General features: G+C 61.4%; 56 protein-coding genes (2 of these 56 only partly in view). 32 read left to right on the top strand and 24 right to left on the bottom strand.

Annotated elements, in window-relative coordinates; all coding sequences use genetic code 11:
• The 3 genes from N2597_RS23890 to N2597_RS23880 all read right to left on the bottom strand — a co-directional run.
• On the bottom strand, positions 1-196 hold the beginning of the coding sequence (locus tag N2597_RS23890) for an ABC transporter permease (protein ID WP_040112849.1). 764 nt of this gene lie to the left of the window's left edge; the window shows 196 of its 960 coding nt (coding positions 1-196); its start codon is at positions 194-196; its stop codon lies beyond the left edge, outside the window.
• A 2-nt stretch (positions 197-198) separates the two neighbouring features.
• Positions 199-1,155, bottom strand: a complete 957-nt coding sequence (locus N2597_RS23885) for an ABC transporter permease (protein ID WP_085739127.1) — start codon at positions 1,153-1,155, stop codon at positions 199-201.
• 133 nt (positions 1,156-1,288) lie between these two features.
• The gene (locus N2597_RS23880; RefSeq protein ID WP_183595812.1) at positions 1,289-2,926 is read right to left on the bottom strand and encodes an ABC transporter substrate-binding protein; all 1,638 of its coding nucleotides are present in this window, start codon (positions 2,924-2,926) and stop codon (positions 1,289-1,291) included.
• Between the two features lie 323 nt (positions 2,927-3,249).
• Here N2597_RS23880 and N2597_RS23875 point away from each other — a divergent pair, with 323 nt between their 5' ends.
• The 5 genes from N2597_RS23875 to N2597_RS23855 all read left to right on the top strand — a co-directional run bounded on the left by N2597_RS23875 (position 3,250) and on the right by N2597_RS23855 (position 8,875).
• Positions 3,250-4,155, top strand: a complete 906-nt coding sequence (locus tag N2597_RS23875) for a dihydrodipicolinate synthase family protein (RefSeq protein WP_183595810.1) — start codon at positions 3,250-3,252, stop codon at positions 4,153-4,155.
• 11 nt (positions 4,156-4,166) lie between these two features.
• Complete coding sequence (locus N2597_RS23870) at positions 4,167-5,354, top strand: sialidase family protein (RefSeq protein WP_183595808.1); 1,188 nt, start codon at positions 4,167-4,169, stop codon at positions 5,352-5,354.
• 330 nt (positions 5,355-5,684) lie between these two features.
• Complete coding sequence (locus N2597_RS23865; protein ID WP_106796916.1) at positions 5,685-6,818, top strand: iron-containing alcohol dehydrogenase; 1,134 nt, start codon at positions 5,685-5,687, stop codon at positions 6,816-6,818.
• Positions 6,819-6,848: 30 nt separating this feature from the next.
• Entirely contained in the window at positions 6,849-7,835 is a 987-nt protein-coding gene (gene pdxA, locus N2597_RS23860) for a 4-hydroxythreonine-4-phosphate dehydrogenase PdxA (RefSeq protein WP_106796953.1), read from the top strand.
• Positions 7,836-8,032: 197 nt separating this feature from the next.
• Positions 8,033-8,875, top strand: a complete 843-nt coding sequence (locus N2597_RS23855) for an alanine--tRNA ligase-related protein (RefSeq protein ID WP_106796915.1) — start codon at positions 8,033-8,035, stop codon at positions 8,873-8,875.
• 86 nt (positions 8,876-8,961) lie between these two features.
• Here the strand turns inward: N2597_RS23855 and glpK are convergent, their stop codons facing one another.
• From glpK to N2597_RS23805, 10 genes are all read right to left on the bottom strand, one after another.
• The gene (gene glpK / locus N2597_RS23850; protein ID WP_106796914.1) at positions 8,962-10,464 is read right to left on the bottom strand and encodes a glycerol kinase GlpK; all 1,503 of its coding nucleotides are present in this window, start codon (positions 10,462-10,464) and stop codon (positions 8,962-8,964) included.
• Between the two features lie 150 nt (positions 10,465-10,614).
• Entirely contained in the window at positions 10,615-12,339 is a 1,725-nt protein-coding gene (locus N2597_RS23845; protein ID WP_040112842.1) for an ABC transporter substrate-binding protein, read from the bottom strand.
• Positions 12,340-12,418: 79 nt separating this feature from the next.
• Positions 12,419-12,700 carry a DUF2160 domain-containing protein gene (locus N2597_RS23840; protein WP_040112841.1) on the bottom strand — a complete coding sequence of 94 codons (282 nt, stop codon included), beginning with the start codon at positions 12,698-12,700 and terminating at the stop codon, positions 12,419-12,421.
• A 12-nt stretch (positions 12,701-12,712) separates the two neighbouring features.
• On the bottom strand, positions 12,713-13,534 hold the full coding sequence (locus tag N2597_RS23835; protein ID WP_183595806.1) for a carbohydrate ABC transporter permease: 822 nt from the start codon (positions 13,532-13,534) through the stop codon (positions 12,713-12,715).
• A gap of 12 nt (positions 13,535-13,546) precedes the next feature.
• The gene (locus tag N2597_RS23830) at positions 13,547-14,410 is read right to left on the bottom strand and encodes a carbohydrate ABC transporter permease (protein WP_011427488.1); all 864 of its coding nucleotides are present in this window, start codon (positions 14,408-14,410) and stop codon (positions 13,547-13,549) included.
• Between the two features lie 3 nt (positions 14,411-14,413).
• Entirely contained in the window at positions 14,414-15,484 is a 1,071-nt protein-coding gene (locus tag N2597_RS23825; RefSeq protein WP_077993509.1) for an ABC transporter ATP-binding protein, read from the bottom strand.
• 9 nt (positions 15,485-15,493) lie between these two features.
• Positions 15,494-16,588, bottom strand: a complete 1,095-nt coding sequence (locus N2597_RS23820) for an ABC transporter ATP-binding protein (RefSeq protein ID WP_106796913.1) — start codon at positions 16,586-16,588, stop codon at positions 15,494-15,496.
• Between the two features lie 41 nt (positions 16,589-16,629).
• Entirely contained in the window at positions 16,630-18,144 is a 1,515-nt protein-coding gene (gene glpD, locus N2597_RS23815; RefSeq protein WP_183595804.1) for a glycerol-3-phosphate dehydrogenase, read from the bottom strand.
• Positions 18,145-18,255: 111 nt separating this feature from the next.
• Entirely contained in the window at positions 18,256-19,029 is a 774-nt protein-coding gene (locus N2597_RS23810) for a DeoR/GlpR family DNA-binding transcription regulator (RefSeq protein ID WP_183595802.1), read from the bottom strand.
• A gap of 114 nt (positions 19,030-19,143) precedes the next feature.
• A complete protein-coding gene (locus N2597_RS23805) occupies positions 19,144-20,061 on the bottom strand; it encodes a DMT family transporter (RefSeq protein WP_106796910.1) in 918 nt (305 codons plus the stop codon).
• Between the two features lie 72 nt (positions 20,062-20,133).
• Between N2597_RS23805 and N2597_RS23800 the strand changes: the two genes are divergently transcribed.
• Entirely contained in the window at positions 20,134-21,063 is a 930-nt protein-coding gene (locus N2597_RS23800; RefSeq protein WP_183595800.1) for a LysR substrate-binding domain-containing protein, read from the top strand.
• 147 nt (positions 21,064-21,210) lie between these two features.
• Here the strand turns inward: N2597_RS23800 and N2597_RS23795 are convergent, their stop codons facing one another.
• From N2597_RS23795 to N2597_RS23780, 4 genes are all read right to left on the bottom strand, one after another.
• Complete coding sequence (locus tag N2597_RS23795) at positions 21,211-21,732, bottom strand: DUF992 domain-containing protein (RefSeq protein WP_040112834.1); 522 nt, start codon at positions 21,730-21,732, stop codon at positions 21,211-21,213.
• Between the two features lie 327 nt (positions 21,733-22,059).
• The gene (locus tag N2597_RS23790) at positions 22,060-22,224 is read right to left on the bottom strand and encodes a DUF1328 domain-containing protein (protein ID WP_003571841.1); all 165 of its coding nucleotides are present in this window, start codon (positions 22,222-22,224) and stop codon (positions 22,060-22,062) included.
• Positions 22,225-22,323: 99 nt separating this feature from the next.
• A complete protein-coding gene (locus tag N2597_RS23785) occupies positions 22,324-22,914 on the bottom strand; it encodes a hypothetical protein (protein WP_183595798.1) in 591 nt (196 codons plus the stop codon).
• Between the two features lie 138 nt (positions 22,915-23,052).
• Entirely contained in the window at positions 23,053-24,675 is a 1,623-nt protein-coding gene (locus N2597_RS23780) for an ABC-F family ATP-binding cassette domain-containing protein (RefSeq protein WP_183595796.1), read from the bottom strand.
• A gap of 142 nt (positions 24,676-24,817) precedes the next feature.
• Between N2597_RS23780 and N2597_RS23775 the strand changes: the two genes are divergently transcribed.
• Positions 24,818-25,147 carry a DUF6665 family protein gene (locus N2597_RS23775; RefSeq protein WP_183595794.1) on the top strand — a complete coding sequence of 110 codons (330 nt, stop codon included), beginning with the start codon at positions 24,818-24,820 and terminating at the stop codon, positions 25,145-25,147.
• A 37-nt stretch (positions 25,148-25,184) separates the two neighbouring features.
• Positions 25,185-26,054 (top strand): aldose 1-epimerase family protein, encoded by an 870-nt coding sequence (locus tag N2597_RS23770; protein WP_183595792.1) that lies wholly within the window; start codon positions 25,185-25,187, stop codon positions 26,052-26,054.
• A gap of 194 nt (positions 26,055-26,248) precedes the next feature.
• Here the strand turns inward: N2597_RS23770 and uxuA are convergent, their stop codons facing one another.
• Together uxuA and N2597_RS23760 are read right to left on the bottom strand one after the other, a co-directional pair.
• Positions 26,249-27,436, bottom strand: coding sequence for a mannonate dehydratase (gene uxuA, locus N2597_RS23765; protein ID WP_183595789.1), 1,188 nt, complete (start codon positions 27,434-27,436; stop codon positions 26,249-26,251).
• A 43-nt stretch (positions 27,437-27,479) separates the two neighbouring features.
• A complete protein-coding gene (locus tag N2597_RS23760) occupies positions 27,480-28,202 on the bottom strand; it encodes a GntR family transcriptional regulator (RefSeq protein ID WP_096763267.1) in 723 nt (240 codons plus the stop codon).
• Positions 28,203-28,389: 187 nt separating this feature from the next.
• On the opposite strand from N2597_RS23760, the gene N2597_RS23755 reads away from it, so the two are divergent.
• The 3 genes from N2597_RS23755 to N2597_RS23745 all read left to right on the top strand — a co-directional run bounded on the left by N2597_RS23755 (position 28,390) and on the right by N2597_RS23745 (position 30,684).
• On the top strand, positions 28,390-28,791 hold the full coding sequence (locus N2597_RS23755; protein WP_183595788.1) for a DUF2934 domain-containing protein: 402 nt from the start codon (positions 28,390-28,392) through the stop codon (positions 28,789-28,791).
• Between the two features lie 52 nt (positions 28,792-28,843).
• Positions 28,844-29,095 (top strand): hypothetical protein, encoded by a 252-nt coding sequence (locus N2597_RS23750; protein WP_009986472.1) that lies wholly within the window; start codon positions 28,844-28,846, stop codon positions 29,093-29,095.
• A gap of 314 nt (positions 29,096-29,409) precedes the next feature.
• Entirely contained in the window at positions 29,410-30,684 is a 1,275-nt protein-coding gene (locus N2597_RS23745; RefSeq protein WP_096763265.1) for an O-antigen ligase family protein, read from the top strand.
• Positions 30,685-30,718: 34 nt separating this feature from the next.
• On the opposite strand, the gene N2597_RS23740 is transcribed toward N2597_RS23745, so the two are convergent.
• Complete coding sequence (locus N2597_RS23740; RefSeq protein ID WP_040112827.1) at positions 30,719-32,713, bottom strand: UDP-2-N-acetyl-D-glucosamine 4,6-dehydratase WreV; 1,995 nt, start codon at positions 32,711-32,713, stop codon at positions 30,719-30,721.
• A gap of 123 nt (positions 32,714-32,836) precedes the next feature.
• Positions 32,837-33,403, bottom strand: a complete 567-nt coding sequence (locus N2597_RS23735) for a sugar transferase (protein WP_183595785.1) — start codon at positions 33,401-33,403, stop codon at positions 32,837-32,839.
• Positions 33,404-34,065: 662 nt separating this feature from the next.
• Here N2597_RS23735 and N2597_RS23730 point away from each other — a divergent pair.
• From N2597_RS23730 to N2597_RS23690, 9 genes are all read left to right on the top strand, one after another.
• Positions 34,066-34,353, top strand: a complete 288-nt coding sequence (locus N2597_RS23730; RefSeq protein ID WP_096764763.1) for an acylphosphatase — start codon at positions 34,066-34,068, stop codon at positions 34,351-34,353.
• A gap of 135 nt (positions 34,354-34,488) precedes the next feature.
• Positions 34,489-35,130, top strand: coding sequence for a Rieske 2Fe-2S domain-containing protein (locus N2597_RS23725; protein ID WP_096764762.1), 642 nt, complete (start codon positions 34,489-34,491; stop codon positions 35,128-35,130).
• The gene (locus tag N2597_RS23720; RefSeq protein WP_183595783.1) at positions 35,127-35,975 is read left to right on the top strand and encodes an aromatic ring-hydroxylating oxygenase subunit alpha; all 849 of its coding nucleotides are present in this window, start codon (positions 35,127-35,129) and stop codon (positions 35,973-35,975) included. The genes N2597_RS23725 and N2597_RS23720 overlap by 4 nt, the downstream gene beginning before the upstream one ends.
• Positions 35,972-36,631 (top strand): glutathione S-transferase family protein, encoded by a 660-nt coding sequence (locus N2597_RS23715; RefSeq protein ID WP_183595781.1) that lies wholly within the window; start codon positions 35,972-35,974, stop codon positions 36,629-36,631. The genes N2597_RS23720 and N2597_RS23715 overlap by 4 nt, the downstream gene beginning before the upstream one ends.
• Before the next feature lies 1 nt (position 36,632).
• Positions 36,633-38,012 (top strand): amidohydrolase, encoded by a 1,380-nt coding sequence (locus N2597_RS23710; RefSeq protein WP_183595779.1) that lies wholly within the window; start codon positions 36,633-36,635, stop codon positions 38,010-38,012.
• Positions 38,013-38,033: 21 nt separating this feature from the next.
• Positions 38,034-39,134, top strand: a complete 1,101-nt coding sequence (locus N2597_RS23705; protein WP_183595777.1) for a BMP family ABC transporter substrate-binding protein — start codon at positions 38,034-38,036, stop codon at positions 39,132-39,134.
• Positions 39,135-39,137: 3 nt separating this feature from the next.
• The gene (locus tag N2597_RS23700; protein WP_183595775.1) at positions 39,138-40,658 is read left to right on the top strand and encodes an ABC transporter ATP-binding protein; all 1,521 of its coding nucleotides are present in this window, start codon (positions 39,138-39,140) and stop codon (positions 40,656-40,658) included.
• The gene (locus N2597_RS23695) at positions 40,655-41,752 is read left to right on the top strand and encodes an ABC transporter permease (protein ID WP_183595773.1); all 1,098 of its coding nucleotides are present in this window, start codon (positions 40,655-40,657) and stop codon (positions 41,750-41,752) included. The genes N2597_RS23700 and N2597_RS23695 overlap by 4 nt, the downstream gene beginning before the upstream one ends.
• Positions 41,749-42,660: an ABC transporter permease gene (locus N2597_RS23690; RefSeq protein ID WP_183595771.1), complete on the top strand. Its 912-nt coding sequence runs from the start codon at positions 41,749-41,751 to the stop codon at positions 42,658-42,660. The genes N2597_RS23695 and N2597_RS23690 overlap by 4 nt, the downstream gene beginning before the upstream one ends.
• 41 nt (positions 42,661-42,701) lie before the next feature.
• Here the strand turns inward: N2597_RS23690 and N2597_RS23685 are convergent, their stop codons facing one another.
• Together N2597_RS23685 and N2597_RS23680 are read right to left on the bottom strand one after the other, a co-directional pair.
• Positions 42,702-43,424 carry an RraA family protein gene (locus N2597_RS23685; protein WP_106796242.1) on the bottom strand — a complete coding sequence of 241 codons (723 nt, stop codon included), beginning with the start codon at positions 43,422-43,424 and terminating at the stop codon, positions 42,702-42,704.
• A 71-nt stretch (positions 43,425-43,495) separates the two neighbouring features.
• On the bottom strand, positions 43,496-44,281 hold the full coding sequence (locus N2597_RS23680; protein WP_183595769.1) for an IclR family transcriptional regulator: 786 nt from the start codon (positions 44,279-44,281) through the stop codon (positions 43,496-43,498).
• Between the two features lie 203 nt (positions 44,282-44,484).
• On the opposite strand from N2597_RS23680, the gene N2597_RS23675 reads away from it, so the two are divergent.
• From N2597_RS23675 to N2597_RS23655, 5 genes are read left to right on the top strand one after another with little or no spacing between them, the layout of a single operon-like run.
• Positions 44,485-46,002: an ABC transporter substrate-binding protein gene (locus N2597_RS23675; RefSeq protein ID WP_183595767.1), complete on the top strand. Its 1,518-nt coding sequence runs from the start codon at positions 44,485-44,487 to the stop codon at positions 46,000-46,002.
• 29 nt (positions 46,003-46,031) lie between these two features.
• Positions 46,032-46,952 (top strand): ABC transporter permease, encoded by a 921-nt coding sequence (locus N2597_RS23670; protein ID WP_183595765.1) that lies wholly within the window; start codon positions 46,032-46,034, stop codon positions 46,950-46,952.
• On the top strand, positions 46,949-47,866 hold the full coding sequence (locus tag N2597_RS23665) for an ABC transporter permease (protein WP_183595763.1): 918 nt from the start codon (positions 46,949-46,951) through the stop codon (positions 47,864-47,866). Before N2597_RS23670 ends, N2597_RS23665 begins: the two co-directional genes overlap by 4 nt.
• A complete protein-coding gene (locus N2597_RS23660; RefSeq protein WP_183595761.1) occupies positions 47,866-48,837 on the top strand; it encodes an ABC transporter ATP-binding protein in 972 nt (323 codons plus the stop codon). Before N2597_RS23665 ends, N2597_RS23660 begins: the two co-directional genes overlap by 1 nt.
• The gene (locus tag N2597_RS23655) at positions 48,834-49,820 is read left to right on the top strand and encodes an ABC transporter ATP-binding protein (protein WP_183595759.1); all 987 of its coding nucleotides are present in this window, start codon (positions 48,834-48,836) and stop codon (positions 49,818-49,820) included. The genes N2597_RS23660 and N2597_RS23655 overlap by 4 nt, the downstream gene beginning before the upstream one ends.
• Positions 49,821-49,869: 49 nt before the next feature.
• On the opposite strand, the gene N2597_RS23650 is transcribed toward N2597_RS23655, so the two are convergent.
• Positions 49,870-50,385 (bottom strand): prepilin peptidase, encoded by a 516-nt coding sequence (locus N2597_RS23650; protein ID WP_096769153.1) that lies wholly within the window; start codon positions 50,383-50,385, stop codon positions 49,870-49,872.
• A 260-nt stretch (positions 50,386-50,645) separates the two neighbouring features.
• Here N2597_RS23650 and N2597_RS23645 point away from each other — a divergent pair, with 260 nt between their 5' ends.
• The 7 genes from N2597_RS23645 to N2597_RS23615 all read left to right on the top strand — a co-directional run.
• Positions 50,646-50,840, top strand: coding sequence for a Flp family type IVb pilin (locus N2597_RS23645; protein WP_040112809.1), 195 nt, complete (start codon positions 50,646-50,648; stop codon positions 50,838-50,840).
• A gap of 99 nt (positions 50,841-50,939) precedes the next feature.
• Positions 50,940-51,857 carry a Flp pilus assembly protein CpaB gene (gene cpaB / locus N2597_RS23640; protein WP_040112808.1) on the top strand — a complete coding sequence of 306 codons (918 nt, stop codon included), beginning with the start codon at positions 50,940-50,942 and terminating at the stop codon, positions 51,855-51,857.
• A gap of 55 nt (positions 51,858-51,912) precedes the next feature.
• The gene (locus tag N2597_RS23635) at positions 51,913-53,403 is read left to right on the top strand and encodes a type II and III secretion system protein family protein (protein WP_183595757.1); all 1,491 of its coding nucleotides are present in this window, start codon (positions 51,913-51,915) and stop codon (positions 53,401-53,403) included.
• Positions 53,387-53,692, top strand: a complete 306-nt coding sequence (locus N2597_RS23630; RefSeq protein WP_183595755.1) for a hypothetical protein — start codon at positions 53,387-53,389, stop codon at positions 53,690-53,692. The genes N2597_RS23635 and N2597_RS23630 overlap by 17 nt, the downstream gene beginning before the upstream one ends.
• A 94-nt stretch (positions 53,693-53,786) precedes the next feature.
• On the top strand, positions 53,787-55,391 hold the full coding sequence (locus tag N2597_RS23625; protein ID WP_183595752.1) for a TadE/TadG family type IV pilus assembly protein: 1,605 nt from the start codon (positions 53,787-53,789) through the stop codon (positions 55,389-55,391).
• The gene (locus tag N2597_RS23620) at positions 55,388-55,867 is read left to right on the top strand and encodes a TadE/TadG family type IV pilus assembly protein (RefSeq protein ID WP_040112804.1); all 480 of its coding nucleotides are present in this window, start codon (positions 55,388-55,390) and stop codon (positions 55,865-55,867) included. Before N2597_RS23625 ends, N2597_RS23620 begins: the two co-directional genes overlap by 4 nt.
• Positions 55,861-56,362 carry the 5' portion of a TadE/TadG family type IV pilus assembly protein gene (locus tag N2597_RS23615; protein ID WP_096764744.1) on the top strand. 122 nt of this gene lie beyond the right edge of the window, so the window shows 502 of its 624 coding nt (coding positions 1-502); its start codon is at positions 55,861-55,863; the stop codon falls past the right edge of the window. The genes N2597_RS23620 and N2597_RS23615 overlap by 7 nt, the downstream gene beginning before the upstream one ends.

The following is a 56,362-nucleotide window of genomic DNA, read 5'->3' as shown; positions in this document are numbered from 1 at the left end:
GGGCGTTGAGATCCTGGCTGAGATAATCATAGGGCGTGAGATACGGCCCGAAGATCGCGGTGAATGCGAGGAGCAGCACGACAACGAGGCCGAATACCGCAAGCTTGTTGCGCTTCAGCCGATGCCAGGCGTCGCGCCAGAGGCTGACCGGCGGTTCCTCGATCGTTTCAGGGGTGGAAAGAGGGATTGCGGACACGGTCAGCGGCTCCTTCTTGAATCATTGGCGCGGGGGTCGAGCAGCGGATACAGCACATCCACCAGCAAGTTCGACACCATCACCAGGAACGATCCGATCAGAGTGATCGCCAGGATGACCGGGTAGTCGGAATTGATCAGCGCCTGCACCGTCAACCGGCCGAGGCCCGGCAGACCGAAGACGAGTTCGACGAAGATCGCGCCGTTGACGATGGTGATCATGATCAGGCCGAGCTGCGTCACCACAGGCGTCAGCACCGGCCGCAGGATATGGCGCAGCGCCACGATAATCTCGGGCACGCCCTTGGCGCGGGCGGTGCGAACGAAATCCTCCGACAGCACCTCGATGACGGCAGCACGGGTCTGGCGCACGATCAGCGCGATCGGCTGGAAGGAAAGCACGAGCAGCGGCAGCAGGATGCGGACATCGAAGACGCCGCCCCAGCCATAAGGCACGCTTGCGCCCGGCAAGAGCACGATCAGGCCGACCATCAGCAAGGGACCTGCGACATAGGCCGGGATCGCCCAGAGGAAGAGCGCCGAGCCCAGAATGGCGTAGTCGAGGCGCGAATTCTGGTTCAGCGCTGCGATCATGCCGAGCGGAATTGCGACGAGGGCTGTCAGGATGATGGCGCAGAGGGCAAGCTGGAACGAGACCGGGGCGGCAGCCGAGACCATCGCCCAGACGGCGCGGCCCGATGTCAGCGAATTGCCGAACTGGCCGTGCAGCAGGTTCCAGATGTAAAGGCCGAACTGTTCGATGAAGGGCCTGTTGAGGCCAGCACTTTCACGGATGGCTTCGATGCGCTGCGGATTATAGGCGACGTCACCAGGCGCGCGCAGGAAGATGAGCTTGATCGGATCGCCGGCGCCGTAGAAAGCCAGCGCGTAGACGGCCAGCATCACCACCAGAACGGACGGAATCCAGATGGCAAACCGTGTTAGCACGTAGCGCAGCAAGGCCACCTCCCACCTGTTGTGCAATGCGTTCCCGCCCTTTGCAGAAGCCCGGCGGTTCGCATCTCTTCTTCTTGAAACTTGCGCGAAGGCCTTGCGGCCCTCGCGCGCTCATTGTCAGAAACGATAGGCCCAATCAGCCGATGGAAATGTTCCAGGGCTCGGCGATCTGCCAGTCGAGGTTCTTCTCGAGTCCCTTCACCTCCTTGATGGCCCAGCGCGACATCGCCTGAGAATACCATGGAATGAAGGCCCAATCCTCGCGGAATGCCTTCTGGGCTTCCTGGGCGAGAGCAACGCGCTGCGGATCATCCGCGGCCTTGGTCGCCGCTTCGGCAAGGGCGCTGTCGACCTTGTCGTTCTTGTATCCGCCAAGCTTGTTCTGCGCGTTCGACGAGGTCGAGGCAATGCTGCCCGTGAGATAGGAGACGGCGTCCGGGACACGGGTGCCGACGTCGTCGCGGAAGATCTGAACCGAGTTCTGATCCGGACCGGCATAGGAGTCCTGCTGCGGCTTCATGTCGACGGCCGTGATGCCGAGGTTCTGACGCCACTGCTCGGCAATGAACTGGGCGGCGGCCTGAATGGCCGGCGCCGAAATGCCGACGAACAGGATCTTCGGCAGGCGCTCGGGCCCGCCATAGCTCGATTCGGCAAGCAGCTTCTTTGCGGCTGCCGGATCATAGGGAAAGGCCTCGAAGCCGGAATTGTCGGCGCCGGGAACCGAGTTGAGGATCTGGTCGGCCTTCTTGTGCGGCCCATCCGGATAGGACGCCTTGAACAGGCCGTCGCGGTCGACCGCCATGATCAGTGCCTGGCGGACCTTCGGATCGTCCATCGGCGCGCGGGAAATGTTGAACCAGAAGTGCTGGCTGGTCGGGATCAGCGGGCCGGCCGAGAATTCCGCGCCGAGATCCTGGATGATCGTCGAGGTGACGAGCTCGGTATGGGCGTTGAACTCGCCCGACTTGATCAGCGACGTGGCGGTGACATTATCCTCGATCGAGGTGATGTCGATGCGGGCAAGCTTCGGCTTCTGCCCAAAGAAGTTCTCATTCGGCTCGAAGGTGATCTTACCGGCATCGATATCGATGCTCGTCAGCTTGAACGGGCCGGAGAAGACCGGCTTGTTCTCCGGCTTGTACCAATCGATGATTTCCTCGCCGTCGCTGCCGCGCGACTGCGAGGCCTTGGTGATCGGTGCGATGTGATTTGCGAGCCGCATGAAGAAGATCGGATCGGCAGCAGCCAGCGTCACCACGACCGTGCCCTCGTCGGGTGTCGCGACACCGGTCAGCTCGTTGCCGGAGCCGGCGGCGATTTCCGCATAACCCTTGACCTTGCTCAGCACCTGGTCGGCGCGCTGGCTCTTGGTGTTCGGCATCGAGGCGACTTCCCACGATCCCTTGACGTCGGCAGAGGTGATCTTGCTGCCGTCGGAGAAGACGGCCTTGGGGTCGATCTTGAAGGTCCAGACTGTGTTGTCGGCGGATTCCCAGCTGGTGAAGACGTAGGGCTTGATATTGCCCTGACTGTCGAAATACATCGGCGAAGCCCACCAGATCGAGTTCCAGCGGAACGTTCTGCCACCGCCGCGCAGCGGCGACCAATCCTGGTCGAATGCCGGATGGGCGACTTTCAGTACCTGGCCTTCATCGGCCAGCACGATGCGGGCATTCATCCCGAGCACCGTCAGCCCAACGCCGGCGGCAAGGCCGAGCTTCAGCGCGTTGCGGCGCGATAAATTGGTTTTATCCGATTGATCAAAAGACATGTCATTCCTCCCAGGTGAAATCGGCAGCGCTCTCCCTGCGCTGCCAGGCGCAGCACAATCCGTCGTCTATCGTTCTCTCGTTATTGTAAATATGTCAACAAAAATCCGCGATTTTCATTCGAACAAAATTTATCTTTCAAAAAATATGAAGAATTACAATCAGATAAATTTTCGCTTTCAGATTAATCCCTTTTGTCTTCTTGACAAAAGCGCCACAATGGAAAAGTTCTTAGCACTCCATCGCAGGCAGATGCATGACAATCGGGCGCAGTCGCGCGGTTCGGACACGGATCGGCAAGCCAGGGCGCACCGAAGGAGGAGAAATGAGCTATCACAGGATCACCGGCGTCTTCAGCGCGGCCGGAACGCCGCTGACGGCTGACAACACGCCGGATTTCGCGCTTTTCACCGACCATTGCCGGCAGCTGCTGGCCGAGGGATGTCATGGCGTGGCCCTGCTCGGCACGACCGGTGAGGCCAATTCCTTCTCCGGCAATGAGCGGCGCGCCATTCTGGAAGCGGCTGTGAAGGCCGGCATTCCGGCCGACAGGCTTTTGCCGGGCACCGGCGTCGTCGCCATTCCGGAGACCGTGGAACTGACACGGCACGCGCTGTCGCTCGGCGTCACCAAAGTGGTGATGCTGCCACCCTTTTATTATAAGGGCGTCTCCGACGACGGCCTCTTCGCTGCCTATTCGCAAGTGCTGGAAAAGGTCGCCGACACCCGCCTGCGGGTCATCCTTTATCATATCCCGCAGGTTTCGGGCATTCCGCTGTCCATTCCACTGATCGGCCGGCTGATTGCGGCCTTCCCGGAAACCGTCGTCGGCATCAAGGAATCGTCCGGCGATTTCAACAACATGCAGGCCATCATCGCCGCTCATCCCGGCTTTTCTGTCCTGGCCGGCGCCGATCCGCTGCTGCTGCCGCTGATGAAGGCCGGCGGCGCCGGCTGCATCACCGCCACCTCCAATCTGGTGGCAGATTCGCTTCGCACCGTTTACGACCATGTCCATGACGAGGCGCGCGCCGCCGATGTCGAGGCGGCGCAGGCGCGCATCAACGCCTATCGCACGCTTTCCAACTCCTACGTCCAGATCCCGACCATCAAGGCAATGATCGGGCTGAAGACCGGCAATCCCGCCTGGAAGCGCACGCGCGCGCCGATGATGCCGCTGAGCGAGGCGGATTATGCCGCACTCGCCAATAGCTACGCCAAATTGTCCTGAGGAGATCCGCCATGCGTTTTACCGGCCTGCCTCCGGAAGCCGTCCCTGCTCTGATGACCGGGGCCGTCACCCCTCACCCCTCCGTCGCAGGCCGCGCCGACGCCTACCTGCCCTCGCCCTGCATCCAGAACCATGCAGCAAATCTCGCCTTTCTGCCGGACGGGACGCTGACCTGCGTCTGGTTCGGCGGCACGATGGAGGGCATGGGCGACATTTCGATTTACATGTCGCGGCTGGCGCCAGGCTCCGATCGCTGGTCGGAACCGGAAAAGATGAGCGACGATCCGGAGAAATCCGAGCAGAACCCATTGATATTCAACGCTCCGGACGGAAGGATATGGCTGCTCTACACATCGCAGACCTCCGGCAACCAGGATGGCTCGATTGTCAAATGCCGGATATCCGATGACGGCGGCAAGACATTCGGCCCGGTCCAGATCCTCTGCGACAGCCCCGGTACCTTCGTCCGCCAGCCGATTGTCGTCAACGACCGCGGCGACTGGCTGCTGCCGATCTTCCGCTGCGTCGGCCTTGCGGGCCAACGCTGGAGCGGCGATGCCGATACGGCAGCGGTGCTGATCTCCCGTGACCGCGGCACGAACTGGCAAATGGTCGATATTTGGGACAGTCTCGGCGCCGTGCACATGAACATCCTGCCGCTTGGCGGCAGCGAGATGGTCGCCTTCTACCGCAATCGTTTCGCCGAAACCATACTTTCCAGCCGATCGGCGGACGGCGGCGAAAGCTGGAGCCCGCCCGAGCCCACCGAACTGCCGAACAACAACTCCTCAATCCAGGCCACCGTTCTGGGTAATCGAATGATTGCAATGGTTTACAACCATTCGAATGCGACGATGTCGGATGCGCGACGCCAGTCTCTCTACGATGAAATCGAGGGTGACGAGGCTGGAGAGAGCGCTGCTATCGTTGCCGATGCCGGCCGCAAGGCGGTCTGGGGTGTTCCGCGCGCGCCGCTCAGCCTGGCGATCTCGAGGGATGGCGGCAGGACCTTTCCGCAGCGCATGGATCTCGATACCGGCGACGGCTTCTGCCTCAGCAACAATTCGAAGGATTCGCTGAACCGCGAATTCTCCTACCCCTCGGTCGTCCAGGGCAGCGATGGCACGCTCCATGTCGCCTACACCTATTACCGGCGCGCCATCAAATATGTGCGGCTCGCCCCGCAAGCGCTGCCGTAAGCAAGCTGCCGGCCTGGAATTGTAAAATCGGCTTTGCGATCCTTGCGTGAGAGTATGCGGGACATCAGGAAATTGGCCGGCTCGCGCCGGGATTTGACAACAATTTTGGCTCTCCGCCACGGCGTGATAGCGGCTAACCTTTCAATTGACGCTTCATTCATCCTTTCAATAAGTATCTGTTTTCACATAGATATTTTCAGGTCGATCGGTTGGACCGGCCATGCCGGTGATAAAATCTCCCCGAGCCAGGAATGCCTGCTTGACATTGATCTTACAACTTTACAATAAATGGGCTGACATTATCGCCGCAAGATCCTGCAGGAGGACTTCATGGCCAGCTTGGATTCGCCTATCACCATCGTTCGGCCGCATCTGATCGAATTCGGCATCGGCATGGCGGCAAAGCTCGGCAAATGGGCTGCCGAAAAGGGTTTCAGGCGCACGCTCGTCATCTCCGACGCTTTCAATGCCGCGCGCATCGACCTGCTGGAATTGAAGGGCGAGGTGACGGTCTTTGCCGACGTGACGCCGGAGCCGGATACGGCCAACCTCGAAAAAGTCCTGGCGGCGGCCAACGGCGCTGACGCCGAGCTGATCGTCGGCTTCGGCGGCGGCAGCGCCATGGATCTGGCAAAACTCGCCGCCGTTCTTGCCGGCTCGGCGCAGACGCTGCATGAGGTCGTCGGCCCGAACAAGGTGCATGGACCGCGCAAGGCAGCGCTCGCCCAGGTGCCGACGACATCGGGCACCGGCAGCGAGGCTGGCATCCGCGCGCTCGTCACCGACCCCAGGACGATGGCCAAGCTCGCAGTCGAAAGCCTGCATATGCTGGCCGACATCGCCGTCATCGATCCGGCGCTCACCTTCACCGTGCCGGCCCGAACCACAGCCGCCACCGGCGTCGACGCGATGGCCCACTGCGTCGAGGCCTTCACCAACCGCAAGGCTCATCCGATGGTCGATATCTATGCAATTGAGGGAACGCGGCTGGTCGGCAAATATCTCGCCCGCGCCGTCAGAGACGGAAACGACGCCGAAGCGCGCGCCGGCCTGTCGCTCGCCTCGCTTTACGGCGGTTTCTGCCTCGGCCCGGTCAACACCGCCGGCGGTCATGCGCTTGCCTATCCCCTCGGCACCCGCTGGCATGTGGCGCATGGCGCTGCCAACGCGCTGATCTTTCCGCATGTTCTCGCCTTCAACACGCCGTCTGCACCGGGGAAGACGAAAGCGGTGATGGAAGCGCTTGGGCGTCAAACCTCGGACAACACGACATCCGTCTTCGATGCGGCCTATGCTTTCTGCGCCGAGCTCGGCATCGAGATGAAACTGTCAGGCCTTGGCGTGCCGGAAAGCGATCTCGACGCCATGGCCGACGACGCCTTTGCCATCCGCCGTCTGCTCGATAACAATCCGCGCGATCTCACCCGCGCCGACATTCGCTCGATTTATGCGGCCGCTTTCTAGGCGACAGGGTTTTCAGAAGGGACTTTGATGATGGACAGGAATGCAAAAGTCGCCGTGACGCTCGGTGATCCCGCCGGCGTCGGCCCCGAGGTGATCGTCAAGGCACTGGCAGCCCTTCCGAAGGAGGAGCGTCGCGATTTCGTCATCGTCGGCAATGTCGAAGCGCTGGAGCGCGCCGACCGCGTCAGCGGCACCGCGCTGAAATTCGGTTCTGCCGACGCCGCCAGCGACGACAGGATCGCCGTCGATGAAGTCCCACTCGCCGCCGCTTTGCCCGAGATCGGCAAGGTCAGCCCGGTCGCGGGCGACGCTTCCGTGCGCTATATCACTCGCGCCGTCGATCTCGCCATGTCAGGTCAAGCCGATGTCATCGTCACCGCGCCGATCAACAAGGAGGCGATGAACCTAGCCGGCCATCACCATGACGGCCATACCGGGCTGCTCGCCCATCTCACCGGCTCAAAGAGCTCCTTCATGCTGCTTGCCTCGGAGCGGCTGAACACCATCCATGTCTCGACCCATATCTCGCTGAAGGGCGCGATCGAACGGGCCAAGACCGAGCGGGTGCTGGCGACCATCGAGGCCGGCCACAATCATTTCTTGCGTATCGGCAAACAGGCGCGCATCGCCGTTGCCGGCCTCAATCCGCATTGCGGCGAAAACGGCCTGTTCGGCACCGAGGACATGGAATTCCTGGTGCCGGCGGTCGAACAGGCGCAGGCCAAGGGCATCGACGTCGTCGGTCCGATCTCGGCCGATACGGTTTTCGCTCGCGCCTATAACGGCGCCTTTGATCTCGTCATCGCCCAGTATCACGATCAGGGCCACATCCCGATCAAGCTCGTCGCCTTCGAGACGGCGGTCAACGTCTCGCTCGGCCTGCCGATCGACCGCGTCTCGGTCGATCACGGCACCGCCTTCGACATCGCCGGCACCGGCAAGGCCAATCACGTCAACATGCTCTCGGCCATCGCCTATGCCCGGCTGATGGCGAGCTCACCGCGGCGGGACGCGTAATCGCCCTATTCCGAAGGAGCGGCGGCCACGCCTCGCGGGAACGGGGATCTCTTACTTCGCCTCGTCACATGCCGAACAGATCGCGGTGATAGAACGGCGTGGCTGCTGGCCGCAGAAGATTGCCGCACAGGCGTGACATCGCTATGTTGTAGCGGGCACGAACAGCAAAGGAGGTTGCCTATGACACCGCGGGACGCCTGATCCAGCACTATCAAGACTTCTGCCTTTCCAAGGGCATCGACTTCACACGCATCGAATCCGTACGGCCGCATGACGATACGACGCTCTTCTGCAGCGCTGGCATGCAGCAATACAAGCCTCTCTTCTCCGATCCTTCTTTTAGCGGAACAGTCGCAAACAGCCAGGCCTGCCTGCGCTTGGGCGACCTCGACGAGATCGGCGACGGAACTCACTTCCTCCACTTCACCATGCTCGGGCTTTTCTCCTTCAGGGAAATGACCGTCGGCGACGCCATCGATTTTTGGCTCGCGTTTCTCGGAACGCTCGGTCTGGCGCCGGATCACGTAACGATGCATCCAGACCGCCTGATCGAATGGACGCCGCTCTATGGCGGGCGCGTACCCATCGTTGCAGATGCCGAATGCATCTGGAGCGATGGCAGCATCAGCGGATACTGCACCGAGTTCTACAAGCATGGCATAGAGATCGGGAACATTGTCAATCCGCTCGGAAGCTGTATCGATGTCGGCTTCGGCGCGGAGCGTCTCGATATGATCGTCAACGGCACGCCGCCGGCCGATGCGCTGGAGACATTGCGCGAGACGGTGATGACGATCGTAGAAAGCGGATATCGGCCGGGTAATAAGGAGCAGGGATATGTTCTGCGCAAACTGCTCCGCCGTATCCACAGGATGGGCGGCACGCTCGACCATCCGTTCTTCGGGGAAGAGGTCGAACGCCAGAAGCGGCTCGGCGCCAAGTATCTGCGCCTGCGCGATCGCTATTGCGACAAGGGGGCGGAATGGTGGTTCGACACCCACGGCATTGATCTCTCCGACATCGAGGAGATCATCGAGTAGCAGGGATGAGGCTTCCCGGAATTGAACCCGGGAGGCCTTGCCACCGCCGTAGATGCCCCGCGGCGATCCGCATTGCACCGTCTCGGCTATCCCGCCGAAGTGTCCGAGATCATCCGGGAGACGGCATTCTTCCAACCGATGATCTTGGCCTGCCGCTCTGTCTCCGCCATTGCGGGGCTGAAACGTCGATCACAGGCCCAAGCCTTGGCAAATTCACGCTTGCCCGGCCAGATACCGGCCCTCGAGCCGGCAAGCCAGGCGGCCCCGAGCGCCGTCGTCTCGTGGATCGCCGAGCGGTCGACGGGGTTTCCGGTCATGTCGGCGAGGCATTGCATCGTCCAATCGGAAGCCGCCATGCCGCCATCGACGCGCAACACCGTCTCCAACTGATTGGCGCCCCAATCCCTCTTCATCGCCACGAGCAGGTCGAGCGTCTGATAGGCGACGGATTCGAGCACGGCGCGGGCGAATTCCGCCGGTCCGCTGTTGCGCGTCAGGCCGAAGATCGCACCACGCGCAGCCGGATCCCAATAAGGCGCGCCGAGCCCGGTGAAAGCGGGGACGATATAGACCTGCTGCCCGGGATCCGCCTTGGCCGCAAGCACCCCTGCCTCCGACGCCTGGCCGATAATGCCAAGGCCGTCGCGCAGCCATTGCACGGCGGCACCGGCGATGAAGATCGAGCCTTCGAGCGCATAGGTCGTCTCGCCGTCGAGGCGGCAGGCGATGGTCGTCAGCATCCGGTTGGCGGAGGAAACTCGATCCCGGCCGGTATTCAGCAGGGCGAAGCAGCCGGTGCCGTAAGTCGATTTCATCATGCCGGGTTCGAAGCAGGCATTGCCCATCGCCGCCGCCTGCTGGTCGCCGGCGACCCCGAAGATCGGAAGCTCGGCGCCGAGCAAGGCTTTGTCGATGCGGCCGAAATCATCGGCGCATTCCCTGACCTCGGGCAGCATGGCGGCCGGGACGCCGAGAATGCCGAGAAGTTCCTCGTCCCAAGCGCCGTCATCGATATTGTAGAGCAGCGTTCGCGATGCATTGGTTGCATCTGTCGCATGCACGCGGCCGCCGGTCAGCTTGTAGATCAACCAGCTGTCGATCGTGCCGAAACAGACCTCGCCCGCCTCGGCCTTCTCGCGCAGCCTATCGACATTGTCGAGCAGCCAGCGCAGCTTGGTTCCCGAAAAGTACGGGTCGAGCAGCAGTCCGGTTTTGGCGGAAAACAGCTTCTCATATCCATCGGCCTTCAGGCTATCGCACATTTCCGCCGTGCGCCGGTCCTGCCAGACGATCGCGCGGTAAAGCGGTGTTCCGGACTTGCGATCCCAGACGACTGCCGTTTCGCGCTGATTGGTGATGCCGACGGCTGCGATCGCGGCGGCATCCACGCCGGCATCAGCGATCGCCTTGCGCATCGTATCGACGACGGACTGCCAGATTTCGGCAGCGTCGTGCTCCACCCAGCCGGGGTGCGGATAGTATTGCGTGATCTCCGCCTGAGCGGAGCCTGCCATTTTCATGTCGCCGTTGAAGATGATCGCGCGCGAAGACGTCGTGCCCTGATCGATCGAAAGAATATAGCCGCTCATATCCGTCTCCGGCTCACGCGAAACCGCTCCGCCTGCCCGGAAGGGCAGGACGCGAAGGCCTCAGGAGAAAAAGATTGTAGGTGCCACCGGCTTGTCGCCGGTGGCAGGAAGTGATGGCCGGAGGTCTCGTTGCCTCCGGCCGGGTCCGCCTTACTTCTTCTGCCAGCTCTTGACGAGTTCGTCGTAGTTGACGGTGAGCGGCTTGTCCTTCTCGTTCTCGATCTTCAGCTGCGGAGCGAGGTTACCCTTCTTCACCGCGTCAGCGTTCCAATAAGCGAGATCATGCTCTTCGGCGAGCTTCGGGCCGATGTCGCCCTGGACCTTGGCGCGTTCCAGGCGCTGCAGCACCTTTTCCTGCTCCGAGCAAAGCGAGTCCATGGCTTCCTGCGGCGTCTTGGCGCCGGAGGATGCGTCACCGATCGCCTGCCACCAGAGCTGTGCGAGCTTCGGATAGTCAGGAACGTTCGTACCGGTCGGCGACCACTGCAGGCGGGCCGGCGAACGGTAGAACTCGATCAGGCCGCCGAGCTTCGGTGCGCGGTCGGTGAAGGACTTGTGATCCAGCGTCGACTGACGGATGAAGGTCAGACCCATATGGCTCTTCTTCACGTCAACAGTCTTCGAGGTGACGAACTGGGCATAGAGCCAGGCCGCCTTGGCGCGGTCGACGGGCGTCGACTTCATCAGCGTCCAGGAACCCGCATCCTGATAGCCGAGCTTCATGCCGTCCTTCCAGTAGACACCATGCGGGCTCGGCGCGAAACGCCATTTCGGCGTGCCGTCCGCATTGACGACCGGCAGGCCTTCCTTGACGAAATTGGCGGTGAAGGCCGTGTAGGTGAACATCTGCTGGGCAACTTCACCCTGCGAAGGCACCGGACCGGATTCGGAGAAGGTCATGCCCTGAGCGGCAGCCGGTGCGTATGCCTTCATCCAGTCCAGATATTTCTGGATGGAATAGACAGCGGCCGGGCCGTTGGTATCGCCGCCGCGCGCGACGCACGAGCCGACGGGACGGGAGTTCTCATCGACCTTGATGCCCCATTCGTCGACCGGCTTGCCGTTCGGAATGCCCTTGTCGCCGTTGCCGGCCATCGACAGCCAGGCGTCGGTGAAGCGCCAGCCGAGCGACGGGTCCTTCTTGCCGTAGTCCATGTGGCCATAGACCTTCTTGCCGTCGATCTCGCGGCCGGTGAAGAACTCGGCAATATCCTCATAGGCCGACCAGTTGACCGGCACGCCGAGATCGTAGCCGTACTTCGCCTTGAAGTCGGCCTTGTTCTTCTCGTCGTTGAACCAGTCGTATCGGAACCAGTAGAGGTTGGCGAACTGCTGGTCCGGCAGCTGATAGAGCTTGCCGTCAGGCGCTGTCGTGAAGGACTTGCCGATGAAGTCGTCGACATCGAGGCCCGGATTGGTGACATCCTTGCCTTCATTGGCCATCCAGTCGGTCAGCGAACGGGCCTGCTGGTAGCGCCAATGGGTGCCGATCAGGTCGCTATCGTTGATATAGGCGTCATAGATGTTTTCGCCGGACTGCATCTGCGTCTGCAGCTTCTCGACCACATCGCCTTCGCCGATCAGGTCGTGGGTAATCTTGATGCCGGTTATCGCGGTGAAAGCGGGCGCCAGCACCTTCGATTCATAATCATGCGTGGTGATCGTTTCGGAAACCACCTTGATGTCCATGCCGGCGAAGGGCTTCGCGGCATCGACGAACCATTGCATTTCCTTTTCCTGATCGGCGCGGGAAAGCGTCGAGAGATCGCCGACTTCCTTGTCGAGGAAGGTCTTGGCCTCGTCCATCCCGGCATAGGCCGATGCCGTCATCGCCAGCAGCAGGCCTGCTGTCGTCGTCAATAAGTGCCGTCGCATAATATCCTCCCAGGGTTTGCGATTGCAGTCACATACTCAGGCGGCCAAGCACCCCCGGCCATCTGTCTTCACTTTGCCGTCACACGTAGCGGAACACGCCGATGGCGTAGACCACGGAGATGGCAAGAGCCCACCACAGGTTGGGCCCAGCGAGCCCAAGCCATGCAAGATGAATGAAAGCGCTGCCCAGCAGCGAAATGAAAAGCCGGTCACCGCGCGTCGTTTCGAAACGCAGCACGCCCGTGCGCGGCGAGCCGCCCGGAGAAAAATACTCCCCGATGCTCATGGCGATCAGAAGCGCCAGGATCGTCAGGAAGAACAGCGCCGTCGGCAGCGTCCAGGCCATCCAGGAAAAGGTCATGTCCGGTCCTCCTCAGACGCGGCCCAGGGCAAAGCCCTTGGCGATGTAGTTGCGAACGAAGTAAATGACGAGCGCGCCCGGGATGATGGTGAGCACGCCGGCAGCCGCGAGCACGCCCCAGTCCAAGCCGGCCGCCGAAACCGTTCGCGTCATGATCGCCGAGATCGGCTTTGCCGCCGTCGTCGTCAGCGTGCGGGCCAGCAGCAATTCGACCCAGGAAAACATGAAGCAGAAGAATGCCGCCACGCCGACGCCGCTTGCGATGAGCGGAATGAATATCCTGATGAAGAAGCGCGGGAAGGAATAACCGTCGATATAGGCGGTCTCGTCGATCTCCTTCGGCACGCCGGACATGAAACCTTCGAGGATCCAGACGGCGAGCGGCACGTTGAACAGGCAGTGGGCCAGCGCTACGGCGATATGCGTATCGATCAGGCCGAAGGCCGAATAGAGCTGGAAGAACGGCAGTGCGAAGACTGCCGGCGGCGCCATGCGGTTGGTCAGCAGCCAGAAGAACAGGTGCTTGTCGCCGAGGAAGCGGTAGCGCGAGAAGGCATAGGCCGCCGGCAGCGCCACGGCAACCGAGATCACCGTGTTCATCACCACATAAATGATCGAGTTGATATAGCCGTTATACCAGGACGGGTCGGTGAAGATCACCGAATAATTGTGCAGCGTCGGGGCCGCCGGCCAGAGCGTGAAGGCGCCGGTGATTTCGGCATTTTCCTTAAAGCTCATGTTGATCAGCCAGTAGATCGGCAGGAGCAGGAAGAGGATGTAGATCGTCGGCACCAGCCAGGAGAGGCTGCCCGCGGGTTTGTATTTTCTGGTCATATCTGCCCTCCCTTAGCTCGCGTCGCTGCTGGTCATCACGGTGTAGAACACCCAGGAGAGCAGCAGGATGATGAGGAAATAAATGATCGACATTGCCGCGGCCGGGCCGAGATCGAACTGGCCGACCGCCATCTTCACAAGGTCGATGGAGAGGAAGGTCGTCGAGTTGCCGGGGCCGCCGCCGGTGACGACGAAGGGCTCGGTATAGATCATGAAGCTGTCCATGAAGCGCAGCAGCACGGCAATCAGCAGCACCCGCTTCATCTTCGGCAGCTGGATGTAGCGGAACACGGACCAGCGCGAGGCGCCGTCGATCTTGGCAGCCTGATAATAGGCGTCCGGGATCGAAACCAGGCCGGCATAGCAGAGCAGCACGACGAGGCTCGTCCAGTGCCAGACGTCCATGACGATGACGGTCACCCAAGCGTCGACGGGATCGCGGACATAATTGTAGTCGAGGCCGATCGCGGCGAGCGTATGACCGAGCAGGCCGATATCGACGCGTCCGAAAACCTGCCAGATGGTGCCGACGACATTCCACGGAATGAGCAGCGGCAGCGCCATCAGCACCAGGCAGACCGGGACGCCGGGACCCGACTTCGGCATGTTGAGCGCAATGAAGATGCCGAGCGGGATCTCCAGCGCCAGAATGATGAAGGAGAACAGCAGATTACGCTGGAGCGCTTCCCAGAAACGGTCGGAATGCAGCGTCTGGACGAACCAGTCGGTGCCGGCCCAGAAGAACTCGTTATTGCCGAACGTATCCTGCACCGAGTAGTTCACAACGGTCATCAGCGGAATGACCGCTGAAAAGGCCACGAGCAGCAGCACCGGCAGCACCAGAAACCAAGCTTTGTTGTTCCAAGTCTTCTGCATGGCTCAGGCCTCCCTGCCGACACGCCAGCTGTCGGCGTAGATGCTGATGGCGGACGGGTCGAAGGTGACGCGGGCATCCGCGGGAATGTCGTCGTCTTCGGAGACGACGATCGCGATCGGCTGGCCGGCAAAACGGGCGCGCACGATCTTCTGCCGGCCGATATCCTCGATCTTATTGATTGTAACCGGCATGCCCTCCCGCCCCAGGCGGATGAATTCGGGGCGAATGCCAAGTTCGGTCTTCACCGCGCCATTGGTATTCGGCGCATAATCCAGCGTCAGCACCTCGTCTCCGACCTTGACGGCGCTGCCGTCGACCTGTGCCGGCATGACGTTCATGCCGGGCGAACCAATGAAATAACCAACGAAGGTGTGGCTCGGCCGCTCGAAGAGCTCGGCCGGCGTGCCGATCTGGACGATCTGGCCGTCATACATGACGACGACCTTCTCGGCGAAAGTCAGTGCCTCGGTCTGGTCGTGTGTGACGTAGACCATGGTGAAGCCGAACTGCTTGTGCAGCCGTTTCAGCTGCGAGCGCAGCACCCATTTCATGTGCGGATCGATGACGGTCAGCGGCTCGTCGAACAGGATGGCGTTGACGTCGTTGCGCACCAGCCCGCGGCCGAGCGAGATCTTCTGCTTCTGGTCGGCCGTCAGCCCCTGCGCCTTGCGCTTGGCCCAGCCGGCAAGGTCGATCATTTCGAGAATGTCACGCACGCGCCGGTCGACATCTGCCTCGGCCACGCCCCGGTTGCGCAACGGGAAAGCGAGATTGTCGTAGACCGTCATCGTGTCGTAGATGACGGGAAACTGGAAGACCTGGGCGATGTTGCGGCTCTGCGTCGAAAGGTTCGTCACATCCCTGCCATCGAAGAGAATGCGGCCGTGCGAAGGCTGCAGCAGGCCGGAGATGATGTTGAGCAGCGTGGTCTTGCCGCAGCCGGAGGGGCCGAGCAGCGCATAGGCGCCGCCGTCGTTCCACTCGTGATCGACTTCCTTGAGCGAATAATCCTTTTCCGTCTTCGGATTGGCGCCGTAGGCGTGGCGGATATGGTCGAGCGTGATGCGTGCCATGGTGCTCTCCTATGCCTTTCCGGCTGCAGCGACAGCGCCGATCGTAGCGATAGCGCGGCCGTCGGCGCCGAAGGCCATCAGGTGGCGGGTGTCGAGAAAGGCCTCGATCTCGATATCCGGATCGATGTCGTGAATGCCATGCGCCAGCATCACCCAGCGCACGCCGTCATATTCCAGATGCACGAAGCTCTCCGAACCGGTGATCTCGGAAACCAGCGTGCGCGCCTGCAGGCGGGCCGCATCGCCGGTCTGGGCTCGGAGGCCGAGATGATGCGGATGAAAGGCGATCGTCACGGGCCCGTTCGGCACCGCGGCCAGATGCGAGGGGACGGAAAGCGTGGCCCCGCTCGGGCGCGTGAAGATATCGCCCGATTTCGTCACGTCGAGCGTGTTCAGCGGCGGATCGGCGAAGATGCCGGCGCTGTCGAGATCGACAGGGCGGCGATAGACGTCTATGGTCGGCCCGAACTGGGTGACCCGACCTTGGTTCAAAGTTGCCGTATTGCCGCCGAGCAGCAGCGCCTCGGACGGTTCGGTGGTGGCGTAAACGAAGATCGCACCCGACTGGGCAAAAATCTTCGGCAGCTCCTCACGCAGTTCTTCGCGCAGTTTGTAATCGAGATTGGCGAGCGGCTCGTCCATCAGCACCAGGCTGGCGTTCTTGACGAGGGCGCGCGCAAGTGCCGTGCGCTGCTGCTGGCCGCCGGAGAGATGGAGCGGCGTGCGGTCGAGATAGGGCGTGAGCTTCAGAAGCTCGGCCGCCTTGCGCACGTCGCGATCGATCGTGGCGGCGTCCTTGCCCGATATGCGCATCGGCGAGGCGATGTTTTCATAAACGGTCAATGCCGGATAATTGATGAACTGCTGGTAGACCATGGCGACATTGCGCTTCTGCACCGGCATGCCGGTGACGTCGGCGCCGTCGAAATGCACGGAGCCGGCGGTCGGACGGTCAAGCCCGGCCATCAGCCGCATCAGCGACGTCTTGCCCGACAGCGTCGGCCCGAGCAGGACGTTCAGCGTGCCGCGCTCGAGGACCAGATCGGTCGGATAGATGTGATAGTCCGCGCCCACCATTTTGGCGGCGTTCCGCAGTTCCAGCATTCCTGTTCCCGTGCCTCCACGCAGCGGGGATCACACGCCGCCTATCCGGCCATCGCCGGCATGGCAGCCATGTACTCCTCCAGTGACTGAGCCTGCTCCTTCGAAAGGCGCAGACCATCCTTTGTTCTCCTCCACAGCACGTCTTCGGCGTGCCGGGCCCATTCATGTTCGACGAGATAGGCGACCTCGGCCTCGTAGAGATCGCCGCCGAACAGCCGCCCGAGATCGTCAATGCCACGGGCATTGCCGAGTAGCGTCTCGGCCCTAGTGCCGTAGCGACGCACCAGCCGGCGAGCGTGCCGATCGGCGAGGAACGGATAGCGGCTTTTCAGCTTGGCAACCTCGGCCTCATAACTCTTGACGGCGAAATTGCCGCCGGGCAGATGGCTCTTGGCCGTCCACGGAGCACCCTTGACGCCGATCGCAGCACCGATCTTCTCCAACGCATGCTCGGACAGCCGGCGATAAGTGGTGAGCTTGCCGCCGAAAACATTAAGCAGCGGCGCGGTCTCCCTCTCGCCGTCGAGCTTCAGCACATAGTCGCGCGTCGCCTCCTGCGCCTTCGAGGCGCCGTCGTCATAAAGCGGGCGCACCGCCGAATAGGTCCAGACGATATCCTCTGGCCGCACCGGCTCCTTGAAATATTCCGACGCCGCATTGCAGAGATAGACCGTCTCCTCCTCGGAGATCCTGACATCCTTGGGATCGGCGGTATAGTCGCGGTCGGTCGTGCCGATCAGGGTGAAGTCGCCCTCATAGGGAATGGCGAAGATGATACGATTGTCCGGATTCTGGAAGAAATAGGCGCGTGGATCGTCGAACTTCTTCTTGACGACGATATGGCTGCCCTGGACGAGGCGGACATTGTGGGCTTCTTTCTGACCGAAGGCGGAACGAATGACGTGATCGACCCAGGGACCGGCGGCATTGACCAACATGCGGGCCTGATGACCGTCTTTGCGGCCGGTGACGGTATCGACAGTCTCGATGTGCCATAGGCCGCTCTCACGCCTTGCCGAGACCACTTTGGTACGCGGCAGGATGGTCGCACCCTTGTCGGCGGCATCGCGGGCGTTCAGCACCACCATGCGGGCATCGTCGACCCAGCCGTCGGAATATTCGAACGCTCTCGTAAACAATGCCTTCAGCGGCTTGCCGGCCGGATCCTTGCGCATGTCAAGCACCGACGTCGCCGGCAGCAGCTTGCGGCCGCCAAGATGGTCGTAGAGGAAGAGGCCGAGCCGGATCAGCCAAGCTGGGCGGATGCCACCCTTATGATAAGGCAGCACGAAACGCAGCGGCCAGATAATATGCGGCGCCATCGCCCAGAGGATCTCGCGCTCCATCAGCGATTCACGCACCAGGCGGAACTCGTAATGCTCGAGATAACGCAGGCCGCCATGGATCAGCTTGGTGGCGCCAGATGAGGTGCCCGAAGCGAAATCGTTCATCTCCGCCAGCGCCACGGTATAGCCGCGCCCGACAGCATCGCGAGCGATGCCGCAGCCGTTGATGCCGCCGCCAATGACGAAAATGTCGTGTATCTCCCGGCCCAATTGCCCCTCCGAGCCTGCTGCTTATTTCGCATCGCACAAAACTTGCGCAATTGCGAAAGTGACATCAGTAAAAACGAAAGAAATCCGAATGTCAAACGAATGTTGGCGGAACTATCGCGATCTGCTGCTCGTTTCGATCAGTTTCACATTGTTTTCGAGGCAAAGATTGCGGATCGACGGCACCGGACAGTGGTCGGTAATGAAGGTATGAACCTGGGAAAGCTGGCCGATCCGGACCGGCGCGGTGCGTTCGAACTTCGTGGAATCGGCAACCAGAATGACGTGCCGGGCATTGGCGATAATCGCCTGGGCGACCTTCACCTCGCGAAAGTCATAATCGAGTAGCGCGCCGTCGATATCGATCGCCGAAGCGCCGATCACGGCATAATCGACCTTGAACTGGCGGATGAAATCGACCGCCGCTTCGCCAACGATGCCGCCGTCCGAACCGCGCACGACCCCGCCGGCGATCACCACTTCGATTGCCGGGAAGAGGCGCAACCGGTTGGCAACGTTGATATTGTTGGTGATCACCATCAGCTCGTGATGATTGGCGAGCGCCTCGCCCACCGCCTCGGTCGTCGTGCCGATATTGATGAAGAGCGAGGCGCCGCTCGGGATCAGTTCGACGGCCGCTATGCCGATCGCCTGTTTCTCCGAAGCGGCGATCTGGCGGCGGGCTTCGTATTTGACGTTCTCCGTTCCGCTCGGGAACGTCGCCCCGCCATGGATGCGGGTCAGCACCTGCGCATCGCAGAGATCGTTCAGGTCCTTGCGGATGGTTTGCGGTGTCACCGAAAACCGTGAGGCGAGCTCTTCGACCAGAACCCTGCCGCTCGATTTCGCGATCGCCACGATTTCAGTCTGTCGGTCGGTCAAGAACATCGGCGCCCCCTTTCGATCTGCTTTCGTTTTTAAAGAAAGCGAAGGGCGGCGCAATGCCTATTTGTCGGCGGCCGAGTTTCGCGCTCCGAATCTGATGGCCGCCGCGCCGCGCAATTAGCGTTTCCGCATGAGGTTGACCACGAGAACACCGAGGATCGCCATGGCGCCGCCGATTGCGCCGAGTGCCGTCGGCGTCTCGCCGAGCCAGACGAAACCGATCAGCGTTGCGACCGGCGGCACGCCATAGAGGAAATTCGAGGCGCGACCTGCCGTCAGCCGCTTCAATGCAATCGCCCAGGTGAGATAGCCGATCGCGGTGGGGAAGATGACCAGATAGGCAACGCCCCAGTTGACCTCCGCGGGCGCTGCCGCCAACGCGCGGATCGTCGCCGGGACGGCCGGAAACAGCGGCACGGAGCCAATCAGCAGGATCCAGGCGGTGACTGCAAGCACCGGCAGCCTGCCAAGCAGCGGCTTCTGCAGCACGCTGGCGATCGCCGAGCAGAGCGCTGCGCCGAGGATGAGGATTGCATTCGGATCGAGCTTGAAGCCGTCGTCGGAGGCGACCGCGATCAGCGCTACACCGCCGAAGGAAACCGCGGTGCCTACCCAGCCCCAGCGGCCGAAGCGCTCGCCGAGCGCGAAGGTGGCGATGAGGGCGGTAAAGACCGGCATGGTATTGATGATGAAGCTGGCCGGCCCCGCCGCAACCGTCTGCTCGCCGGTGTTCAACAGAACCGCATAAGCGGCGATGAAGAGCACGGCGGCGACCGAGAGGCGGAAGAAATCGCGCTTTTCCGGCATCGGCCGGTAGATGGCGAGATAGACAAGGGCAAGGACGCCGGCCGCCACGTAACGCGCTGTGGCCAGCTCGATCGGCGTCAGCGGCCCGAGGCAGATGCGGATCACCACGAAGGAGGAGGCCCAGAAGACAATAGTGACGACGATCGCCGCAAAGGCTACCAGATCAAAGCTGCCCTGCTCTTTCGTCGAAACCGGTGCGCTTGCCGCCATGCTCATTGTCGCCTCCATTGGTGCTTTGACCAAGGATTAAGCTGATGACTCGTGCTTGAAAAGCATCTCAATCGATGATCAAATGTGCGTATGGTTCACAGCTCGCCGGTGCTTCCACCACTTGATACGCTCGAGACCTTTGCCCGCGCCGCCCGGCTGGGATCGTTTTCCGCCGCGGCCGAAGAGAGCGGCATCACCCATGGCGCGGTGTCGCGGCAGGTCTCGCGCCTCGAGCGCTGGATGGGTGTGCGGCTGTTTGCACGAGAGGCCCGCGGCGTTCGCCTGACGCCGGAAGGCATGCGGTTTTTCGCGCGGGCCGAGGAAGCGCTTTCTTTGCTCGGCAATAGCGGCGAGCGCTGGCTGCCCCGGCCGAACAAGGCGGTGGTGCGCCTTTCGGTGACGCCCTCCGTCGCCTCGTTGTGGCTATTCCAGCGTCTGGCGAAGCTCGAAGGAAACGAGCTGCATGTCGAGCTGACGCTCGAGCACCGGTTGGCGGATTTCGGCGAAGGCACGGATCTTGCCATCCGCTGCGGCAAGGGTCCGTGGGCCGGCGTGCGCGCCCTGCCGCTCTGGCAGGAGAAATCCTTTCCGATCGCCGCCCCGGCGCTGGCAAACCGGCTCGAACAGCGCTCCGATGCGCTTTCCCTGCTCGAGCTGCCGATCCTGCACGACTCCAACATCGAAGGCTGGCGCCGCTGGCTCTCTCGCGAAGGCGTCGATTATATGCCGCGCGGCCAGGATCGGCGCTTCGAGGATTACAATCTGGTGATCGATGCCTGTGCGCAAGGACTGGGCATCGCGCTCGCCCGCCCTCCCCTATCGGATGCGGCACTCGCCGCCGGACGCGTCGTGGCGGTGTCGGACCGTACGCTCGACTATCACGTCGCCTTTCACCTGATCCGGCCGGACGATGCACTGCGAAGCCCCGCTGTCGAATTTGCCCGTCGCTTCCTGCACGAAGCCGGTCATGACGAGGCGACGATCTGCGCCTTTGTCGCACCCGGCAGGGCAAAAGCGTAAGACTCGCCGCCGCATCCGGCCTGAACGTCTCGGCGGCATATCATGGCTGTCCCAGATTTCCGGATAATCATCCATTACTGCGCGCGCAAACAGGCGCGAGGGATTTGACGCCCCCGCCGCGTCTCGGCAGGGGCGAGTCAAAACCGGTCAATCCGCCGGGGTCAGTGTCATCGATGCGCTGCCGGCCGCAACGTTCAGGCCGAGTTGGCCGGTCAGGCTTACCGTCTGCAGATGGATTGAACCGGAGGTGCCGCCGACCAGGAGGTTGGCGCCGACGCCGGCGCCGACCGTCGCCTCTGCGCTCGCGCCGACATAAAGGCCGGCGAGCGACCCGCGATGATAGCCGGCCGTCGGCGCAAACACCGCCCAGATCAGCCGGCTGCGGGTGGTAAAGCCGAGGTCGATGCCGAGCTTTCGCATTTCGCCGGTATAGTGGTCCAGAAGCTCATTGCCGACGATCGACTGGAAGACGCAGTCTGCTTCCTTGGAGGAACCGAGCACATAACCCGTGCCGCCGCCGATATCGCAAGTGAGATAACCGATCTTCACACCATTGCGCAGATCCGGCTCTTCATATGTTCTGGTGACGGGATCGGCAGCATTAACCGCCCCCGCGCCGACAAACGTCAACGATACCGCGGCAAACGCCGTCGCAAGAGTTTTATTCATAAGTCTCTCCTTCTCAAATCGTGACGGGAACACCCGGCTGGCCGGCACCGGATATAGAAGGGGATCGCAACACAATCCCAGAACGGTGCCGTTTTCGCGTCGCAGTTAAAGCGCGTGGGAGGCGCAAGCGACACCCTTACGGTTTAGCCCCATTGGGACATTTCGAAGGCACCATGTGGGCCGCATGCGCCATTTCACGATCTTGTCAGGAATGGTTGCACAAAAAACACATTCGCTCAGAGCGGGTTCTCGCAGCGCGGGGCGAATACCAAGAAAAGGAAAACCCGGCGATAGTTATCACCGGGCTTTATACTTCATTTCTCCTCGCTATACTCTGCGCATGAAGCGCATGACGAGCGAGACGACGAACAACACCAGGAAAATGAAGAACAGAACCTGGGCAATAGAAGCTGAGGCCCCGGCGATGCCGCCAAATCCGAGGACGCCGGCAATCAAGGCCACAACGAGAAACACCAGAGCGTAGTAAAGCATCGCAATCTCCTTTTACGTTGCTGCTGACATAACGGAGACCGCCCATTTTGGTTCCCTGCCTATCATGCTCGGCAGGGGGAGCATCGCATCGGCTTTCGTTCAGCCGAAATGAAGAACGCCGCTGTACGTCCGGTCGCCTTCGGTCGGCTCCGGAGGCTCGGCCGCATCCAGATACGTCTTGAGCGGCCCGGTCAGCACGAACCAGACGCTGGCCCCCAGCATGAAACAGGCGCCCACCGGATCGTCGATGCGAGCGATGAACGGAAGGCAGGCCGATGAGAACAGAACAATGATCCGCACCGACCACTCCGCCTCACGTTTGGCGACGGCGCGCGCCCTCAGCGACTTGTACTCCCGGGCGCCATAGGCGCTTCCTCCCGCCTTTATCGCCGAAAACAGCTTTTTGGCCGACGGTAGGGCCAGCATGAGCAGCGCGGCGACGCTGAGCGCGAAAGGCCGGCCGGCCATCACCTGCCCGCTCGCGACAAGGAGAAAAGAGAGCACAACGAGATTCCACGTCGGCTCCAACAGCTCCGGGGGCTGCTGCGTGCGGATGTGCCAACTCCGCAGCAAGCCCGCCGCACCGTGCAGTAGCGGCTGATCGATATAGCGATTGATCCAGTCCATGCAGACGCGCCCGTCCCCGATTGAATGAAGAGGGCTCCGAACATCACGGAAATAGGTCATCATCGTGGCAGAGCGCCGGCAATATCAGCCGAAGCTGTGCTTCGCTCACAGGAAATCGGCCTATTGCGGTTCCCGCGCAGCTTCCCAGACATGGCCCGACAGATCGGTAAAGGCCGCCATGCGGCGACCCCGGAATAGCCGTCAGCTTCGCAGGCCAGGCGCCTCGTGACCGGTGCGCGCCACATATTCCGTATAACCGCCGCCATACTGGTGGACGCCCTCCGGCGTCAGCTCCAGCACGCGGTTGGAGAGCGCAGCCAAGAAGTGTCGGTCGTGCGAGACGAAGAGCATGGTGCCCTCATATTGCGAGAGCGCCTTGATCAGCATTTCCTTGGTGTCGAGGTCGAGATGGTTGGTCGGCTCGTCCAGCACGAGCAGGTTCGGCGGATCGAAGAGCATCATCGCCATCACCAGCCGGGCCTTCTCGCCGCCGGAGAGCACCCGGCACCGTTTCTCGACATCGTCGCCGGAAAAGCCGAAACATCCGGCAAGCGCCCGCAATGGCCCCTGCCCTGCCTGAGGAAACCTATCTTCCAGCGATTGGAACACCGTCCGCTCGCCGTCGAGGATATCCATGGCGTGCTGGGCGAAATAACCCATCTTGACGCTGGCGCCGAGCGCAACACTGCCCTGGTCAGGGGTGGTGGTGCCCGTCACCAGCTTCAACAACGTCGATTTACCGGCGCCGTTGATGCCCATGATGCACCAGCGCTCCCGCCGCCGCACCATGAAGTCGAGACCTTCATAGATGCTTCGGCTTCCGTATTTCTTATGGACATTCTTCAGGTTGACCACGTCCTCGCCGGAGCGCGGCGCGGCCTGGAACTCGAAAGCGACCGACTGGCGGCGCTTGGGTGGCTCCACCCGGTCGATCTTCTCCAGCTTCTTCACCCGGCTCTGCACCTGCGAGGCATGCGAGGCCCGCGCCTTGAACCGCTCGATGAATTTGATCTCCTTGGCGAGCATCGCCTGCTGGCGCTCGAACTGGGCCTGCTGCTGCTTCTCGTTCTGCGCCCGCTGCTGCTCGTAGAATTCATAGTCGCCGGAATAGGCCGTCAGGCCGCCGCCGTCGATCTCGATGATCTTGTTGACGATGCGGTTCATGAACTCGCGGTCGTGCGAGGTCATCAGCAACGCCCCTTCATAACCCTTCAGGAACTCTTCCAGCCAAATCAGGCTTTCGAGATCGAGATGGTTGCTCGGTTCGTCGAGCAGCATGACGTCGGGGCGCATGAGCAGGATGCGGGCAAGCGCCACACGCATCTTCCAGCCGCCCGACAACGCCCCGACATCGCCGTCCATCATTTCCTGGCTGAAGCTCAAACCCGCAAGCACCTCGCGGGCACGGCCCTCGAGCGCATAGCCGTCCAATTCCTCGTAACGCGCCTGCACCTCGCCGTAACGCTCGATGATCTCTTCCATGTCGCCGGCTCTTTCCGGGTCGGCCATGGCGGCCTCGAGCTCACGCAATTCGCCTGCAACGATGCTGACCGGGCCGGCACCGTTCATCACTTCGGCGACGGCGCTGTGGCCCGCCATCTCGCCGACATCCTGGTTGAAGTAGCCGATCGTCACGCCCTTCTCGCAGGAGACCTGCCCCTCGTCGGGCTGCTCTTCGCCATTGATCATCCGGAAGATCGTCGTCTTGCCGGCGCCGTTCGGGCCGACCAGACCGATCTTCTCGCCTCTGTTGAGGGCGGCCGAGGCCTCGATGAAAAGGATCCGGTGGCTGAGCTGTTTGCTGATATTCTCAATACGAATCATGATGTGCGCGGGTGTCCGGGGAAGTTTCGGCGCCCTTATGCCACGCATGGAAACGGCAGGATAGGCCCGTTTCAACCCTCTCGATCTCCGGCCTCCGATTGGATAATATTGCCGCCTACGCTGATTTAAGGATTTCCAGCCAATGAGCGTTCGCCTACCGCAGACTTTCAGGCAGTCGCAGCAGGACGCCAATGGCGCCAACGCCCTCGAATATGGGCTGATGTCGGAACGCGCCAATTCGCTCGGGCGTCATGGGCTGAAGGTGGAGGCGGCGCTCGCCGCGTTAAAAGCCTGGGCCGTCGAACGCCAGAGCGCGGAGGAACGCGAGAGGCTGCTCAACGAAGCCTCCGATGCCGTCTGGGCACTTTTCGTCCAGCGCGAGAGCTGCGGGTTGCGAAACAATCGCGACGCCATCCAGCGTTACGGCATCCCAAACGAGGTGCTCGCCAGACTGGGCGCCATACGAAAATGACGTGAAGCCGTGCCCATCACGGCGAAAGGAAATTGCGATGCCAAGCTCTACACGGATCGGCAATCGGCATCTTGCCGTCGACGTCTCCTCCCTCGGCGCCGAGATGCAGGCGCTCACGAGCAGCGATGGACGCTCATGGCTATGGACGGGCGAGGCGACCTACTGGGCCGGACGATCGCCGATCCTGTTTCCGATCGTCGGCAAGGCGGCTGATGACAAGCTGGCGATTGGCGGCGCGGTCTACCCGATGGCCCAGCATGGCTTTGCCCGGCGAAGCGAGTTTAGCCTCGCCGCGTCGACGCCGACCATGTGCCGGCACGAACTCCCAGCCTCGGCAACCACGCAGGCGGTCTATCCGTTCGACTTCCTGCTGGCCGTGGAGCATGCGGTGCAGGGACGCGCTTTGACGGTGACGGCAGAAGTAAACAACCGTGACGCAAGAGCGCTGCCCTTCGGTCTCGGCTTCCATCCGGCTTTCGCCTGGCCGCTGCCTGACGCCGCCGGACGCCCGCACATGGTCACGCTGGACAATGAGGGTGAGCCGGCGCTCGCGCGGCTGGAGGGCGGCCTTATCAACCCCGCCCCACTGCCCTCCCCATTCGATAAAGGCCGGCTGGTGCTGGATCATGCCATGTTCGAGAAGGACGCGATGATTTTCCCGAAGGGTGCCGGCGATGGGCTGCGTTACGGCGCAGTAGGCGGGCCGAACCTGCGATTCCAATTCGAAAATCTGCCCAACCTTGCTCTGTGGACCAAACCGGGCGCGCCCTTCATCTGCATCGAACCGTGGCATGGAACGGCGGCGGAAGCCGGAGGTTCGTCCGAGCTGTCGCAACGACCCTCCACCACCATCCTGGCGCCGGGGGCGACGGCGCGTTTCGCCTTTACGGTCGAGATCTTGCAATAGAAAGTGGCGCGCCCGACAGGGCGCGAATGAACGTTCTCCGGCACGGTTGTTTCCGCAGCTATCGCCGAGCCGACAAATCGCATCGCATCTATTTGATTCATGCGATGCGCTTCGGTCCTTTGCTTTTGCGCGTGCTGTTGTCCCGCAACCGCTGCACACTTTCCGGGCATGCGCGGGCGTCGGCCAGGGCGTCCTCAGGTCGGCGGGGCGCCCAGCGCATGCAGGATACCGCGCAGTTCGGCAAGGCCGCGCATGCGGCCGATGGCCGGATAGCCGGGGGTGACGACCTTGTCGAGATCGTCGAGCATGCGGTGGCCGTGGTCGGAACGGAAGACGATGGTGTCTTCGCCACCCCGGCGCTTGTCTTCCGCCACCAATTCCCGGAGCACCGCGACCATGTCGACGTCGCCCTCGAGATGCGCGCTTTCGTGGAAGGTCCGACCGTCGCCTTCGCGCGTCGTGGCACGCAGATGGGCGAAATGAATGCGCGAGGCGAAGCGCCGGGCGATCGCGGGCAGGTCGTTGTCGGCACGCACGCCGAGGCTGCCGGTGCAGTAACACATGCCATTCGCCGCCGACGGCACCGCATCGAAGAGCGCGGCATAATCATCCCCCGTCGAGGCGACGCGGGGAAGACCGAACAGCGAACGCGGCGGATCATCGGGATGCAGCGTCAGCTTGACGCCGCGGGCTTCGGCAGCCGGCGTCACCGCCTCCAGGAACTCGATCAGGTGCCGGCGCAGCCGTGCGGCGTCGATACCGCTATAGGCGACCAGCTTTTCCCGGAAGGCCGGAATGGTCAGGGGCTCGGTAGTCGAACCGGGCAGAGCCGAGGTGATGATGCGGGTAATCTCGGCAATCTCCTCCTCCGACATCGCCTCGAAGACGACACGCGCCCGTTCGCGATCCTCCACTGAATATTGCTGACCCGCATCCGGCCGTTCCAGAACGAAGAGGTCGAAAGCTGCGAAGCGCTCGTGATCGAAGCGCATGGCTGTGGCGCCGGTCGGCGTCACGAAATCAAGTTCGGTGCGGGTCCAGTCGACCACAGGCATGAAATTATAGCAGACGATCGGGATGCCGCAGGCGGCGACCGCTTCGAGGCTGGCAATCCACGCCTCGATTTCCGCTTTCGCCTCGCCGCCCTTGCGCTTGACGGCGTCTGGAATCGGAATGCTTTCGACCACCGACCAGGCGAGCGGCGACCGGTCGGCAGGCGTGGTCTCGATCAGCGCTTGGCGTTCGCGCACTTCCTTTTCCGTCCAAGCCCTGCCGATCGGCACCTGATGCAGCGACGAGACGATATTGGTCGCGCCCGTCTGACGGACCTCATCCAGCGTCACCGGCGCTTCCGGCCCGAACCATCTCCAACCCTGCCGCATCTTTCTTCCTTCCCTTGCTTTTCGTTTCGTGGTGATCCTGCCGTCAGCAGAAATAATCGGGGTAACGCGAGCGCAGCTCGTCGACATCGGGAATAACGGCGCTCAAATGGTGGATCATGGCGCTACGCGCGACCGCTGCATCATGGGCGGCGAGAGCGTCGCGGATAATCATATGTTCGGACACAACATTGCCCATACGCCCAAGCGCCGGCAGCGTCAGCCGCCGCGCCCGGTCGATCTGCACCTTGACAGTCTTCAGGATCCCCCAGATGCCGGGATAACCTGATATCTGCGCGATCGCCTCATGAAAGGCTTCGTCCTCCTCGTGGAAGCTTGAGGCGTTGCCGACCGCGGCATGCGCGCGCTGTCGGGCAATAATGGCATCGAGGCGGGCGACATCGGCAGCGGTAGCGGTCTGAGCCGCCATCTCGGCGGTCGTGCCTTCGAGCGCTTTGCGCACGATGACCGCCTCGGGAATCGCCGAGACCGGCACCCGCGATACGACGGTGCCCGACTGGGGGAAAATATCGACCAGTCCGCCTTCGGAGAGCCTCAGCAACGCCTCGCGCACCGGCGTCCGGCTCACGCCGAATTCGTCCGCGATCCGCTTTTCCTGCAAAAACTGGCCGGGCGGCATCCGGAGCGAGACGATATCGAGATAAAGACGCTCATAGATGACGCGGGCCGTGGTGACGCGGCGCGGCCTGCGCCCGGCTTCCTGCGAGGTCGGGAGGATCAGCGCGTCGATTTCTGAAGCTTGCCTCATAAGCGGTACCGGGCCATTGGCTTTGGCATACTAGTATATTAGCCGCGACCCTCTGCCAAGCCACTTGGACGGAGTGGCTGCATTTTGAACAGGAGGATCTCTCGAACAGCCTTCAAGTGCTGATTGAGGGCTCAACATGGGAACTTAGATCAGCGGAATTGGTTGAAATCCCATCAAGGAGACGCCGATGAAAAATCCGTTGCGACGCAAAAGAAATGAAATCGCGGCCGACGAAACGCGACTGAAGGCTTCATCCCCAGCCGGCGCAGGCAAAGGGAAGACGCCGCGGCAAGCCATGCAGGAACCAGCAGATCAGAGCATCGGTTCTCAGGCAGCCACCCGTGAGGACAATATCCGGAAAAGGGCCTACTCGCTGTGGGAGAAGGAAGGAAGGCCGGAAGGCAAGCATCAGGATCACTGGACCCGCGCCGAGCACGAGCTCGATGCACGGGGCGAGACGGACCATCCTCCCAGGCTCGAGGCGCTGCGAGAGGCTTCGCGCGAACATCGCGACACCTTCCTCGTCAAAACGGATCTCGAAGACGCGGATCAACGCGAAGCCTCGCCCGGCACACGCGAGCAGGATTGAAATTGCAGCCTCGAGCAAATTTAGGACGAGCAAATTCAGGAAAGGTCCCGACATGGCTGACAAACAGGATTTGAACGCCGGCTTCACCGGCACACCCGTCGAACCGCCGGAAGGATTAGCCAAGGCCGCTCAATCGGCGGCGAGCGGAGTGAAACGCGAGGTCTATGCAGTCACCGCCGGCGCCAGAGACCACCCGCACACTGCAAGCGCTTTGTTGCTTGGCATCGGTATTGTGGCGTTCGGGTTCGGCTATCTCCTTGGTCGATCATCGGCGGAAAGCTCGGCCCGCTCATATTGGCGTTAGCTGTCCGACCTCAACGAACGAGCCGCGCGAGCGGCAAGAATGATAGAGCCGGATCGTTGCGCGACCGCCCTCCTATACGCGGCGCAATGATAACCCTGACGGTAAGATCGCACCCAAGCGTGTTTCGTTATCGCATCAGCTTTGCTGCTGCAGGGCGTCGCGGCGCATCGACGGCAGAGGAAGAAGCATTCGGGTTTGCTGTTGCCGGAATACAATAGTGAGAAAAGCGCGGGTTGGGGTCCGCTTCCACAACTTGACAGCGGTGACATCGGTCCTTAGCGAGGCTGGATCAATGACACCTCAGGATCAGCAAAGTGAATTATTTCAGGCAACTCGTGATTGCGATACTTCATCCCGGGGACGGGTCTGGAAGCACGCTTGATCGAACCAACGGCATTGCGGTTTTTCTCTTTGCAATCCTGCCCGGACTTTCACCCAATTTCAACGGGTTCATCCTCCTCGCGTCGATGCTGTCGGGCATCTACTTGCTGGCGACGGCCCGCTTTCCTCTGAACTTTTCGAAATCAGACCGGGCAGTCGCCATCTGCATGACGATCTACCCGCTGGTGATGATCGCCAGCATCTTCATCAACCCGCCTTACTCCGAAGTGGCGGACTGGATATTCCGGCTCCTGCCGTTTTTTTCGATTTGGCTGATATTGCCGCGAATGCGCCAATCGCCCGATGGCCGCCTCGTGCCACTGTTTATCCTCGGCGCCGGGATCGGCATGATCGTTACCTTTATCATTAGCCTGCTGCAGATCATGTTTCTGATGGAGAGAGCAGAGGCTGGGACATCGAATGCAGCGCTCCTCGGAATCATAGGCCTTCTTTTCGGGGGCGTTGCGCTTCTCAACGTTCAATCTCCCAAAAGCGTGGAGCAAAGAATTGCGATCTTGGGATATGCCGCCGGCCTCGGCTGCGTGCTGCTTTCCGGAACGCGTTCCGCCTGGCTGGCCATTCCCGTCCATCTCGTCATCTTTCTCTGGTATTTTCGCAAACACAGCTTCCATCTGAGTTTGCGCAGTCTCGCCATCACCGGCTCTTTGTTGTTTGCGGGACTTATCGCGCTGGGCAGCGGCCAGATCATCCATCGCATCGAGGCGCTGCAGGAAAATATGGCAGCGCTTGAACGCAGTGAAGGCGAGATTACCTCACTCAGCGCACGGGTCGCTTTGTACAAAGGCGCACTGTCAGCAATCAGCAAGGACCCGTTGACCGGTTACGGCCCGCAAAACAGGATGGCCTCGGTCTTGGCGGAACTGCCAGACAGCATGCGGCCATACTTGACCTTCTCGCATGTTCATAATGGCTTTCTGACAGCGGGAATTGACGCCGGCGTTGTCGGCATCGCGGCGCTTTCGCTGCTGCTCCTGACGCCCGTGATAGCCGCGTGGAAAAAGGAACCCGGTCCTGGCAGGGACCTGTCCATAGCGCTCGCTCTTCTGCTCACCAGCAGCTACGTAGTTACCGGCAGCGTCGGCATTATGTTCAATCAGAAGGCACTGGATCCCATCTTCGCCTATATGGTCGCCCTGATTTGCTTGGATCGGGGCAGCACAGGCTTCGCGCCTGTCGTGCGAAGCTGAATTTACCGCGCGCAACGCTTGCGAGTTGTCGCCTTCAGGCTGCCGGAACGGTTTCGGCGCCGGTGAAGGCGAGATCCGAAACCTCACCGGTTGAGGAATAGCCGGAAACAAGCTCTGCCAAGGTCGCGCGTGCCGCGACCATATCGTTTCGATCCAATGCCGCGTTGAGTAAGCTGAGCTTCTTGGAAAGCTCCGGCCAGAACAGGAAATCCTCGCGTGCCTTCATAATCCGGGGATGTTCGGTTGTCTCAGGGTTATCCCCGATCAACAGTTCTTCATAAAGCTTCTCGCCGGGCCTCAGGCCGGTAACGGAAAGCTCGATGTCCCCTTCGGGATTATCCTCGTCGCGCACGGTCAATCCCGAAAGCTCGACCATCTTGCGGGCGAGGTCTGCGATGCGGACGGGCTCGCCCATGTCGAGCAGGAAAACATCCCCACCCTCGGCCATGGCGCCCGCCTGAATGACCAGTTGCGAGGCCTCCGAAATGGTCATGAAGTAGCGGGTGATTTTCGGGTGCGTCAGGGTAACCGGCCCGCCTTCCTTGATCTGCTGCCGGAACAGCGGCACGACGGATCCGGAGGAACCGAGCACGTTTCCGAAGCGGACCATGGAGAAATTCGTGCGCACTCTGTCAACGGCCGGTTCTGCGGCAAGCGCTTGCAGAACCATCTCCGCCAGCCTCTTGCTGGCGCCCATCACATTCGTCGGACGCACGGCTTTGTCGGTGCTGATCAGCACAAAATTCAAGACGCCGCATTTGTTCGCCGCGCGTGCGGTGATCAGCGTCCCCATGACGTTGTTCTTGATGCCCTCCACGGCATTATGTTCGACGAGAGGCACATGCTTGTAAGCGGCGGCATGATAGAGCGTCTGAGGCCGCCAGCTCTGCATAATATGTTCCATGCGGTCATGGTCGCGGACGGAACAAAGGATCGGAACGATCTGCAGGCTTTCCTGCTGGTAAAGTTCGGCCAGCTTTAGCAATTCGGCGTGAATATTATAAAGCGAAAACTCGTTCTGATCGATGAGGATGAGGGTCGAAGGCGCATTGCGCAGAATCTGGCGACAGAGTTCACCGCCGATGGAACCGCCGGCGCCTGTCACCATCACCACCTTTTTGCGCATTGCCTTGTCGAGCAATTCCTGCCGCGGCGCCACCGCCTCCCTGCCCAGCAGGTCTTCGATCTCCAGCTCACGAATGTCGGAAACGGCGATACGGCCCTGAGCAAGCGCCGTGAGATCCGGCAATGTCCGAACATTCACCCTGGCTTTGCGGATGTGCTCGAGGATTTCATTGCGCCGCTGCCTCGATGCGGATGGCAGAGCAAGAAGCACGTTGTGTACGCCAAGAGCTTCGGCGAGCACCGGCAGATCGGACGGGTCGTAGATCGGCAAGCCGCCCATGATGCCGCCCTTAAGACGCGGATCATCATCGAGGTAGCCGACGACATTGAGTTCGGCGCTGTTCGTCAGAGCACCGGCGAGTTGTCGGCCGGCATTCCCTGCCCCGTAGATCAGAACCTTGGCGAGCGTATTCTGGTGCAGGATACGCTGATAGGTATCGCCGAGCCAATAGCGGATACTCAGTCGCGACAGTCCGATCGCAATCAGCAGCAGGAAGGGCTGGAGAATACCGACGGTTCTCGGAACGCCCGGGACGCTGAGTGCCGTAAATATCGTCATGAAGGCGACGCCGTAGATCGCAATCGCCTTTAGAACCGCGATGAAAGCGGCCATGTTGGCATAACGAAAGATCGCTCGATACATGCCCATGACGATGAAGATCGGAAGGGCCATGCACAAGGAAACGAAGACCGGCAGCCACTGCACGCCGGTCAGCACCGTCCATTCGTTCAAGCGGAAGCAATAGGCCAGCCAGATCGTCAGGACGCAAAGACTGGAATCCACCAGCAAGGCGAGCGCGCGTTTGGCGGCACGTGGCATCGCCAGCAGAGGGGCGACGAGCGCCTGCATCGGCACCAAGAACCATGCTGAGCGTGGCGTCTCAGTGGGGGTATTTTCAGGCATTGCTTCCCAGCGTCTCGTAGATCAATCAGACAATCACCTTCTTGTCATTTTCTACAACGAGCGCAACTGAAATAATCGCAAATCAAGGCCTTCCGCACCGCTTATCTATCGGAAGTTGGTACCTTAATGCCTTATTCCCTTGCGGCCGATCACCTTGCCGGCGGTCAGAAACAGAATGCGCATATCGAAACCGAGCGAGCGCCGCTGAAGATATTCGACGTCGAATTTCACCTTCTCCGGAATCGGCAACTCGTCGCGGCCGTTGATCTGCGCCCAACCGGTCAATCCGGGCAGGAGTTTATCGACGCCGCGGGCGGTCCGCAATTCGATCAGATCATACTGATTGTAGAGCGCCGGCCGAGGCCCGACAAAACTCATTTTGCCCTTCAGAATGCACCAGAGCTGCGGCAATTCGTCGAGGCTCGATTTGCGTAGAAACGAACCGATGGGCGTCAGGAACCGATCGGGATTCTCGAGCAGATGTGTGGCAACCGTCGGCGTATCGACGCGCATGCTGCGAAATTTCGGCATCAGGAAAATCTGATTGAAGCGGCCGACACGTTTTGACCAGTAGAGGATTGGCCCCGTCGAGGTCAGCCGGACACAGAGAGCGACGACTAGTATAGGAACTAGCAGGATGGCCGACGCGACCACAGCCAGAAGAAAATCGACCGCCCGTTTCAAACCCATGCTCCGCACTTGTTCCCTCGCCTCATGGGGATTTCGCCATACGCCCCACCGCGCCGTATCGTCAAAAAGGCGTTTCGCGTCAACTCCAGTAGCCGCCGTTCCTTTAATGGAACGTCCTGCCGCTCATCGGCCAGTTCCGCTCCCCCTACCAGCTGGCAACGTCTAAACCTCAACGGGCGAACGCGTCGATGAGAATTTATCTGCATCTTTAGTACGTCACAGTTCGCGCACATTCTGCAAGCGCGCTACAAGCCAATGAACTTGCCATCAGCTTTTGAGGCGTACAGCAAGATTGCCGGGCGCGCGAGAAGGATGTCCAATTCATCATGCCCTATGTCCCGAGCAGATCCCAGCCGCCTGCACTTCGACGTCCTACGGATACAACGTGGCGCTGCCGGCACGGACGAAGCAGACTGGCACCGGAAATGGCGACCGCTGAGAACAAGATCGCGGCTGCCAGGATAGAGGTGTCCATTATCAGCTCCCCCGAGAAAACGCCGTTTTCGCCGGAATCTATCTACAGATGCAACGCCGCCGGTAAACTGACTGGCGTGCCGTCCTGATGTCCGGCGAAAGCGCCAAGACCATTCGCCCGCTCATGCCCCTTTCACAATGGCATTGACGCGCTATGCTGTCATCATGATAGGAAACGAGTGAAATCGATGAGGCCATCACGCCAGAGCGAGTTGCGGGAACGGATCACGATTGTTGGTGACGTCAATGCCGCCTCATTCGTCCCGTGGATTCGCCGCCATGCCGACAAGCTCGGCCTTTCCCAGCACTTCTTTTACGCCGGCGCCGACCGGATCGAGCTCGAGGTGGTGGGGCCCGTGGAGCTGATCGACATGCTGGAAATGGGCTGCTCGCTCGGACCGATCGATGTCTGGGTCGACGAGATTCAGCGCAAAATTGTAGATCCCGCCGACACGCTGCAACCTGCTCAGCATTGATCGCATGCACTTAATTTAATCATTGTTGCCAATGCGAATCTTTTATGCAAGCTTCTGAAAACGAAGACTGCAACCTCGGCAACAATGTATGGTCAGCGGCGCTAAAGCATTGGTAAAATTGAGGAAGTAAAGGTCATGTTCTCTGATACGACCGGCTCATGGACGCCTGTCGCGCTTTCCGCCGATCTGCCGCCGGCAACTGTCATACCGGCCTGGACCCCAGCAGGGGCGATTGCTCTCTGGCGAAGTCAGTCCGGGCTCATATCGGCATCGTCCGACCGCTGTCCGCACCGCGGGATGCGGTTGTCTCATGGCTTCGTGCGTGGCGAGGCGCTCTCCTGTATTTATCACGGCTGGAGCTACTCTCCGGAGGGAGGTTGCATTCGTATTCCGGCTCATCCCGATCTCGTGCCGCCGGAGACGATCCGCGTCGCCGTTCAGCAGGTCGAAGAATGGAATGGCATCATCTGGGTGGCAGTCGGCGAACCGGCGGCCCGGCCGCCGCGCCTTGACCATCTCGTTCCGCTTCGTTCGCTGACGCTGGAGGCCGATATTGCAGCGATCGAGGCGGCAGCCGGCGGGAAATCCGATGTGAACGGGCTGATCGGCATTGCCGATTGTCCGTGGGTCCGGCTGCTGCCGACGACACAGATCGGGCGCACGCTCGTTCACGTCCTTGTCGAGCAGGGTCGCAATGTCGCCGACCGGCTCATGGCGTCGCGCGTCGCTGAGGCCTTGCGCCGCCGCGCCGAAACAGTCCGAAAGGATGTCGCATGACAGGGGCCGGCGCGATGATCGATGAATGGTACCCGGTCGGCCTCTTCAGTCAGCTCACCGAGGAGGTAAGCAAAACCGCTTTAATGGGCAAGCCCATAGAGGTGACGCGCACGGCTGACGGCGCGGCGCAGGTAAGATCGAGCGGTGGACGCGCCCTGCCCGTCCGCGTCCGCTACGGCCATGTCTGGTCTTCTCTCGGCAACCCCTCCAAGGAGCTGTTTGCTATTCCCGAGGCGGATCAGCCCGGCCGCCGCTTCGTCGATGTCGGCGTCGTGCGGGTCCGCTGTTCGCCTCTGAGAGCGGTCGAGAACTTCCTCGACATCGCGCATTTTCCCTTCGTCCATACGGATATACTCGGCGCCGAACCGCACACGGAAGTCGAAAGTTATAAGGTCGAGATCCGCGAGAAAGAGGATGAAGTCTGGGCGACGCAGGTAAAATTCTACCAGCCGCAGGCGGCAAAGTCGGCGACCGGCGGGATAACCACCGAATATATGTACCGCGTGCCGGCTCCGACCTGCTCGGTGCTCTACAAGACCTGCCCTCCCCGCCCGAAGGAATGGGATGTCATTACCCTGTTCGTCCAGCCGCTTGCGGAAGATCTTTGCGACGTGTGGCCGTGGATGGCCCTCTTCGACGACGTGACGCCAATGACAGACCTCATCCATTTTCAGCAGATGATTTTCCTGCAGGATCGGTCGATCCTCGAAAACCAGATCCCGGCGCTTCTGCCGCTCGATCCCGGCATGGAAATTCCGACCCGGGCCGACATGACATCGATCGCTTACCGGCGCTGGCTAAAGCGCCATAACTATCTCTATGGCGCGCAGCTGGTCGCACAATGAAGCTCTACGACTACATCCTCTCGCCGAGTTGCTACAAGATCCGCCTGATGGCTGCGATCCTCGGCGTCAAGCTGGACATCCGGCCGGTCGACTTCCATCCCGGCGCCGAGCATCGCGGCCCTGAACTTCTGGCCCTCAATCCGGCAGGCTCCATCCCGATCCTTGAGGATGGCGACCTTGTCCTGACGGAATCCTCCGCCATCCTTGCCTATCTCGCCGCCCAAAGCGGGTCGGAATGGCTGGGTGCGAGCGCGCCGCAGGAGACGGCGCGCCTGCAGCAATGGCTTTCTTTTTCGCACCGGCTGACGGCCAATCTTGGCGGCGCACGGCTGCATCAGATGCTTCTGCGCCCCGGCAATATCGAGACCCTGCAGGCACAGGGGGTCGCTGCGCTGCGCGAGTTGGAGGCGGGAATTTTCGAGCAGCGGCTCCGCGGCATGCAGTTCCTGGTATCGGACCGCGCCACGATCGCTGACATCGCCTGCTTCCCCTATGTGGCGCTGGCGCCTGATGGCGGCATATCGCTCGACCCTTATCCGAACATCCGGCTCTGGCTGCGCGCCATCCGCAGCCTTGAGGGTTTCATCGAAATGCCCGGCATCCACCGCCTGCACGAGTTGAAGCCCGATCCTCATCCGGCCGGATTGGAGAAGTGAGATGGCCGGTTACCTTCTGAAAAACTGCGCAGCCATCATTGTCGACGAAGGCAATGGGCCAACCGTGCGCCGCAATGCGGATCTGCTGACCAATGGTCCGGCAATCCAGGCAATCGGTGCGAACCTGCCGCAAGAGGCGCTGCCGGCCGATACGATCATTCAGGATGCATCCGGCTGGTTTGTCTATCCGGGCCTCGTCAATACTCATCACCACTTCTTCCAATGCTTCGTGCGCAACCGGGCCGATCTCGACTGGACGAAGCTCTCCGTCATCGAATGGCTCGACCGGATCTATCCGATCTTCTCGCGGCTGAACGAGGATTGTTTCTATCATTCGTCGGTCACGGCGATGGCCGAGATGATCAAACATGGCTGCACCACGGCCTTCGACCATCAATATTGCTTCCCCCGGCACGCCGGAAAGCGCCTGATCGATCGCCAGTTCGAGGCGGCCGAACTTCTCGGCATGCGTTTCCACGCAGGACGCGGCGGCAACACGCTGCCGAAGTCTGAGGGCTCGACGATCCCGGACGCCATGTTGGAAACGACGGATGAATTCATCGGCGATTGCGTCCGGCTGATCGACAGCTATCACGATGTCGATGCCTTCAGCATGCGGCAGGTGGTCGTCGCCCCCTGCCAGCCGGTCAATTGCTATCGCGAGACCTTCGTCGAGTCGGTCGCGCTCGCCCGTGATCGCGGCGTCCAGTTGCACACGCATGTCGGTGAAGGCGAAAGCCCCGTCATCGAGGCGCGGTACGGGATGCGTACGGTCGACTATTGCGCCGAACTCGGCTTTGCCGGGCCAGACACCTACTATGCTCACTGCTGGGAGCTGACACACGACGAATTGCGCAAGCTGGCGGCAAGCGGCACGGGTGTCTCGCATTGCCCCGAGCCGGTCTATCTGGTCGGCGCCGAAGTGACGGACATTCCTGCGATGGCGGATTTCGGCCTGCGCATCGGTCTCGGTTGTGATGGCGCTGCTTCGAACGACAACTCCAACCTCATGCACTGCATCCATTCTGCCTATATGCTGCAATGCCTGGCGGCATCGACGCGGGCCCATCCGGTTCCTGCGCCAGTGGATTTCCTGAATTTTGCGACCACGGGCGGCGCAAGCCTGCTAGGCCGCAGCGATATCGGCCGGCTTGCTCCCGGCATGGCCGCCGACCTCTTCGCAATTGACACGAGGCGGATGGATTATGTCGGCACGCGCCACGATCCGTTGAGCCTGATTGCCAAGGTCGGGATCGGCATGCCGACCGATCTGACCATGATCAACGGGCGCATCGTCTGGCAGGCCGGCGAATTTATCGGGCTCGATGAGTCCAAGCTTTTCGCCGCTGCGGAAGCGGCGCTCGAGACAGTGAAATTTTGAAAACCAAAAGAGGGAACTGACATGTCCAACGATCTCACCCGCAGAACACTCATGAAGAGCGCGGCGGCTGCCGGTCTCGCGACGGCTTTTGCCGGCCGCTCCGTGGCTGCCGCCGACGAACCGCTCGGCATTGCCCTTGTCGTTCCCTCGCCGGTCGGCGATGTCGGCTGGGGCCATGCGCTTGCCGCCGGCATCGACCCGATTAAGGCGGCTTACGGCGACAAGGTGAAGGTCACGATCATCGAGAACATCGCCGAAGGCCCGGATGCCGACCGCATCATGAACAAGACCGTCGCCGACGGAAATCATTTCCTGATCGCCGGCTCCTTCGGCTATCAGAACGGCGCGCTGCAGATTGCCCGTCGTAATCCCAAGGTGACCGTCCTGCATGCTTCAGGCTTCCAGGTCGCGCCGAATTTCTCGCCCTTCGCCGCCAAATATTTCCAGGGAACTTATCTGCTCGGCATGGCGGCGGCGGCGGTTTCCAAGACCGGCAAGCTAGGCTCGGTTTCGGCCTTCGCGATTCCCGAGCTGATCACCTCCGTCAATGCCTTCACGCTCGGTGCACAGGCCCTCAAGCCGGATATCGAAGTGTCTGTCGTCTGGGTCAATTCCTGGTTCGATCCGGCCAAGGAGCAGGAAGCCGCCAAGGCGCTGATCTCGCAAGGCTGCGACGTGATCTTCTCGAATGCGCAGGATACGCCTTCGGTGATCTCGGCCTGCGAGGACGCCGGCATCTATGCCTTCAATCTCAATTCCTCAATGAAGAAATATGCCGAGAAGACCTATCTCGGCTGCGTCGCCACTGACTGGTCGCCGTTTTTCAAGGCGTCGGTCGATGCGCATCTTGCCGGCACGTTCAAGGGCGCCAATACCTTCCTCGGCGTTGCCGACAAGGTGGTCGAGGTCGTCGACTGGAACCCGGCGATTCCGGCCGATACGATGACCAAGATCAAGGAAATCGAAGCTAAGATCGCCGATGGCAGCTTCTCGCCATTCACCGGCCCGATTACCAAGGCTGACGGCAGTGAAGGCGTCGCTTCCGGTGCCACGCTGACGGACGCTGAGATCGTCTCCATGAATTGGCACGTCAAGGGTGTGACGACGCCGTTGCCGAAGTAAGCCATGGTAAACCCGCTTCTGTCGCTGCGCGGCATTTCCAAGAGCTACGGTCAGGTCCATGCCAATCGGCAGATCGACCTCGACGTCGCGGCCGGCTCGATCCATGCCATCCTCGGAGAAAACGGGGCTGGCAAATCGACTCTGATGAAGCTGATCTATGGCGTCGAGCAGCCGGACAGCGGCACGGTCTCATGGAATGGACAGCCCCTCAGCCTTGCCTCTCCCGCGGAGGCAAGGCGCGCCGGCATCGGCATGGTCTTCCAGCATTTCTCGCTGTTCGAGAGCCTGACGGTCGTCGAGAATATCCGCCTGATCGTGTCCGGCAAGAAGAGCGAGCTTGCCGAGCGGGTTCGCAAGCTCGGGCGTGAGTTCAGTCTCGAGGTCGATCCTTTCGCCCATGTGCATTCGCTTTCCGTCGGCGAAAGGCAGCGGGTGGAAATCATTCGCTGCCTGATGACCGATCCGAAACTGCTGATCCTCGACGAGCCGACGTCGGTGCTGCCGCCGCAGGCGGTGGAAAAACTCTTCGAAACATTGCGCCGGCTGCGCGACGGTGGCGTATCCATCCTTTTCATCTCCCACAAGCTGGAAGAGATCCAATCGCTCTGCGATCGCGCGACGATCCTGCGCGGCGGTCGCGTGACCGGTCATGTCGATCCGCGCGCGCATGACGCCCACGAGCTTGCGCGCATGATGATCGGCCGCGACATGCCGGAACCCATGCCTCCCCTGCCCTTGGCCGTGGGCGAAAAGCGCCTGGAGCTTATCGGGCTCGACTACCGGGTGGATCCTTTTGCGGTGCCGCTCTCCAACGTCAGCCTGGCGGTGCGCGCCGGCGAAATCCTCGGCATTGCCGGAATTTCGGGAAACGGCCAAAGCGAGCTCGCAGCGCTGATTTCAGGCGAGACCGTCCTGCCGCGGGATCAGCGCGACCAGATCTTCATGATGGGCCGAGATGTCGGCACGCTCGACGCCGCCGCCCGCCGCCGGCTCGGCTTCGCTTTCGTCCCGGAGGACCGGCTCGGCCGCGGTGCGATTCCCGAAATGTCGCTCGCCCTCAACAGCCTGCTGACCGCGCATCCGCTCGACCTTGTCAGGCATGGCCTGCTCGACAGGGCGCGGGCGAAGAGCTTCACCAATGAATGCATTCGCGACTATGACGTGCGCACCCCCGGCCCCGATGCGGAGGCAGGGTCGCTTTCCGGCGGCAACCTGCAGAAATTCATCGTTGGACGCGAAATCATGCTGGCGCCGAAGCTTCTTTTCCTCGCCCAGCCGACCTGGGGGGTCGATATCGGTGCAGCCGCGGCAATCCGCAAGCGGCTCATCAGCCTTCGCAATGAAGGCATGGCGATCCTCATCATTTCCGAGGAGCTCGAGGAATTGTTCGAACTCTGCGACTTCATCCAGGTCCTGCACCATGGCACGCTGAGCCCGCCGCTGGTCACGCGCGACACCGAGCCCGAAGAGATCGGCCGTTACATGATCGGAGCCAAGCCGCATCGCGAGAAAGCCCCCGCATGAGCAGAACCTTCCTCGCCCTGCCCAAGCTGGTCCGCCGGGAGCGGGCATCGCTTACCGCCACCCTTCTCGCGCCGCCGGTAGCCCTCATCGTCACCGTCATTCTCAATCTCGGACTTTACGTCGTCATGGGCCGCGATCCGGCTGCGGTCGTCTATGCGATGCTGATCGAGCCCTTCTTCTCCTGGGCGTCGTTCTCCGAGGTGCTCCTGAAGACCGGGCCATTGCTCCTGATCGCGCAGGGGCTTGCGATCGGCTTTCGCGCCAAGGTGTTCAATATCGGGGCCGAAGGACAATTCGTGCTCGGTGCGATCTTCGCCTCCGCCATTCCGATCTGGTGGCCTGACGCAACAGGCCAATGGATCTGGCCGGCAATGCTGCTGCTCGGCACGATAGGCGGGGCATTCTGGGCGTCATTCACCGCCTTCTGGCGCGTCAGGCTCAATGCCAATGAGATCCTCGTTTCACTGATGCTGAGCTTCGTTGCCGTGCAGCTCCTCAATTATCTGCTGCTCGGCCCCTGGAAAGATCCGAACGGCTTCAACTTCCCGCAATCCGTCATGTTCCAGTATGACGCGATGGTACCGATCCTGATCGAGGGAACGCGCGTGAATGTCTCGCTCATCCTCGCCCTCCTCCTGTCGTTTGCCGCCTGGATCTTCATGCAGAAGAGCTTCATCGGCTACAAATTGCAGGTCGGCGGGTTGGCGCCGCGGGCGGCGAGCTACGCCGGGTTCAGGGAACGCCGAGCAATCTGGCTTTCCCTGCTGATCGGCGGAGCGGCAGCCGGTCTTGCCGGTGCGGCCGAGGTCGCCGGCCCCCTCGGTCAATTGCAGCGCTCGATCTCCACTGGATATGGCTATGCGGCAATCATCGTCGCCTATCTCGGCGGCCTTCATCCGATTGGCATCATCATCTCAGCCATTGTCATGGCGGCGCTCTATATCGGCGGTGACAACGCCATGGTTTCGGCCAATCTCCCGGTTGCCGCCGTCCGGGTTTTCCAGGGCAGCCTGCTTCTCGCCTATCTGGTCGCCATCGCCTTCACGCGCTACCGCCTTGCCTGGCGACCGGCGGCAACCAGGAGCGCCACGTGAACGCCATCGAGTTCATCCTCGCCGGAATGCTGGCGGCTGCGACGCCCTTTCTCCTGGCAGCCCTCGGGGAACTGGTCGCCGAACGCGCCGGGGTTCTCAATCTTGGCGTTGAGGGGCTGATGGCATTCGGCGCCGTCATCGCCTTCATCATCGTCTACCACGGCGGCGGCCATTTTCTGGCTTTCCTCGCCGGCGGCCTCGGCGCCGCCCTCCTGTCGCTGATCTTTGCGGTCATCGTGCTCGGCTTCAACGCAAACCAGGTCGCGACAGGGCTTGCCATCGGGATTCTCGGGCAAGGCCTGTCGGCGCTGTTCGGCAAGACCTACGAGAGCCTGACTGTCAGGGCTCTGCCGAAGATCGCCATTCCCGGCCTTTCCGATCTTACCGTCATCGGCGGCCTGTTTCTCCAGGATATCGTCGTCTGGCTTTCGCTGGCCTCAACCATCGCGATCTGGGCGATGTTTGCCTATAGCAAGGCCGGTCTGATCATCCGCGCCGTAGGGGAAAACCCGAAAGCGGCGCATGCCATCGGCTATCCGGTCATCGCCATCCGCTTCGCCGCGGTCGCATTCGGCGGCATGATGGCAGGCTTCGCGGGCGCCTATGCTGCGACGATCTACACGCCGCTCTGGGCAGATGGGATGATTGCCGGCCGCGGCTGGATTGCGATTGCGCTCGTTGTCTTCGGAACCTGGCTGACCGGACGCATCTTTCTCGGGGCGTGCTTGTTCGGGGCCGTATCGCTGATGGGGCTCGCCGCCCAGGCGACCGGGCTCGACGTCCCCTCGCAGCTACTAGCATGCCTGCCCTATCTGGTGACGATCATCGTGCTCGGCATCATTTCGGCGGATCGCCGCCTGCTCAAGCTCAATGGCATCGCCTCGCTCGGCGAGCCGTTCGAGCGATAGCATCGAGCCAAGGCGCCGAGAGCGCTGCCTTTGCAAGCGCCTCAGCCGAGGTCAACGCGAGCCTTGCGCCATGCCTCGTAGCGCTCCAGGGTGTCCTGATTGGGTGGGTAGACGCCGAGTGTCGGCTTGCCGGATTCAATCTCAAGCTTCAGGAACTCCTCCTGCTCCTCCATCGCGACGGCCTCGTCGGCGATTTCGCTCACATATTCCCGAGGAATGATGATGACGGCTTCGCTGTCTCCGAAAACGATGTCATCCGGATAGACGGCAACGCCGCCGCAGGCAATCGGCTGGTTCATATCCGACGCGTGGTGGGCGACCAGATTGGCGGGCGCCGCAGGACCGAGGCAATAGGTGGGAAGCCCGAGCTGGGCGATATCGGCGGTGTCGCGAACGCCTCCGTCGAGCACGAGACCGGCGCAGCCGCGATAGACAAGCCGACGAGCCAGCACCGCGCCGATGCCTGCGATCTCGGCTATCGAGCGGCAGTCGAACACCAGGACGTGGCCGTCCGGGATCGTATCGATCGCCTTGCGCTGCTGGTTGGACGGATCGGAACTGTAGGTCGAGCCGTCGATATCCTCACGCGCTGGAATATAACGGACGGTGACGGCCGGACCGACCATCGGTTTTTCGGCCGCAGCGAGCGGCCGCACGCCGCGAACAGCGGTATTCCTGAGCCCCCGCTTCAGCAGCAAACTGCTGAGACTCGCCGAATTCGTCCGCAAAAGCTTTGCATAAATCAATGGGTCTAAAGCGGTCATGAGATCTTCCTCTTGTCAGGCGGAAGATCTACCACAATGAGACTCTAGTTCAATAGAGAATATCTCTATTCTTATTTGGATATAGGGTGCACTCCGTTGATCGATTTCGTCAGCGTGCCGGCCGCCTCCAAGACCTCGCGCTTGATCAATCGAGCCCGATCCGGCGTCGCCTCCCCAATAAAGGGTACGCTGACGGTGGCGATCAGAGCGCCTCGATCATCGAATACCGGCGCGGCGAAAGCACGCAAGCCGAGATTGGATTCCTGATTGTCCTCAGCATATCCGTTGCGGCGAATCTCAACGAGGGTCTCTTTCAGTGCCTCCGGATCCGTGATCGTATAGGGTGTCTTGGCCTCCAGTCCGCCGGCGCAGTAGGCTTCGGCTTCACCGTATTCCGCATAGGCCAGAGCAAGCTTGCCGGCTGCCCCAACATGTTTGCGCGAGCGCCCTCCAACCTTGATAAACAAAGCATAATCACCAGGACTGGAAGCGGCAAATATCGTCATCATTTCATGCCCCTCGGGCACGGCCAGCTTGAAGGATTCCATTATCCGCTCCGCCGCCGCCGCAAGAATTGGCCTTGCCGCCTCGATGAGCGTCACCCGATCGGCACCGGGCGATATCCGCCGGGCAAGCTCGACGAATTTCGGCCCCAGTTCGTAGGAGGCTCCGCCATTGACCCGCGCGACCAGGCCGTGCGCAGTGAGCGAATTCAGAATGCGGTAGACCGTCGAGCGGGGCACACGCAGCTGATCGACCAGAGCGCCAAGGGAAATGCCCGTTTTCGCATCGGCCACCGCCTCAAGCAGATGCGCCGTCTTTTCCACCACCGGAGAACCATGCTTCGGTTCATTCATGAAATTTGTATTCCATTAGAGAATTAATCTTCTTGACTTGCCTGGCATTGACAACCATCTTGTCCACCGCAAGTGTCGTATTTGACACTACGCCCTTGCGGGAGGAAGTAAAGCCGATAGAGCGCCGAACAGATCCTGCGCAGCCGGAACGGCTGCCGCGAATTGGATGCCGGCGCGCGCGGCTGGAACGGGAGGAGGCTTTCATGGCGATAAGGACTATCCACGCATTAGGCATCGGGTTGGCAATCTCCTTGGCGGCGAGCGTCGCAATGCCCGCCTACGCTGCCGAGGACAAGCTGACGGTTGTGGTGACGGACGAACCGAAGTCGCTGGATCCCTGCGACACCGATCTTTCGGGAAACTCCCGCATCCTGCACAACAATATCACTGAGGCGCTGGTCAACCTCAGCCCGCAGGACGGATCCGTCGTTCCAAGCCTTGCCACCGGCTGGCGACAGGTCGATGAGCTGACCTGGGAGTTCAAGCTGCGCGAGGGCGTGGCGTTCCATGACGGCAAGCCGTTCGATTCCGACGCAGTCGTCGCCGCCGTCAAGCGGGCTCAAGACCCGGTACTGGCATGCGAAGTCGGACTGGCCACCTTGAAGGGCGTCAAGCTCAACGCACAGGCCGCCGATCCGACGACCGTCCTCATCAAAACCGACGTCGTCGAACCGATCCTGCCGAACAAGATGTCTGCCGTCGACATTGGTTCACCGGCGACCCCGAACGACGGCAAGACGCGCAGCCCGGCCGGAACGGGGCCTTACAAGCTGGAAGCATGGACGCCAGGCCAGTCCGTAACGCTCACGGCCTATGACGGTTATTGGGGCGATAAGCCGGCGGTCAAAAACGCGACGATCATCTGGCGTGCCGAATCCGCCGTTCGTGCGGCAATGGTGGAGACCGGCGAAGCGCAGATCGCCTATGAGATCGCGCCGCAGGACGGCACGACCGAACAGGACCAGGCCTTTCCGAACGCCGAAACGTCGCTGTTGAGGATCGATGCCCAGGTCCCACCACTGAACGACAAACGCGTGCGCGAAGCGCTCAATCTCGCCATCGACCGGGACGGCCTCGTCGGAACCATTTTCCATGGGGACGCCCAGAAGGCGATGCAGGTCGTGCCGCCTTCGGTGTTCGGCTTCAATCCCGACATTCCCGTCTGGACCTATGATCCAGAAAAGGCGAAGTCGCTGCTTGCTGCAGCCAAGGCCGATGGCGTGCCGGTCGATAAGGAGATCGTCATCTACGGTCGCATCGGCATCTATCCCAACTCCTCCGAAAGCCTGGAGGCCGTTCAGGCGATGCTGGCGGATGCCGGTTTCAATGCGCGGCTTGAAATGCTCGAGACCAGCCCTTGGCTGAAACGGCTTCTGAAGCCGTGGGACAAGGATCGTCAGCCGTCCATCCTGCAGACGCAGATCGACAATGCCGAGGGAGACGCCGTGTTCACTCTGCCCAACCGCTTCACCACCGACGGCAATCAGGCGACAATTGCCGACCCCAAGCTCGACAAGCTGATCGCCGATGGTTCGAAGGCAACCGGCGACGAGCGCAGGAAGCTATTCCAGGAAGCATTCCGATACATCGCCGTCGATGCGGTCAATATCGCGCCGCTCTTCCACATGGTCTCGATTGCCCGCGTCGCAAAGGACGTGAACTACACCCCCGATGTGCAGGCCGGCAACGAGATCAAGCTGAAGTCGATCAGCTATCGCTGATCGTAACCTCTGTCGCCTGAGGAGAGCGGATGTCCCTCACCTATTTCCTGAGACGTGCAGCCTTCGCGGCGCTGGCGCTTGCGGCGCTGATGACGTCCGCCTTCTTCCTCGTGCGGCTGACGGGTGATCCCGTCAATCTCTACCTGCCTGTCGACGCCTCGGATGCCGCGCGCGAAGCCATGCGCGTCCGCCTTGGGCTCGATCGTTCGTTGCTCGCCCAGTTCTTGGATTGGGCCTGGGATATGCTCAGTCTCGATTTCGGGATGTCCCTCTGGCACCATCGCCCAGCCATGGAGGTGGTGCTGGAAGCGCTGCCGAACACCTTGGCGCTCGGCGCCATCGCCTTGGCACTCGCCTTTGCCGCCGCGATCGTCGTCGGCTCGATTGCGGCGGTGAATGCCGGCGGCTGGGTCGACCGGGGCGTCAATCTCCTGTCGCAGGCGGCCGCCAGCGTACCCGATTTCTGGCTCGGCCTGATGGGCGTGCTTCTGTTTGCGGTCACCTTCCGAATTCTGCCGACGTCAGGCTTCGGCGGTCCCGTCTACTGGGTGTTGCCGGTCGCCTGCCTGTTTGCCCGACCTTTCGGAACGCTGGTGCAGATCATCCGCGGCTCGATGATCGAAGCGCTGAACGCGACATTCGTCCGCACGGCCCGCGCCAACGGTGCCCGCGACGGACGCGTCACCTTCGTGCACGCCCTTCGCAACGCGCTCCTTCCGGCAGTCACGGTGACCGGCGATCTCGCCGCGCAGTTCGCCGGCGGCGGCGGTGTCGTCGAAGTGGTCTTCGGCTTTCCCGGCATCGGCAAACTTCTGATCGACGGCATCCTGAAACGCGATTTCGCGATCGTTCAGGCATCGATCTTTGCCGTCGCCGTCGTGATCTTCGTCATCAATATCCTGATCGACATGCTTTATGCCTCAATCGATCCGCGCGTGAGGGTCGAATGACCGACACATCCGCCGAGTTTCTCCCCGCCCGAGAGCACCGCGGCAGGCGCATCCTGTGGCTCATGCGGGCGCTTTCGGGTGACCCGATGGCGGTGGCGGCAACCATCTGGCTGTTGATTGTCATCCTTGCCATTGCCGCCGACAGCCTTTCACTCCTCGGCGAGAACCGCATCTCGCTCGAGGCACGCAACCTGCCGCCCTTCAGCTTCGGGCAATCCTGGACCTTGTGGCTGGGCGCCGATGCGCTCGGGCGCCCTCTCCTCGTCCGTCTCATCGAGGCGGCATCGACGACGATCGGGATCGCTCTCGTCACGGTATTGACGAGCCTCGCCGGTGGGACGCTGCTCGGCGTCGTCGCCGGCTATTTCGGCGGCTTCGTCGGCAGCCTTATCATGCGGATCTGCGACATTATCCTCGGCTTCCCGACGCTGCTGGTGGCCTTGTTCGGCCTCTATCTATTCGGCCCGAGCGTCAGCAATCTCGTGATCGTGCTCGCCGTGACCCGCATGCCGGCCTATATCCGCGTTGCAAGAGCCGAAACGCTGGAGGTCCGGGAGAGGCTTTTCGTCGATGCGGCGCGCGTCTTCGGCGGTGGACCAGCCTGGATCCTGCGCACGCACATTCTCCCGAGCGTCGCGCCGACAATGCTGACGCTCGCCTCCGTCAATCTTGCCATGGTCATGCTGTTCGAATCGGGGCTCAGCTATCTCGGACTTGGCATCCAGCCGCCTTCGGTAAGCTGGGGCCTGATGGTCGCGCAGGGCCAGGGCTACCTGTCCTCCGCCTGGTGGCTCAGCTTCTTCCCCGGCCTCGCCGTCATGTTCACCACCATGTCCTTCAACCTTCTCGCCAACTGGTTCCGGATCGTCAACGATCCGTCACAGCACTGGCGGCTTGTCAGCCGGAGGCGCTGATGGCCCTTCTCGACGTCAAGGACCTTCAGGTCAGCTTCGACACGGCTGCCGGCCGTATCCTCGCCCTCAACGGTGTTTCCTTCTCGCTTGAGCGCGGCGAGGTTCTGGCGCTCCTGGGAGAAAGCGGCTCGGGAAAGTCGGTGACCGCCTCGGCCATCATGGACCTCGTTCCCAACCCGCCCGGCGCGATCGACCGCGGCTCCATCCGCTTCGAGGGCACCGAGTTGCTGCAACTTCCGCGGAATGCGCGGCGTGATCTCTGCGGCGACCGCATCGCCCTAATCTTTCAGGACGCGCTGGCGTCGCTCAATCCGGTCTATCCAGTCGGCTGGCAGATCGCCGAGATGTTCCGCATCCATGGGCGCAAGCCGGAAGGCGGTGTCGAAAATGCGGTGATCGACCTGCTGACGGCGATCGGCATTCCCGACCCCGAACGGCGCGCCAGGCAATATCCGCACGAGTTTTCGGGCGGCATGCGCCAGCGCATCATGATCGCCATGGCCGTGGCGCTCGAACCTGATATCATCATTGCCGACGAGCCGACAACGGCGCTCGACGTTACGATTCAGGCGCAGGTGGTCGAGCTGCTCCGCACAATTCGCGAACGCAGCAATGCCGGCATGATCTTCATCACCCACGATCTCGGCGTGGTGGCCGAGCTCGCAGACCGTGTCGCGGTCATGTATGCCGGCCGCATCGTCGAAACCGCAAGTGTTTTCGAACTCTTCGCGGATGCCCGGCATCCTTACAGCGTCGGGCTGCTTGCTTCGCAGCCGCGTATCGACACCGACGAGGACGAACTGATCCCGATCCCCGGCTCGGCCCCCAATCCTGTCGCCCTGCCGTCCGGCTGTGCCTTCAGGACACGCTGTCCGCGCGCCGAGGGCGTCTGCGCCGAGCTGGCGCCTCGTCTTGAAACCGTCGGGCCAGGCCGCCAGGCCGCCTGCCACTTCCCGGTAGCGCCAGCATGAGCGAGCCTCTTCTCAAAGTGCAAAATCTCTCCCGGCATTTCGGTAGTGGAGCAACGGCTGTACGAGCCGTCGATGACGTCAGCTTCGACATCGCCCATGGAGAAACGCTCGGCCTCGTCGGCGAAAGCGGATGCGGCAAGACCTCGCTGGTACGCACACTCCTGAAGCTCGGGCCGGCAACGAGCGGCAGCGTCCTGCTCGACGGCGTCGAGATCACTCAGGCGAGCGGCCGCCAGTTGCATGATCTGCGCCGAAAGATGCAGGTCGTCTTCCAGGACCCCTACCAGTCGCTCAATCCGCGCCTGCGGGTCGACCGATTGATCGCCGAACCCTGGGCGCTGCATCCCGACGTCCTGCCGAAGTCCCGGTGGCGAGAGGAGACGGTCAGGCTACTCGAATCCGTCGGATTGCGCGCCGAACATGCGGAGCGCTATCCCTCCGAATTTTCGGGAGGCCAGCGTCAGCGGCTCGGCATTGCGCGCGCCCTGACGCTTGATCCGACGCTCCTCGTCTGCGACGAGCCGGTCTCGGCCCTCGACGTCTCGGTCCAGGCTCAGGTCGTCAATCTGCTCGCCAGGCTGAGGCGCGAGCGCAATCTGGCGATGTTGTTCGTCGCCCATGACCTTGCCGTCGTGCGGCATGTCTCGGACCGGGTGATGGTCATGTATCTCGGCAAAATCATTGAAACAGGGCCGAAACAGTCGATCTTCAGCGCACCGGCTCATCCCTACACCCAAGCCCTGATGTCGGCAGTCCCGACACCGGATCCGCGGCTTCGCGGACAGCGCAACCGCATCGTGCTGAAAGGCGACCTGCCGAGCCCCGTCGATCCGCCGAGCGGATGCCGGTTTCGAACGCGCTGCTGGAAGGCGACATCGATCTGCGCGGAACAGGAGCCGGCCTTGAAGAACAGGACGGCAGCGCCGGGCCTGCTGACCGCCTGCCATCACGCCGATCCGGCTTTTTCCACGACCGCCGGCTGACTACCGGAGCACCCAGGCTTCTCTTGCGAGGAAGCCATGTCCACGCCGGTCACCGTAGCTGCAGAGCCAACGTGAGAAGCGCGGCGAAAACCATGAGGACGCCGTAAGGTATCTTCCGGCTTGCCCGGATTTCCTCGACGCGCATGAAAAAGGCGAGATGTGCAACGCGCAGCGGAACCGGTAGCCGCAGGACCAGCAGGGTCACGATGCCGAGGACGAGGAGCAAAAACGAAAACGGCAGCATTCCGTGCCATCCGACAAAAAGGCCGATCGGCAGGAAAAGCTTGGCGTCTCCTGCGCCAAACAGCCGGAACACCCACAGCACCACTCCAAGCATGAACATCAGTAGACCGGCCCCGACGTCGCCGCCAATTCCGCTCGAAGCAAAGAGTGCCGCGCCGACATCCTCGGAGCCAAGCATCACGGCCACGGCGCGCAGTGCATAAAGTGTCACGAGCGCAAGCACGATCGTGTTGGGGATTTTCCAGGTGCGGAAATCGGTCCAGGCCGCGTATAGAAAAAGTAATACTGATAGTGAGTTAATAAACACGGCCATTTGCGACATAGGAATCAACCTTTTGGGCTATGGTTATCTAGAACGTAACTTCGATTTTTCACGCAATTCCGGCGAATCAGCCGGTTTTTACCGCACGTCTTCGGACTTTCGTCTTAACCATAAGTATAAATCTCAATTCGTGCTGGTATAAAACATTTGACTAAATTAGAATTAACAGACTATTAATATTCCCAGTCGAAGAGGAGGTCTCAACGACACCGCGGCCGGGGGGATTTACGGCGCACAACTTACCTGGGAGGTAATTCTCGATGAAAGCATTTGTAAACAGCGTACGCGCTTTCGCGCGGGAAGAAGATGGGGTCGCACTCACGGAATACCTCATTCTGCTCGCCTTGCTGGTTGGCGGCGTGATCACGGCGGTGACGTTAGCCGGCACCAATCTGGCTGCTGTTTGGACGGCATGGGCAGGGTGGTTCACCACCGAACTGGCTGTCCCGGCCTGATATTGGCTCTCGAAGAAGCGAGGGGTTTTTGTTAACCCCTCTCTTCTAAATTAGCAGCAATGAATGGATGCGCTCCGTCCAGTGTAGCGAGTGACCGCGATGCGTTCTTCAACGATTTTAAGCCTCGTAATTGCATTTGTACTCGCCGCAGCAGCAGTTTTCGGGATGCGCGAGTATCTGTCCGATCAAAAGGCCCGGCTGCTGGCGATGAACGGCATGAAGGCGGAGGAACGGACGCTCGTCGTCGCCGCCAAGCCAATGCGCTTCGGCGACCGGATCCGATCCGAAAATCTCAGGGCTATTCCATGGCCCTCCAATGAAACACCCGCAGGCTCCTTCGTCAGCATCGAGACGGTCGTCGGCAACGATGCCCAGCCGCGTTATGCCATGGCCGCGATCGACCCTGGCGAGCCTGTGCTGTCGTCGAAAATCACCGGTACGGGCGAACGCGCCACGCTGTCGGCGGCGCTCGACCAGGGCATGAAGGCGGTCTCCATCCGCGTCAACGACGTGCTCGGCGTGGCTGGCTTCGTAAGGCCCTCCGATCGCGTCGACGTGCTTCTGACGCGGGTCGTGCGCGGACCGGCAGGCAACGATCAGACCTTCGTCGACGTGCTTCTGCAAGGCGTCAAGGTGCTGGCGGTGGACCAGACGGCAGACGAGCGCAAGGACGAGCCATCCGTCGTGAAGACCGTGACCTTCGAGGTCACGACCGATGAGGCCCAGCGCCTCACCCTCGGCTCCAGTATCGGCACGCTCTCGCTGGCGCTTCGCAATATTGCCTCCTCCTCTGTCGAGCAAACCCGGCCGATCACCGTCGCCGACCTCGGTGGCGGGGCCATGGCGACGGAATTAGGCAAGGACTTGGAAAAGAATAAGTTGCCAGAACCGGTAAAACAAGTGCAGATTGTGGAACAAAAGGTCGAGCCGGTGTTGCCGGTCGAGCCGAAGTGGGCGACAGTGGGTGTCTGGAACACGACGAAGCGCGAGGAGCACCGAGTCGGCCTGATCCAGTGATATTTAGGCGGCATGCCGCAACTGCGGCTAGCCGAATGAGGGGGCTAAAGCAGGCATGGCGAACGGCAAGAGAAGAATCGCAAGGACGAAAAGCCTTGCGGCACTAGCGGCAGTGTTTTCGGCCTGTGTGTGTTTAGGGCCGGGATTTGCGGGCTCCGCCAGCGCACAGGAAAAGTCCGTCACGCTCGGCAAATCGGTCCAGCATGTGACATTGCCTCCGAACGAGACGCTGACACTCAACACCGGCCAGCCGTTTGGCGATCTGGTCATCGGCAGTGCCGACATGATCGACGTGGTGCCGCTTTCCGACCGGTCGCTGTTCGTCCGCGGCAAGAAGATCGGCGCCACCAATATCTCGGTCTATGGCGACGACAAGTCGCTTCTCGGCGTCATCGACATCCGCGTCGCCAGCGATTTCAGCGAAGTCGCCTCCGCCATTCGCTCTGCCGCGCCCTCGGCTCGGGTCAGGGTGGTCAACTCCAACGATCGCATTCGCCTGGTAGGCGTGGTCCGGGACGGCATTGAATTGCAGCGGGTGCTGGAAATCGCCCAGTCCTATTCTGACCAGCCGGTGCTGAACCAGTTGCGCGTCAGTGACAGCCAGCAGGTGATGCTGGAGGTTCGTATCATCGAAGCCTCGCGCCAGACGGGTCGTGACCTCGGGATCGGGTGGTCCGGGTACGGCAACAACAACCGCATCGGCAAGGCAACGACCAGCCAGGGTATCACCGTGAACGACAACGGTGGCCTATCCCGTACTCTTCTTGACCCCAAGGGTGCGGCGACAGGTATGCTGCCCTTCGGCCAGTTGATCGCCAAAGTGCTGGAAATCTCGGGCGGCCACATCGACGTGGTCATCAACGCGCTCGAGCAGAAGGGATTGGTGCGCCGCCTGGCTCAGCCGAACCTGATCGCCATGAGCGGCTCTACCGCCAGCTTCCATGCCGGTGGTGAAGTGCCGATCCTGAAGACGACGAATAACGGCTCGACGGTGGCCACCGAGACGGACTATCGCCCCTTCGGTGTGCGCCTGACCTTCAAGCCGGTCGTGCTTGACGACGGCGTCATCAATCTGGAGATCGAGCCTGAAGTTTCCGAGCTTGATCCGTCGATCAACGTCAACGGCAATCCGGGTTTCATTTCGCGCGCTGCCAGCACCACGGTCGCGCTTCGCGACGGCCAGAGCTTTGCCATGGCAGGCCTGCTGCAGTCGATCAATGCCAAAGACATTCAGCAAATGCCGGGCCTCGGGCAGATACCGGTCCTCGGCGCACTGTTCCGCTCGACCAGTTTCCAAAAGAGGGAATCCGACCTCGTTATCGTCGTCACCCCGCACATCGTGCGACCGGCCCGGCCTGGTGAAGATCTCTACAGCCCGCTCGACCAGACGCGTTCATCCAACGACGTCGAGCTTTTTGCGCTCGGTGTCATGGAAGTCGACAAGGACATGCTCCGACGCTTTCGCAATGGCGTAGGTGTGACTGGGCCTTATGGTCATCGTCTTGACCTGAATCAGGGAGGCAAAGTCGTTGTTACAAAACGCTAAGCGGGTCCTTCTCGTCCTTGCCACTGCCGGCCTTGCTTCCGGCTGCGCCGACTACATGAATAATCGCGACTCGATCACCTTCGGGGTCGGCAACGCCGTGGAAGCAAACAAGGCCATCCATATCGAGGACCCGTTCCCGCCGGAAGCCAAGCGAACCCGAATCGCAAGCGACGGCAAGCTGATCCGCAGGGTGGTCACTCAGTATCAGAACGGCGGGCTTGGCGTTGTCCAGCCGTCGCCGGCCACGGGGGCTAATGGGGCGTCCAACGGGGCGACCGCCAGCCAGTAGCTGGCGAAAGGCATGAACGGCGGCAGCGCGCCGGAAGGGAAAATGCACAAAATGGGGTCGTCACGGCGGATAGCGCCGTGACGGGGGTATGCCAATGCTGAGCAGGGTTGTCAGACGGTTCTGGAACGATCATCGCGGCTATGTCATCGCCTTGACGCTCATCGCCATGCCAATGCTTCTCGGCTTTTCGCTGCTGATCATCGATGTCGGCCGCAGCAGCAACCTGCATACCGATCTCCAGAACGCCGTCGATGCGATGGCGCTGGCAGGAGCCCGTGAACTTGATGGGCGTGACGATGCCATTACCCGGGCGCAGACGGCGATCGAGAAAATCGCCAATAGCGCGGCTTTCTCCGCGGGCGGAACCGGCATGTCGCTCGGCTCGCATATATCAGTGACCTATGACGCCGGAAACGATGCCGGGAGCACGGTCACAGTGCTTTTTCTGAAGGACATCCCGGCCAACGACGACACGCCCATCCCCTCTTCGATGGAAACGACCGTGCCCAGCGAAGCTTCCTATGCCTGGGTCATCGCCAAGCCGCAGGCGATGCAGACGATCTTTCCGATCCCGGTTGGCTTCACCCGCGATACGATCAACATCGCTGCCGACGCCGTGGCAGTCTACCACGCCAGCGCCTGCGACGTGACGCCGATCTTCATCTGCAATCCGTTCGAGCCGGTCGGCAACACGAGTGAAAGCGCCAGCGAGGATGCAGCGACGGCCTTGCACACCAATTTTGCAGCCGGCAATCTCTATGGGCGACAGATCGAGCTTCACAGCACCGCGGCGTCCAATCCCGGTCCCGGCAATTTCGGGTTCCTCCGGACCCCCTTGGGCAATGGCGCATCCGTGCTGGCGGAGGCTCTTGCCACCGGCAATCCCGGTACCTGCTACACTCAGGACAGCCTCGATACGGAGACCGGCGCAAAGGCGGGACCTGTCGAGGACGGCGTAAATACGCGTTTCGGCTTTTACTCCTCATCGTTCAACAAGGCGAACGGAGATTATCGTTACCGGCCTGCGCAAAACATACGTTCGGCTCAGTCGATCAGCGGCAAGGGAAAGAAAAGCTGCGATGGCTACGATCCAGTCATGGTCGGAGATGTTGTCGGCGATGCGACCAAGGCTTTGCCGCTGGGCTACGGAGCGTCCATGACCTCGCTTGGTGGCGGCAAGATCAGCAGCGGCAACAATTGGCAGTACAACACCTATTGGAACGTCGCGCAGGGAACGACTGTGCCCTCGGTGAGCACGGTTCTCAGCAACTACTCCAGTTATCCCCCGCAGGCGACCGGAACACCGAGCCAACCCTCCGCCTACGATGTTTATCGTTACGAGCTTGCAACCCCGTCTTTCATCAGCCATGCCTCGGCCAATGGTGAGACCGGAACACCGGCAACGGGCGGCCAGTGCTATAGCGGCCCGGATCTTTCGAACTATACGGCGGCCGAATATGGTGACCGCCGCGAGATCTTCTCAGCCATTGTCAATTGCGGCTATGAAGCCTCGGTCGGCCATTTGAACGGTCACAAGGCCACGCGCGCCGTGGCCTTCGCGCGCATGTTCCTGACCAAGCCGGCGATAAAGGCCGCCGGCGAACGATACCTTTCCCTGGAGATGATCGACATCACCGGCAAGGGTGGCCGCGGTACGCTGGACGAATTCCTGCGGGAAGAAGCGGAGCTGGTCAGATGATGGCGCTCCGCAATTTTATCCGGCATCGGCTTTGCCTCGGCTTCTGGCGGCGGGAGGAAGGCGCAGTGCTTGCCGAAGCGCTGCTCGCAATCCCCTTTGTGACGCTCTTTGCGGCGGGGATACTGGAGTTCGGCGGCATCTTCTGGCAGCGCATGCAGATCGACGCAGGCTTGCGCGATGCCGGGCGTTACCTCTCGCGATGCCGACCGGCGTCGGGAACCTATGTGCCGACCTGCAATCAGGCGACTGCGAAGACGATCGCCTTTTACGGAACGCAAACACCCGCGGCAGACGCTAAACCCCGTGTCCCCGACTGGAAGGACCCTGCCGACATCACCATCGCTGCACCGGATGCGGACGGCAACATCACCCTTTCCACTGCTCACCTCTACAAGAGCTCGCCGGTGTTCGGCTTTCTGGGAATCGATGCCATCACCATCAGTTCCTTCCATGAAGAGAGATACATCGGATGGTGATCTCTAGGGCAATCAAGTCATTCTGGCAGGATAACAGTGGTGCCAGCCTCGTCGAAGCCTTGCTGACCTTTCCGATCGTCATCCTGGTATTCGCTGCCTTCATCGAGTTCGGCTATGCCATGTCGCAGTGGAACCAGACGGTCAAGGCCCTGCAATATGGTGCCCGTTTGGCCGCGGTATCCGATCCGCTGACAACGAATTTCGATGCCGTTTTCCCGATCGAAGCTGCCGATCCGCTCAACAACGGCAAAGCGGCGCCGAACGATGCAACAATATCCTCGACCTGCGGACCGGCCCTTGCCAACTGCACGGCAGCGTTGAATCGGATTGTTCGGGGAAGCGATGGCCTCTGCCAAGCAGGAACTGATCCTTACCCCGGCATTTGCGATCTCAACTGGCGCATCCAGCCGCAGAACCTGATGGTCACCTATCAGCGATCTGGGCTCGGCTACTGGGGGCGGCCGGACGGGCCTGTGCTGACGATGCGGCTGGAGG

Source organism: Rhizobium sophoriradicis, from assembly GCF_025200795.1.
Classification (GTDB): domain Bacteria; phylum Pseudomonadota; class Alphaproteobacteria; order Rhizobiales; family Rhizobiaceae; genus Rhizobium; species Rhizobium sophoriradicis.
This window is presented reverse-complemented; position numbering and strand designations above follow the sequence as displayed.

What these genes read in the sequence shown, in the direction of transcription:
- N2597_RS23755 (WP_183595788.1), top strand. Translation starts at nt 28,390, where the DNA reads ATGAAAAATCCGTTGCGACGCAAAAGAAATGAAATCGCGGCCGACGAA.
- cpaB (WP_040112808.1), top strand. Translation starts at nt 50,940, where the DNA reads ATGCGTTCTTCAACGATTTTAAGCCTCGTAATTGCATTTGTACTCGCC.
- N2597_RS23830 (WP_011427488.1), bottom strand. Translation starts at nt 14,410, where the DNA reads ATGCAGAAGACTTGGAACAACAAAGCTTGGTTTCTGGTGCTGCCGGTG.
- N2597_RS23670 (WP_183595765.1), top strand. Translation starts at nt 46,032, where the DNA reads ATGTCCCTCACCTATTTCCTGAGACGTGCAGCCTTCGCGGCGCTGGCG.
- N2597_RS23880 (WP_183595812.1), bottom strand. Translation starts at nt 2,926, where the DNA reads ATGTCTTTTGATCAATCGGATAAAACCAATTTATCGCGCCGCAACGCG.
- N2597_RS23675 (WP_183595767.1), top strand. Translation starts at nt 44,485, where the DNA reads ATGGCGATAAGGACTATCCACGCATTAGGCATCGGGTTGGCAATCTCC.
- N2597_RS23730 (WP_096764763.1), top strand. Translation starts at nt 34,066, where the DNA reads ATGAGGCCATCACGCCAGAGCGAGTTGCGGGAACGGATCACGATTGTT.
- N2597_RS23650 (WP_096769153.1), bottom strand. Translation starts at nt 50,385, where the DNA reads ATGTCGCAAATGGCCGTGTTTATTAACTCACTATCAGTATTACTTTTT.
- N2597_RS23620 (WP_040112804.1), top strand. Translation starts at nt 55,388, where the DNA reads ATGATGGCGCTCCGCAATTTTATCCGGCATCGGCTTTGCCTCGGCTTC.
- N2597_RS23785 (WP_183595798.1), bottom strand. Translation starts at nt 22,914, where the DNA reads ATGATGACCTATTTCCGTGATGTTCGGAGCCCTCTTCATTCAATCGGG.
- N2597_RS23845 (WP_040112842.1), bottom strand. Translation starts at nt 12,339, where the DNA reads ATGCGACGGCACTTATTGACGACGACAGCAGGCCTGCTGCTGGCGATG.
- N2597_RS23870 (WP_183595808.1), top strand. Translation starts at nt 4,167, where the DNA reads ATGCGTTTTACCGGCCTGCCTCCGGAAGCCGTCCCTGCTCTGATGACC.
- N2597_RS23645 (WP_040112809.1), top strand. Translation starts at nt 50,646, where the DNA reads ATGAAAGCATTTGTAAACAGCGTACGCGCTTTCGCGCGGGAAGAAGAT.
- N2597_RS23635 (WP_183595757.1), top strand. Translation starts at nt 51,913, where the DNA reads ATGGCGAACGGCAAGAGAAGAATCGCAAGGACGAAAAGCCTTGCGGCA.
- N2597_RS23810 (WP_183595802.1), bottom strand. Translation starts at nt 19,029, where the DNA reads ATGTTCTTGACCGACCGACAGACTGAAATCGTGGCGATCGCGAAATCG.
- uxuA (WP_183595789.1), bottom strand. Translation starts at nt 27,436, where the DNA reads ATGCGGCAGGGTTGGAGATGGTTCGGGCCGGAAGCGCCGGTGACGCTG.
- N2597_RS23820 (WP_106796913.1), bottom strand. Translation starts at nt 16,588, where the DNA reads ATGCTGGAACTGCGGAACGCCGCCAAAATGGTGGGCGCGGACTATCAC.
- N2597_RS23825 (WP_077993509.1), bottom strand. Translation starts at nt 15,484, where the DNA reads ATGGCACGCATCACGCTCGACCATATCCGCCACGCCTACGGCGCCAAT.
- N2597_RS23685 (WP_106796242.1), bottom strand. Translation starts at nt 43,424, where the DNA reads ATGACCGCTTTAGACCCATTGATTTATGCAAAGCTTTTGCGGACGAAT.
- N2597_RS23735 (WP_183595785.1), bottom strand. Translation starts at nt 33,403, where the DNA reads ATGGGTTTGAAACGGGCGGTCGATTTTCTTCTGGCTGTGGTCGCGTCG.
- N2597_RS23835 (WP_183595806.1), bottom strand. Translation starts at nt 13,534, where the DNA reads ATGACCAGAAAATACAAACCCGCGGGCAGCCTCTCCTGGCTGGTGCCG.
- N2597_RS23695 (WP_183595773.1), top strand. Translation starts at nt 40,655, where the DNA reads ATGAGCAGAACCTTCCTCGCCCTGCCCAAGCTGGTCCGCCGGGAGCGG.
- N2597_RS23700 (WP_183595775.1), top strand. Translation starts at nt 39,138, where the DNA reads ATGGTAAACCCGCTTCTGTCGCTGCGCGGCATTTCCAAGAGCTACGGT.
- N2597_RS23875 (WP_183595810.1), top strand. Translation starts at nt 3,250, where the DNA reads ATGAGCTATCACAGGATCACCGGCGTCTTCAGCGCGGCCGGAACGCCG.
- N2597_RS23805 (WP_106796910.1), bottom strand. Translation starts at nt 20,061, where the DNA reads ATGGAGGCGACAATGAGCATGGCGGCAAGCGCACCGGTTTCGACGAAA.
- N2597_RS23770 (WP_183595792.1), top strand. Translation starts at nt 25,185, where the DNA reads ATGCCAAGCTCTACACGGATCGGCAATCGGCATCTTGCCGTCGACGTC.
- glpK (WP_106796914.1), bottom strand. Translation starts at nt 10,464, where the DNA reads ATGAGCGGCTATATTCTTTCGATCGATCAGGGCACGACGTCTTCGCGC.
- N2597_RS23720 (WP_183595783.1), top strand. Translation starts at nt 35,127, where the DNA reads ATGACAGGGGCCGGCGCGATGATCGATGAATGGTACCCGGTCGGCCTC.
- N2597_RS23710 (WP_183595779.1), top strand. Translation starts at nt 36,633, where the DNA reads ATGGCCGGTTACCTTCTGAAAAACTGCGCAGCCATCATTGTCGACGAA.
- N2597_RS23665 (WP_183595763.1), top strand. Translation starts at nt 46,949, where the DNA reads ATGACCGACACATCCGCCGAGTTTCTCCCCGCCCGAGAGCACCGCGGC.
- pdxA (WP_106796953.1), top strand. Translation starts at nt 6,849, where the DNA reads ATGGACAGGAATGCAAAAGTCGCCGTGACGCTCGGTGATCCCGCCGGC.
- N2597_RS23740 (WP_040112827.1), bottom strand. Translation starts at nt 32,713, where the DNA reads ATGCCTGAAAATACCCCCACTGAGACGCCACGCTCAGCATGGTTCTTG.
- N2597_RS23840 (WP_040112841.1), bottom strand. Translation starts at nt 12,700, where the DNA reads ATGACCTTTTCCTGGATGGCCTGGACGCTGCCGACGGCGCTGTTCTTC.
- N2597_RS23780 (WP_183595796.1), bottom strand. Translation starts at nt 24,675, where the DNA reads ATGATTCGTATTGAGAATATCAGCAAACAGCTCAGCCACCGGATCCTT.
- N2597_RS23775 (WP_183595794.1), top strand. Translation starts at nt 24,818, where the DNA reads ATGAGCGTTCGCCTACCGCAGACTTTCAGGCAGTCGCAGCAGGACGCC.
- N2597_RS23725 (WP_096764762.1), top strand. Translation starts at nt 34,489, where the DNA reads ATGTTCTCTGATACGACCGGCTCATGGACGCCTGTCGCGCTTTCCGCC.
- N2597_RS23750 (WP_009986472.1), top strand. Translation starts at nt 28,844, where the DNA reads ATGGCTGACAAACAGGATTTGAACGCCGGCTTCACCGGCACACCCGTC.
- N2597_RS23865 (WP_106796916.1), top strand. Translation starts at nt 5,685, where the DNA reads ATGGCCAGCTTGGATTCGCCTATCACCATCGTTCGGCCGCATCTGATC.
- N2597_RS23680 (WP_183595769.1), bottom strand. Translation starts at nt 44,281, where the DNA reads ATGAATGAACCGAAGCATGGTTCTCCGGTGGTGGAAAAGACGGCGCAT.
- N2597_RS23625 (WP_183595752.1), top strand. Translation starts at nt 53,787, where the DNA reads ATGCTGAGCAGGGTTGTCAGACGGTTCTGGAACGATCATCGCGGCTAT.
- N2597_RS23760 (WP_096763267.1), bottom strand. Translation starts at nt 28,202, where the DNA reads ATGAGGCAAGCTTCAGAAATCGACGCGCTGATCCTCCCGACCTCGCAG.
- N2597_RS23715 (WP_183595781.1), top strand. Translation starts at nt 35,972, where the DNA reads ATGAAGCTCTACGACTACATCCTCTCGCCGAGTTGCTACAAGATCCGC.
- N2597_RS23800 (WP_183595800.1), top strand. Translation starts at nt 20,134, where the DNA reads ATGGTTCACAGCTCGCCGGTGCTTCCACCACTTGATACGCTCGAGACC.
- N2597_RS23660 (WP_183595761.1), top strand. Translation starts at nt 47,866, where the DNA reads ATGGCCCTTCTCGACGTCAAGGACCTTCAGGTCAGCTTCGACACGGCT.
- N2597_RS23795 (WP_040112834.1), bottom strand. Translation starts at nt 21,732, where the DNA reads ATGAATAAAACTCTTGCGACGGCGTTTGCCGCGGTATCGTTGACGTTT.
- N2597_RS23655 (WP_183595759.1), top strand. Translation starts at nt 48,834, where the DNA reads ATGAGCGAGCCTCTTCTCAAAGTGCAAAATCTCTCCCGGCATTTCGGT.
- N2597_RS23705 (WP_183595777.1), top strand. Translation starts at nt 38,034, where the DNA reads ATGTCCAACGATCTCACCCGCAGAACACTCATGAAGAGCGCGGCGGCT.
- N2597_RS23790 (WP_003571841.1), bottom strand. Translation starts at nt 22,224, where the DNA reads ATGCTTTACTACGCTCTGGTGTTTCTCGTTGTGGCCTTGATTGCCGGC.